The sequence below is a fragment of the Paenibacillus sp. MDMC362 genome (assembly GCF_003269305.1).
In the GTDB taxonomy this organism is placed as follows: domain Bacteria; phylum Bacillota; class Bacilli; order Paenibacillales; family Paenibacillaceae; genus Paenibacillus_AQ.
The window spans coordinates 1-57,671 of record NZ_QLYT01000040.1 but is presented as its reverse complement, the minus strand read 5'-3'; the positions used below and the strand labels follow the sequence as shown (position 1 = coordinate 57,671).

55 protein-coding genes, 1 pseudogene and 1 riboswitch (1 of these 57 running past the window's edge) are annotated in these 57,671 nt (G+C 50.0%); of the genes and pseudogenes, 16 read left to right on the top strand and 40 right to left on the bottom strand.

The features are described from left to right. The 4 genes from DP091_RS20445 to leuB form a co-directional block, all read right to left on the bottom strand. Positions 1-599 carry the 5' portion of an ATP-binding protein gene (locus DP091_RS20445; RefSeq protein ID WP_113060015.1) on the bottom strand. The gene continues 526 nt to the left of window position 1, outside the view, so the window shows 599 of its 1,125 coding nt (coding positions 1-599); its start codon is at positions 597-599; the stop codon falls past the left edge of the window. A gap of 326 nt (positions 600-925) precedes the next feature. After that, the gene (locus DP091_RS20440; RefSeq protein ID WP_015737147.1) at positions 926-1,333 is read right to left on the bottom strand and encodes a hypothetical protein; all 408 of its coding nucleotides are present in this window, start codon (positions 1,331-1,333) and stop codon (positions 926-928) included. A 283-nt stretch (positions 1,334-1,616) separates the two neighbouring features. Beyond that, positions 1,617-2,156 (bottom strand): peroxiredoxin, encoded by a 540-nt coding sequence (locus DP091_RS20435; protein WP_113060014.1) that lies wholly within the window; start codon positions 2,154-2,156, stop codon positions 1,617-1,619. 174 nt (positions 2,157-2,330) lie between these two features. Then, complete coding sequence (leuB, locus tag DP091_RS20430; RefSeq protein ID WP_076324535.1) at positions 2,331-3,407, bottom strand: 3-isopropylmalate dehydrogenase; 1,077 nt, start codon at positions 3,405-3,407, stop codon at positions 2,331-2,333. Between the two features lie 982 nt (positions 3,408-4,389). Between leuB and DP091_RS20425 the strand changes: the two genes are divergently transcribed. Further along, the gene (locus DP091_RS20425; protein WP_113060013.1) at positions 4,390-5,370 is read left to right on the top strand and encodes an aldo/keto reductase; all 981 of its coding nucleotides are present in this window, start codon (positions 4,390-4,392) and stop codon (positions 5,368-5,370) included. A 244-nt stretch (positions 5,371-5,614) separates the two neighbouring features. On the opposite strand, the gene DP091_RS20420 is transcribed toward DP091_RS20425, so the two are convergent. The 4 genes from DP091_RS20420 to ilvB form a co-directional block, all read right to left on the bottom strand. Continuing rightward, the gene (locus DP091_RS20420) at positions 5,615-7,153 is read right to left on the bottom strand and encodes a 2-isopropylmalate synthase (RefSeq protein ID WP_113060012.1); all 1,539 of its coding nucleotides are present in this window, start codon (positions 7,151-7,153) and stop codon (positions 5,615-5,617) included. A 166-nt stretch (positions 7,154-7,319) separates the two neighbouring features. Further along, a complete protein-coding gene (gene ilvC, locus DP091_RS20415; RefSeq protein ID WP_009589347.1) occupies positions 7,320-8,312 on the bottom strand; it encodes a ketol-acid reductoisomerase in 993 nt (330 codons plus the stop codon). Positions 8,313-8,478: 166 nt separating this feature from the next. Beyond that, on the bottom strand, positions 8,479-8,964 hold the full coding sequence (ilvN, locus tag DP091_RS20410) for an acetolactate synthase small subunit (RefSeq protein WP_071222673.1): 486 nt from the start codon (positions 8,962-8,964) through the stop codon (positions 8,479-8,481). A gap of 1 nt (position 8,965) precedes the next feature. Continuing rightward, positions 8,966-10,708 carry a biosynthetic-type acetolactate synthase large subunit gene (gene ilvB, locus DP091_RS20405; RefSeq protein WP_113060011.1) on the bottom strand — a complete coding sequence of 581 codons (1,743 nt, stop codon included), beginning with the start codon at positions 10,706-10,708 and terminating at the stop codon, positions 8,966-8,968. A gap of 598 nt (positions 10,709-11,306) precedes the next feature. Here ilvB and DP091_RS20400 point away from each other — a divergent pair. Continuing rightward, positions 11,307-11,756, top strand: coding sequence for a GNAT family N-acetyltransferase (locus DP091_RS20400; protein ID WP_113060010.1), 450 nt, complete (start codon positions 11,307-11,309; stop codon positions 11,754-11,756). Here DP091_RS20400 and DP091_RS20395 read toward each other — a convergent pair whose 3' ends face one another. The 5 genes from DP091_RS20395 to DP091_RS20375 all read right to left on the bottom strand — a co-directional run bounded on the left by DP091_RS20395 (position 11,757) and on the right by DP091_RS20375 (position 14,935). Then, on the bottom strand, positions 11,757-12,098 hold the full coding sequence (locus DP091_RS20395; RefSeq protein WP_113060009.1) for a hypothetical protein: 342 nt from the start codon (positions 12,096-12,098) through the stop codon (positions 11,757-11,759). A 204-nt stretch (positions 12,099-12,302) separates the two neighbouring features. Next, positions 12,303-12,662 carry a 50S ribosomal protein L20 gene (gene rplT / locus DP091_RS20390; RefSeq protein ID WP_071222669.1) on the bottom strand — a complete coding sequence of 120 codons (360 nt, stop codon included), beginning with the start codon at positions 12,660-12,662 and terminating at the stop codon, positions 12,303-12,305. Between the two features lie 30 nt (positions 12,663-12,692). Next, positions 12,693-12,893, bottom strand: a complete 201-nt coding sequence (gene rpmI, locus DP091_RS20385) for a 50S ribosomal protein L35 (protein WP_007127239.1) — start codon at positions 12,891-12,893, stop codon at positions 12,693-12,695. Between the two features lie 26 nt (positions 12,894-12,919). Then, the gene (gene infC, locus DP091_RS20380) at positions 12,920-13,414 is read right to left on the bottom strand and encodes a translation initiation factor IF-3 (protein WP_071222668.1); all 495 of its coding nucleotides are present in this window, start codon (positions 13,412-13,414) and stop codon (positions 12,920-12,922) included. A 282-nt stretch (positions 13,415-13,696) separates the two neighbouring features. Next, on the bottom strand, positions 13,697-14,935 hold the full coding sequence (locus DP091_RS20375) for a glycosyltransferase family 2 protein (protein WP_113060008.1): 1,239 nt from the start codon (positions 14,933-14,935) through the stop codon (positions 13,697-13,699). A gap of 666 nt (positions 14,936-15,601) precedes the next feature. Here DP091_RS20375 and DP091_RS20370 point away from each other — a divergent pair. After that, positions 15,602-16,729: an MGDG synthase family glycosyltransferase gene (locus DP091_RS20370; RefSeq protein ID WP_113060007.1), complete on the top strand. Its 1,128-nt coding sequence runs from the start codon at positions 15,602-15,604 to the stop codon at positions 16,727-16,729. 118 nt (positions 16,730-16,847) lie between these two features. Here DP091_RS20370 and trmB read toward each other — a convergent pair whose 3' ends face one another. Together trmB and DP091_RS20360 are read right to left on the bottom strand one after the other, a co-directional pair. Then, positions 16,848-17,561, bottom strand: a complete 714-nt coding sequence (trmB, locus tag DP091_RS20365) for a tRNA (guanosine(46)-N7)-methyltransferase TrmB (RefSeq protein WP_113060006.1) — start codon at positions 17,559-17,561, stop codon at positions 16,848-16,850. Positions 17,562-17,752: 191 nt separating this feature from the next. Next, entirely contained in the window at positions 17,753-17,935 is a 183-nt protein-coding gene (locus tag DP091_RS20360) for a hypothetical protein (protein ID WP_071222664.1), read from the bottom strand. A 305-nt stretch (positions 17,936-18,240) separates the two neighbouring features. Between DP091_RS20360 and mnmL the strand changes: the two genes are divergently transcribed. The 4 genes from mnmL (at position 18,241) to DP091_RS20340 (ending at position 21,860) form a co-directional block, all read left to right on the top strand. Further along, on the top strand, positions 18,241-19,194 hold the full coding sequence (gene mnmL, locus DP091_RS20355; RefSeq protein WP_113060005.1) for a tRNA modification radical SAM protein MnmL/YtqA: 954 nt from the start codon (positions 18,241-18,243) through the stop codon (positions 19,192-19,194). Then, positions 19,194-19,784: a tRNA 5-(aminomethyl)-2-thiouridylate-methyltransferase MnmM gene (mnmM, locus tag DP091_RS20350; RefSeq protein ID WP_113060004.1), complete on the top strand. Its 591-nt coding sequence runs from the start codon at positions 19,194-19,196 to the stop codon at positions 19,782-19,784. Before mnmL ends, mnmM begins: the two co-directional genes overlap by 1 nt. Before the next feature lie 74 nt (positions 19,785-19,858). Then, on the top strand, positions 19,859-20,833 hold the full coding sequence (locus DP091_RS20345) for a type I phosphomannose isomerase catalytic subunit (protein ID WP_113060003.1): 975 nt from the start codon (positions 19,859-19,861) through the stop codon (positions 20,831-20,833). Between the two features lie 58 nt (positions 20,834-20,891). Next, the gene (locus tag DP091_RS20340) at positions 20,892-21,860 is read left to right on the top strand and encodes an alpha/beta hydrolase (RefSeq protein WP_113060002.1); all 969 of its coding nucleotides are present in this window, start codon (positions 20,892-20,894) and stop codon (positions 21,858-21,860) included. 204 nt (positions 21,861-22,064) lie between these two features. On the opposite strand, the gene DP091_RS31435 is transcribed toward DP091_RS20340, so the two are convergent. The 3 genes from DP091_RS31435 to recQ all read right to left on the bottom strand — a co-directional run bounded on the left by DP091_RS31435 (position 22,065) and on the right by recQ (position 26,161). Beyond that, positions 22,065-22,241: a hypothetical protein gene (locus tag DP091_RS31435; RefSeq protein WP_181469887.1), complete on the bottom strand. Its 177-nt coding sequence runs from the start codon at positions 22,239-22,241 to the stop codon at positions 22,065-22,067. A 203-nt stretch (positions 22,242-22,444) separates the two neighbouring features. Continuing rightward, a complete protein-coding gene (locus DP091_RS20335) occupies positions 22,445-24,226 on the bottom strand; it encodes a B12-binding domain-containing radical SAM protein (protein ID WP_113060001.1) in 1,782 nt (593 codons plus the stop codon). A gap of 48 nt (positions 24,227-24,274) precedes the next feature. Then, the gene (recQ, locus tag DP091_RS20330; RefSeq protein WP_113060000.1) at positions 24,275-26,161 is read right to left on the bottom strand and encodes a DNA helicase RecQ; all 1,887 of its coding nucleotides are present in this window, start codon (positions 26,159-26,161) and stop codon (positions 24,275-24,277) included. 145 nt (positions 26,162-26,306) lie between these two features. Between recQ and DP091_RS20325 the strand changes: the two genes are divergently transcribed. The 4 genes from DP091_RS20325 (at position 26,307) to speD (ending at position 29,214) form a co-directional block, all read left to right on the top strand. Further along, complete coding sequence (locus DP091_RS20325; RefSeq protein ID WP_258394635.1) at positions 26,307-27,122, top strand: AraC family transcriptional regulator; 816 nt, start codon at positions 26,307-26,309, stop codon at positions 27,120-27,122. Positions 27,123-27,225: 103 nt separating this feature from the next. Next, on the top strand, positions 27,226-27,687 hold the full coding sequence (locus DP091_RS20320; protein ID WP_113059999.1) for an SRPBCC family protein: 462 nt from the start codon (positions 27,226-27,228) through the stop codon (positions 27,685-27,687). A gap of 32 nt (positions 27,688-27,719) precedes the next feature. Further along, complete coding sequence (locus DP091_RS20315; RefSeq protein WP_113059998.1) at positions 27,720-28,082, top strand: VOC family protein; 363 nt, start codon at positions 27,720-27,722, stop codon at positions 28,080-28,082. 316 nt (positions 28,083-28,398) lie between these two features. Next, positions 28,399-29,214, top strand: coding sequence for an adenosylmethionine decarboxylase (gene speD, locus DP091_RS20310; RefSeq protein WP_113059997.1), 816 nt, complete (start codon positions 28,399-28,401; stop codon positions 29,212-29,214). 76 nt (positions 29,215-29,290) lie between these two features. Here the strand turns inward: speD and DP091_RS20305 are convergent, their stop codons facing one another. From DP091_RS20305 to DP091_RS20290, 4 genes are all read right to left on the bottom strand, one after another. Next, positions 29,291-31,144 (bottom strand): response regulator, encoded by a 1,854-nt coding sequence (locus DP091_RS20305; RefSeq protein ID WP_373456938.1) that lies wholly within the window; start codon positions 31,142-31,144, stop codon positions 29,291-29,293. A 36-nt stretch (positions 31,145-31,180) separates the two neighbouring features. Then, on the bottom strand, positions 31,181-31,762 hold the full coding sequence (locus DP091_RS20300) for a sensor domain-containing protein (RefSeq protein ID WP_113059996.1): 582 nt from the start codon (positions 31,760-31,762) through the stop codon (positions 31,181-31,183). A gap of 330 nt (positions 31,763-32,092) precedes the next feature. Further along, positions 32,093-32,899 carry an MBL fold metallo-hydrolase gene (locus DP091_RS20295; protein ID WP_113059995.1) on the bottom strand — a complete coding sequence of 269 codons (807 nt, stop codon included), beginning with the start codon at positions 32,897-32,899 and terminating at the stop codon, positions 32,093-32,095. A gap of 24 nt (positions 32,900-32,923) precedes the next feature. Further along, positions 32,924-33,529 (bottom strand): winged helix-turn-helix domain-containing protein, encoded by a 606-nt coding sequence (locus DP091_RS20290; protein WP_113059994.1) that lies wholly within the window; start codon positions 33,527-33,529, stop codon positions 32,924-32,926. Between the two features lie 301 nt (positions 33,530-33,830). Between DP091_RS20290 and DP091_RS20285 the strand changes: the two genes are divergently transcribed. Further along, positions 33,831-34,346, top strand: coding sequence for a hypothetical protein (locus DP091_RS20285; RefSeq protein WP_113059993.1), 516 nt, complete (start codon positions 33,831-33,833; stop codon positions 34,344-34,346). A gap of 82 nt (positions 34,347-34,428) precedes the next feature. Here the strand turns inward: DP091_RS20285 and DP091_RS20280 are convergent, their stop codons facing one another. Both DP091_RS20280 and DP091_RS20275 read right to left on the bottom strand, forming a co-directional pair. Beyond that, positions 34,429-35,283 (bottom strand): VOC family protein, encoded by an 855-nt coding sequence (locus DP091_RS20280; RefSeq protein WP_113059992.1) that lies wholly within the window; start codon positions 35,281-35,283, stop codon positions 34,429-34,431. Between the two features lie 220 nt (positions 35,284-35,503). Next, positions 35,504-35,948: pseudogene (locus tag DP091_RS20275) on the bottom strand (Rrf2 family transcriptional regulator). A 280-nt stretch (positions 35,949-36,228) separates the two neighbouring features. Between DP091_RS20275 and DP091_RS20270 the strand changes: the two are divergent. Then, complete coding sequence (locus tag DP091_RS20270) at positions 36,229-37,269, top strand: LCP family protein (protein WP_113059991.1); 1,041 nt, start codon at positions 36,229-36,231, stop codon at positions 37,267-37,269. A 132-nt stretch (positions 37,270-37,401) separates the two neighbouring features. On the opposite strand, the gene DP091_RS31430 is transcribed toward DP091_RS20270, so the two are convergent. The 5 genes from DP091_RS31430 to DP091_RS20245 all read right to left on the bottom strand — a co-directional run bounded on the left by DP091_RS31430 (position 37,402) and on the right by DP091_RS20245 (position 44,365). Further along, positions 37,402-37,566, bottom strand: coding sequence for a hypothetical protein (locus tag DP091_RS31430; RefSeq protein WP_164817510.1), 165 nt, complete (start codon positions 37,564-37,566; stop codon positions 37,402-37,404). A gap of 116 nt (positions 37,567-37,682) precedes the next feature. Continuing rightward, a complete protein-coding gene (locus DP091_RS20265; RefSeq protein ID WP_113059990.1) occupies positions 37,683-38,603 on the bottom strand; it encodes an AEC family transporter in 921 nt (306 codons plus the stop codon). Positions 38,604-39,253: 650 nt separating this feature from the next. Then, positions 39,254-42,409 carry a hybrid sensor histidine kinase/response regulator gene (locus tag DP091_RS20255; RefSeq protein WP_113059988.1) on the bottom strand — a complete coding sequence of 1,052 codons (3,156 nt, stop codon included), beginning with the start codon at positions 42,407-42,409 and terminating at the stop codon, positions 39,254-39,256. Positions 42,410-42,542: 133 nt separating this feature from the next. Continuing rightward, complete coding sequence (locus DP091_RS20250) at positions 42,543-43,034, bottom strand: hypothetical protein (protein WP_113059987.1); 492 nt, start codon at positions 43,032-43,034, stop codon at positions 42,543-42,545. 173 nt (positions 43,035-43,207) lie between these two features. Then, the gene (locus DP091_RS20245) at positions 43,208-44,365 is read right to left on the bottom strand and encodes a response regulator (protein WP_113059986.1); all 1,158 of its coding nucleotides are present in this window, start codon (positions 44,363-44,365) and stop codon (positions 43,208-43,210) included. Positions 44,366-44,551: 186 nt separating this feature from the next. Between DP091_RS20245 and DP091_RS20240 the strand changes: the two genes are divergently transcribed. Further along, complete coding sequence (locus DP091_RS20240) at positions 44,552-44,896, top strand: hypothetical protein (protein WP_113059985.1); 345 nt, start codon at positions 44,552-44,554, stop codon at positions 44,894-44,896. Positions 44,897-44,955: 59 nt separating this feature from the next. Here DP091_RS20240 and DP091_RS20235 read toward each other — a convergent pair whose 3' ends face one another. Together DP091_RS20235 and DP091_RS20230 are read right to left on the bottom strand one after the other, a co-directional pair. Then, positions 44,956-45,423, bottom strand: coding sequence for a GNAT family N-acetyltransferase (locus DP091_RS20235; RefSeq protein ID WP_181469886.1), 468 nt, complete (start codon positions 45,421-45,423; stop codon positions 44,956-44,958). Between the two features lie 117 nt (positions 45,424-45,540). Next, positions 45,541-46,119: a GNAT family N-acetyltransferase gene (locus tag DP091_RS20230; protein WP_113059984.1), complete on the bottom strand. Its 579-nt coding sequence runs from the start codon at positions 46,117-46,119 to the stop codon at positions 45,541-45,543. A 109-nt stretch (positions 46,120-46,228) separates the two neighbouring features. Between DP091_RS20230 and pdxR the strand changes: the two genes are divergently transcribed. Next, entirely contained in the window at positions 46,229-47,695 is a 1,467-nt protein-coding gene (gene pdxR / locus DP091_RS20225; protein ID WP_113059983.1) for a MocR-like pyridoxine biosynthesis transcription factor PdxR, read from the top strand. A 105-nt stretch (positions 47,696-47,800) separates the two neighbouring features. On the opposite strand, the gene DP091_RS20220 is transcribed toward pdxR, so the two are convergent. Next, positions 47,801-48,301, bottom strand: a complete 501-nt coding sequence (locus DP091_RS20220; protein WP_113059982.1) for a GNAT family N-acetyltransferase — start codon at positions 48,299-48,301, stop codon at positions 47,801-47,803. A gap of 317 nt (positions 48,302-48,618) precedes the next feature. Between DP091_RS20220 and DP091_RS20210 the strand changes: the two genes are divergently transcribed. After that, entirely contained in the window at positions 48,619-49,707 is a 1,089-nt protein-coding gene (locus tag DP091_RS20210; protein ID WP_113059980.1) for a M24 family metallopeptidase, read from the top strand. 130 nt (positions 49,708-49,837) lie between these two features. Here the strand turns inward: DP091_RS20210 and DP091_RS20205 are convergent, their stop codons facing one another. From DP091_RS20205 to DP091_RS20170, 8 genes are all read right to left on the bottom strand, one after another. Continuing rightward, complete coding sequence (locus tag DP091_RS20205) at positions 49,838-51,232, bottom strand: L-cystine transporter (RefSeq protein WP_113059979.1); 1,395 nt, start codon at positions 51,230-51,232, stop codon at positions 49,838-49,840. 213 nt (positions 51,233-51,445) lie between these two features. Continuing rightward, positions 51,446-52,267, bottom strand: coding sequence for an adenosylcobinamide-GDP ribazoletransferase (gene cobS / locus DP091_RS20200; RefSeq protein WP_113059978.1), 822 nt, complete (start codon positions 52,265-52,267; stop codon positions 51,446-51,448). Beyond that, positions 52,264-52,842 carry a bifunctional adenosylcobinamide kinase/adenosylcobinamide-phosphate guanylyltransferase gene (gene cobU, locus DP091_RS20195; protein ID WP_113059977.1) on the bottom strand — a complete coding sequence of 193 codons (579 nt, stop codon included), beginning with the start codon at positions 52,840-52,842 and terminating at the stop codon, positions 52,264-52,266. Before cobU ends, cobS begins: the two co-directional genes overlap by 4 nt. After that, on the bottom strand, positions 52,839-53,909 hold the full coding sequence (gene cobT / locus DP091_RS20190; RefSeq protein WP_113059976.1) for a nicotinate-nucleotide--dimethylbenzimidazole phosphoribosyltransferase: 1,071 nt from the start codon (positions 53,907-53,909) through the stop codon (positions 52,839-52,841). Before cobT ends, cobU begins: the two co-directional genes overlap by 4 nt. Before the next feature lie 68 nt (positions 53,910-53,977). Continuing rightward, positions 53,978-54,763 (bottom strand): ABC transporter ATP-binding protein, encoded by a 786-nt coding sequence (locus DP091_RS20185; protein WP_113059975.1) that lies wholly within the window; start codon positions 54,761-54,763, stop codon positions 53,978-53,980. Further along, the gene (locus DP091_RS20180) at positions 54,760-55,806 is read right to left on the bottom strand and encodes a FecCD family ABC transporter permease (protein WP_113059974.1); all 1,047 of its coding nucleotides are present in this window, start codon (positions 55,804-55,806) and stop codon (positions 54,760-54,762) included. Before DP091_RS20180 ends, DP091_RS20185 begins: the two co-directional genes overlap by 4 nt. Beyond that, on the bottom strand, positions 55,803-56,807 hold the full coding sequence (locus tag DP091_RS20175) for an ABC transporter substrate-binding protein (RefSeq protein WP_113059973.1): 1,005 nt from the start codon (positions 56,805-56,807) through the stop codon (positions 55,803-55,805). Before DP091_RS20175 ends, DP091_RS20180 begins: the two co-directional genes overlap by 4 nt. Positions 56,808-57,063: 256 nt before the next feature. Continuing rightward, positions 57,064-57,266, bottom strand: a riboswitch (cobalamin riboswitch). A 152-nt stretch (positions 57,267-57,418) separates the two neighbouring features. Beyond that, positions 57,419-57,671, bottom strand: a 253-nt coding sequence (locus DP091_RS20170) for a histidine phosphatase family protein (protein ID WP_146747013.1), incomplete at its 5' end; no start/stop codon positions are given.

The window sequence follows — 57,671 nt, the reverse complement described above, 5'->3', positions numbered from 1 at the left end:
TTCGCACGATCGATCTCCGTAAGTATAATTCTGGCGTACTCGTCCTTACCTAAACTTACGAGATGCGGACGAAGCAGCTGGATGAAGCCACGGATGGAGGTGAGCGGGTTGCGTATCTCGTGGGCAATGGAGGCCGAGATTTTCCCCAGCATGGCCAGCTTATCGTTCTGATAAGCGGTTTGCTCAATTCGTTTGAAGTCGGATACATCCTTCACACTGATCAGAAAATCGCCTTCCATCTGGTCCCCATAGGTCATCGTGATCAGCCAAGATCGGCCATATTCATCAACCAATTCATGAAATCTCTTGCGGTGGAACACCGTTTCCCGAAAAATGCGAAGTATTTTTCTCTTCTTAAATCTAGAGAGCTGGGGATGTCGCAATAGTTGGGTCAGCGTACAGCCAGTCAGCGATTTACGGGATACACCTAACAATTTTGCCATCTGTACATTAACAAATGCTAACACACCGTCACTATCAAAGAGGATGATCCCGCTGTCGAGATTCTCCAGTATGTTCTCATACTTGTTCCTAATAAGCTGGCTGGAATGAAAAGAACGAATTGCCTGCAGCTCAGATTCACGGATTTGACTCAACAAGATGGCTCCCCCTTTTCATGAAAAGTTGAACTCACCAAACCGACAAAAAAACCTTGCAAACATCAGCTTGTCCGCCTTTGAATCAGAAGCAGCCCGAATCTGCTTCCTTCCATGATAGTCATCGAAGCAAAGAAACGTCAATCAGAAATCCTGTCGAAAAATGGGAAATTGCATAAAAATACCATCCATGATGCTTATGTATTTCTGCTTATGCAGTGTATCTAAGACCTAATCATCAAACAACTAATATAAACATTACCCCCTTTTGTTTGATTTGAAACATTAAAAAAGCCCCGGGTACTCACGAGGCTTTATTAATTCCTGGATTAAGGCTGCTTCTGGAGCCGGAGCCTGCGCTGACTCATCACGGCAAGCCGTCTTTTCAGTTCGCCCTGCCACTTCTCATCCTCCATCCATTTGGCAACCACGAGGAGATCTAACGACATATCAATCTGACTCTGAACCACCGTTAGCGGATCCTCCGACTCCCGGTTGACAACATTCTCAAAAATCGCATCCTCATCTTCCATCACATAATCCTGAAAATCCACCTGGGATGCTCCGTCACCATGGGCATATTCAGCTAATATTTCATACTCATTCTCAACCCGATGATGTACCTCCACGCGATGGCAGACCGGACAAGACAGCAGGGGAACATTATGTACTTGAGTGCGATAATGCTTCAGTGTACCCTTTGTACCCATCATACTAGCCCCACAGCAAAAACTCATATCGTTCACCCTCCTTTTGTGGATTCTCAACCGTTTCAAAATATTGTATTCGCTTTCACTCCCGCTAATTCCTTCATGAAAAGAACCTCGATTAAAATTTTAGGCACGATTCCCTAAACATAAGTCTGCAAGCCTATATATTTAATTATATATCAACGCAAGAGCGGTTCTCTAAACAAGAGTCTTCCCCTATTTCATCCAATAAAATCAGAGGTGAAAAAACCCCCACTACCTGCACATAATGTCAGATAATGAGGGCTGCCTTAACTTTAACGAAATGGAATTACAGGTTGCTGTCGCCTGGTTTCCAGTTCATAGCGCACAATCCGCCGGATTGAAGTGCTTGAAGAACGCGAAGCGTTTCTTCTACACTGCGGCCTACGTCGTTATGGTTAACAACTTGATATTTCAATTCGCCTTCTGGATCGATGATGTACAAGCCGCGCAGAGCAATGCCTTCTTCTTCGATCAGAACACCGTAGTCTCTTGCTACGTTTTTGGTGATGTCGGAAGCCAGCGGGAAGTTCAATGCTCCCAGACCATTAGCTTCTTTAGCGGTGTTGATCCAAGCTTTGTGGCTGTGGATAGAGTCAACACTTACACCCAGAATTTCAGTATCCAATGCTTTGAATTGATCATAAGCATCGCTGAGAGCCGTGATTTCAGTTGGGCATACAAAAGTGAAATCAAGCGGATAGAAGAAGAATACGAGCCATTTGCCGCGGTAGTCGGACAGGCTTACTTTACCAAAATCTTTACCGTCTCCTGATACAGTTTCCATTGTAAAATCAGGAGCCGCTTTACCAACCAAACGTTCTGCCATGATTGAATTCCTCCTTAACATATGTAAGAAAATACGTGTATTTCCTACATGCTATGTTCCTATGAACATTTAATAGAAATGTTATCATTGAGGCTAATCAAAGTCAAGATTGTAGACGTTACTTTATTATAATTATTATAAATAAGGAATTTCTTTGAACGAATGCTTCCTCTATTAACGGATAGCCGCAGCGATCAAATCGCCCATTTCTGTCGTACTAAGCGCTTTGCTCTTATCCACGGCAATGTCTGCTGTACGATGTCCGGCATCAAGCACCTCGGCAACTGCGCGTTCAATTGCGTCTGCCGCATCCTCGTAGCCGAACGTGAGGCGGTACATCAGCGCTACCGACAGAATCGTTGCGATCGGGTTTGCCAAGCCTTGACCGGCAATGTCCGGTGCCGAACCGTGTACCGGCTCGTACAGGCCGAAAGCACCCTCGCCCATGGATGCAGATGCCAGCATGCCGATGGAACCAGTCAGCATGGCTGCTTCATCGCTTAGAATGTCGCCGAACATGTTCTCGGTTACGATCACGTCAAAGCTGGACGGGCGGCGCAGAAGCTGCATCGCGCAGTTGTCTACCAGCACATGCTCCAGTTCCACGTCCGGATATTCAGGAGCGATGCGGTTTACCGTTTCGCGCCACAAGCGGGACGTTTCCAGCACGTTCGCTTTATCGACGGAAGCCAGCTTCTTCCGGCGCTTCTGTGCAATCTCGAAGGCTTGATGGACGATTCGCTCTACCTCCGCCGTATTGTACACGCAGGTATCTACCGCTTCTTCTCCACCGGCACCTTCGCGTCTGAATTTCTCGCCGAAGTATATACCTCCGGTCAGCTCGCGAACGACCATCAAGTCAGTGCCTTCCAGAACTTCAGGCTTCAATGTGGACGCGTCTTTCAAGCAATCGAAAATGACAGCCGGACGCAGGTTGGAGAACAGGCCAAGCTCTTTACGGATGCCAAGCAATCCGGTTTCCGGGCGAAGCTCCTTTGAATTGTTGTCCCATTTCGGTCCGCCTACCGCACCAAGCAACACAGCATCGGCGCTTTTACAAACATTCAACGTTTCTTCTGGCAGCGGCGTCCCTTTCTCATCAATGGCAATACCGCCAAACAATGCATGCTCTGTCGTAAATGAATATCCGAACACTTCTTCGGTACGTTTAATGATCTTCTCCGCTTCGGCCACTACCTCAGGTCCGATACCGTCTCCGGCAATTACCGCGATTTTTTTCGTTTCTGCCATTCTTCGTCACTCCTTAATTTATATACACACTGGTCGTATTTAATCATCTAGTTACTGTTGTAACATACTTCCCCCTTGATTGACCAAGATATAGAAACTATGAACTTAATTCGTTTTGCCTATAAGTAGGGGGAATGTGATCAGGGAGATGGCTGCGCCGAAGAGTTGCGCAGACGCTCAAAGAGTTAATATCAGCTTATTGCGAGTAAAGATTTAATCCGGGCAAGACTTAATGCGAGTAAAGCTTAATCGTGGGCGATTTTATGCGTGTGTGACTTACGCAAGAGCAGCTTTATGCGAGAGCATCGAAGACTTAATGTGGGAGGCTCCGAGTACGTATCGTTCCTCCAATCGCTGTTGTCGCCGAATTTCCGGATTGTATGTTAGCGGTTGAGTTTCGGCTCCAGTCTATGCTTTCGATGTGAGTTTTCCGGTGGAAAACTTTCAGCCGACCGCTTCGCTTTTCCGGAATCGATTCGTCCTCTCCGCTGCTTCGAAGCTAATGTTTGGCGATTGGCAGGTCACTGGAGAAGAGCTATCTCCCTGATCACAAGGGTGGGGGGAGGTAGAAGATCCGCCCTATGCATAAGCATGGGGCGGATCCTGAAAGTAACATCTTGAAGAGATCCTCGGTTACTCCTAGTCCTGCTTGTGGTTCTTGCTTCTTGCTTCTGCATCTTGCATCTTGCTTCTTACTTCTTGCTTCTTACTTCTTGCTTCTGCTTCTGCTTTCTGCTTCTGCCTCTCGCTTCTGCTGCTAATTACCCAGTTTCTTGCTGCTTATACTTTCTCCCCCCCACTCTCTGCTTCCTGCTCTTGCTCTTTAAATTAGGCCAATGAAGTAAACAGATCACTCGCAGGTCGGCTTTCAGTGCAACCATATTAAGGTCTCCAAACGCTTTAGTTACATTTTTCTGCCAGTACGCTACAATAGGGGTGAATTTGCCTTATACCCTAAAAGACCAAGGAGTGATCATTGATTATGAAGTACACGGCTCTAGGTAAATCCGGTATGAAAGTAAGTCGTCTGTGTCTGGGGACGATGAATTTCGGTCCTGCTACCGATGAAAAGGAAGCCTTCCGCATTATGGATGCCGCGCTTGACGCTGGCGTCAACTTCTTCGACACGGCGAACATCTACGGCTGGGGCGAGAACTCCGGGCTGACCGAAACCATTATCGGACGCTGGTTTAACCAAGGCGGGGGCCGCCGCGAGAAAGTCGTTTTGGCTACCAAATTCTACGGCTCCATGAGCGATCCTCTGGATGGTCCCAACAATGAAGCCGGGCTGTCGAGCTATAAACTTCGCCGTCATCTCGAAGCTTCGCTAAAGCGTCTGCAGACAGACCATATCGAGCTGTACCAAATGCATCACGTCGATCCTTCCGTCACCTGGGACGAGCTGTGGGGCGCATTTGAGGTTGCGGTTCATCAAGGAAAAATTGGGTATGTCGGATCCAGCAATTTTGCAGGCTGGCAGATTGCGGTTGCGCAAGCCGCAGCCCAGAACCGTCATTTCCTCGGCCTCGTTTCCGAACAGCACAAATACAGCCTGACGTGCCGATTGCCGGAACTCGAAGTGCTCCCCGCTTCGCAGCAGCTCGGACTCGGCGTCATTCCATGGAGCCCGCTGGACGGTGGACTGCTGGGACGTAATGCGCTTAAGAAAATTGAAGGCTCGCGCAGTGGGGGCAATGCGGAGCGCGTGGAGAAACACCGCTCTCAGCTGGAACAATTCGCAGCTCTCTGCCAAGAGCTGGGCGAACCGCAGGATAACGTCGCCCTTGCCTGGGTGCTTAAGAACCCGGCGGTTACGGGACCGATTATCGGACCTCGCACGCTGGAGCAATTCGAAAGCTCCCTGCGCTCGCTTGAGATTGAACTCGATGAATCCGTAATGAAGCGTCTGGATGAAATTTTCCCGGGTCCGGGCGGAGCCGCTCCCAAGGCCTATGCTTGGTAAACTAAGGAAAGTGCCCGAACAAAACGCTGTCTTATCCCGTTGATCAGCGCATCAAGCGGGTATCGGTACACTGCTATGAGTGTTTAAAGGCTCGTTCTGTATCTGATACCAGCATGCACGGCCGGCCAACAGCATTATAAAATAAATAAAGAGGAGCCCCTGTTATAGCGGCTCCTCTTTTTCTTTGAATATCTCCTGCAGCGCAAAACGATGCGATTCAGAGCTACCATGTACTCTAAGCATGCTACAGCGTAGCACGCTCACGCCGGCTAAACGTTTTGCGTTTCTCGATTAGGACGTTAACCGCATCCACGTAAGCTCTTGCACTTGCTTCCAGAATGTCGGTGCTCAAGCCGCGGCCTTGCGCAGCCACTTCGTTTTGTGACAGCACGACATGCACCTCACCTTGAGCATCCTTGCCGTGCGTTACCGATTTGATGGAATAATCCGCAAGCGTAACTTCTTCGCCGGTCACCTTGTCGATCGCGTTATAGATCGCGTCGACGGAACCGTTGCCCTCGGCCTCTTCCTCAATCGTCTGCTCCGCAGTCGCAATACGCACCCGCGCCGTCGGTGTGGATTCGTTGCCGTAAGCAACAAAGATCGTTTCCAGCTTGAACACTTCAGGCGTATCGATCAGTTTCTCTTCCAACAGAGCCAGCAGGTCCTCATCGGATACTTCCTTCTTCTTGTCGGCGAGCACCTTGAATTTGGCGAATGCGTCATTCACCTGATCTTCGTTCAGCTCGTAGCCCAAATCCAGCAGCTTCTCCCGGAAAGCATGACGGCCAGAGTGTTTGCCTAACACCAGCTTGCTTTCTTTGAGCCCGATAGACTCCGGCGTCATAATTTCGTAGGTCGTCTTCTCTTTCAGCATGCCGTCCTGATGAATGCCGGATTCATGAGCAAACGCGTTCGCGCCTACTATCGCTTTGTTGCCCGGCACGACCATACCGGTCAGCTTGCTCACAAGGCGGCTCGTGCGGGCGATCTCCGTTAGTGCCAGCCCCGTCTTCGCTCCGAAAAACTCGGAACGCGTCTCCAGCGCCATCGCAATTTCCTCAATGGCGGTATTGCCTGCGCGTTCACCGATTCCATTGATCGTTCCTTCGATCTGATCGGCCCCGTTCAGAATGGCGGCAAGGGTATTTGCCGTCGCCATGCCCAGATCGTTATGGCAATGCGCGCTCAGCTGCACCTTCTCGATATCTGGAACATTTTCCTTCAAGTATTTGAATATAGCCCCGTACTCCGAAGGATTCAAATAACCCACGGTATCCGGAATGTTAATGACATTGGCGCCTTCCCGTACAGCCATGCCTACGACCTCGGCCATGAAATCCAGCTCCGTCCGTCCGGCATCCTCCAGGGAAAACTCCACCTTGGAAAAGTATTTCTTTGCGTAACGGATCGAGGCCTGCGCCGTTTCCAGCACCTGCTGCTTCTCCATCCGCAGCTTGAACTTGCGGTGAATCGGAGAAGTCGCCAGAAATACGTGTATGCATGGATCCTGTGCGCCCTGAAGCGCTTCGCGAACCGCATCGATGTCACTCTCTCTGGAACGTGACAATCCAATGACTGTGACGTCTTTAACCGCGCGTGCCACTGCGTTCACAGCAGCAAGGTCACCGGGCGACGCCGCTGGAAAGCCTGCTTCCATGCGGTCGATTTTCAACTTTTCGAGTTGAAGGGCGATTTCCACCTTTTCCCGAGTGTTCAAATTCACGCCAGGAGACTGCTCTCCATCTCTCAGCGTTGTATCAAAGACATAAATCTTTCGCATGTCGGCACCTCCTTGAAGTTTATCGCTTGACGTAAACATCCGGCGGCAGGTTGACTTAACCCCCTGCCGCCGGCTGCTTTAATCTAACGGGACATATGCAGTTGCACCATCATCTCATGCTAGACTGCCCCATACCCGGAAGAATTCTTATGAATTCTATATATTCTTATTTTTTGATCCAATGCATCATTTCGCGAAGTTCTGCACCAACCACTTCGATCGGATGCTCGGACTCATTGCGGCGGGTAGCTGTCAGGAACGCACGGCCCGATTGGTTCTCAAGGATAAAGTCGCGAGCGAATTTACCTTGTTGAATATCGGAGAGGACTTCTTTCATTGCCTTCTTCGTATCTTCGGTTACCACGCGTGGGCCTGTTACATAGTCGCCATACTCCGCTGTGTTACTGATGGAGTCGCGCATGCTGGCAAGACCACCCTCATAGATCATGTCTACGATCAGTTTCAGTTCATGCAGGCACTCAAAGTATGCCATTTCCGGCGCGTATCCAGCTTCAGTCAACGTTTCGAAACCGGCTTTAACCAATGCGGATACACCGCCGCACAATACCGCTTGCTCACCGAACAAGTCCGTTTCGGTTTCTTCGCGGAAGGAAGTTTCGATAACGCCTGCACGAGTACATCCGATACCTTTTGCATAAGCAAGACCGATCGCCTTGGCTTGTCCAGTTGCATCTTTCTCGATTGCAATCAATCCAGGTACGCCAAAGCCTTCAACATACGTACGGCGAACCATGTGACCCGGGGATTTAGGAGCAACCAGAAGGACATCGTTGTCTTTTGGAGCTACGATTTGACCAAAATGAACGTTGAAACCGTGGGAGAACATCAGTGCCGCGCCTTTTTTCAGGTTTGGTTCGATATCGTTCTTGTACACCGCTGCTTGGGTTTCGTCCGGCATCAGGATTTGTACTACATCTGCACGGCTAACGGCTTCAGCTACAGGAAGCACTTCGAAACCATCGTTTTTCGCTTTGTCGAACGACTTGCCTTCACGAAGACCAATGACAACCTGAAGTCCGCTGTCGCGCAAGTTTTGCGCTTGAGCATGACCTTGGCTTCCATAACCGATAACCGCGATTGTTTTGTCTTTTAACACGCTGAGTTCTGCATCTTGTTCATAATAAGTAGTAATTGCCATTTGTATAAGTCCTCCTTTGATTTTAAAGACCCTTCATGATGAGCGGGTATCTCAATAGACCGAATCCCATTCCCGATCTGCTGAGACACCCGCTCATGCCATGCAGGTGTCTAACGCTTATATTGCAATAACTTTGTCATCCGCATAAAAGAAAAACGTAAAATCATTACGCGTTACCGCGAATCATCGCGGTAACCCCGGTACGGGAAAGCTCCTGGATGCCATACGGCTTAAGCAGCTCGATCATGGCATCGATTTTGACGGTATCGCCAACCACCTGAACCATCAGGTTGGCTGTGCCGATATCCACGACGGATGCGCGGAACGTCTCGACAACGCCCATAATTTCCGGTCTGGCCGACGGCTCGGCTTTTACTTTGATCAGGGCGAGCTCTCTGGCTACCATCGGTTTCGAGCTCAGGTTAATGACTTTAATAACGTCGATCAGCTTGTAAAGCTGCTTCTCCACCTGCTCCAGCGTCGTTTCATCACCGGTGGTTACGATAACCATCCGGGACAAGCCGGATTCCTCCGACTGCCCCACGGTAATGCTCTCGATGTTAAAGCCCCTGCGTCCGAATAACCCGGATACGCGCTGCAGGACACCCGGCTGGTCGTTTACTAGTACGGCAATGGTATGTTTTGTACTCATCTTACGCATCCCCCATCAGCATTTGATCGATTGTCGACCCTTGCGTCACCATCGGATACACGTTCTCGCCTTTCTCTACAACGAATTCAACGAGGACGGGTCCCGGTGTTTCCATCGCTTCGGCCCAAGCACGCTGTGCTTCTTCTTTCGTGGTGGCACGAAGTCCTTTGACACCGTAGGCTTCAGCCAGCTTGACGAAATCAGGGCTGCCTGCCAGATCGATGTGGCTGTAACGGTTATCGTAAATGAGCTCCTGCCATTGACGAACCATTCCTAGCACCTGGTTGTTGATGACAACGATTTTCACCGGAATGTTGTTGATGGCACAGATGGCAAGTTCTTGCGAACACATCTGCATGCCGCCATCCCCGTTGATCGAAATGACCAGGCGATCCGGATGCGCCATCTGGGCACCAATCGCGGACGGGAATCCGAAGCCCATCGTTCCGAGACCGCCGGAGGTGATCCAGGAACGCGGCTGGTTGAACTTGTAATACTGAGCGGCCCACATTTGGTGCTGGCCAACGTCAGTCGTTACAATCGCTTCACCCTTTGTCGTATCGTTCAGCATTTCGATAACCCATTGCGGCTTCAGCACCGTATCTGAATCGACGTAACGGAATGGGTATTCGGCTTTCCATGTTCTGATCTGGTCTCTCCACGCGTCTGCTTTCGCTGCGTACGGAACGAGCGGATTCAGCATCTCAAGCACGGTCTTCACGTCTCCGACAATCGGGATATCGGTTGGCACGTTCTTGCCGATCTCAGCCGGGTCGATATCGATATGAACGATCTTCGCATGTGGCGCGAAACCGTCAAGCTTGCCTGTAACCCTGTCATCGAATCTTGCCCCGATGTTGATCAACAGGTCCGACTGCTGAATACCATGGTTCGATGTGTAGGTTCCGTGCATACCTGGCATTCCTGTCCACAATTCGTGACCGCTTGGGAATGCTCCAAGACCGAGAAGCGTTGTCGTGATCGGAATCCCGGATTTGTTCACGAATTCGTACAGCCCTTCATGAGCACCGGAGTAAATCACGCCGCCGCCAGCAAGGATCATGGGACGCTCGGCTTCCTCAATCGCGCGGGCTAATTTATCCAACTGAAGTTTGTTAGGTACCGTCCGAGGATTGTACCCTCTCAGTTGAATTCGTTCTTCCGGCTGGAACAGCGTCGTTGCTGCGGATACATCCTTCGGTATATCGATCAGTACCGGACCTTTGCGGCCGGTTGAAGCGATATGGAAGGCTTCGTGAATCACCCTCGGCAGATCCTTTACATCTCTTACCAGGTAGCTGTGTTTCGTAATCGGCATCGTGATGCCTGTAATGTCCGCTTCCTGGAATGCGTCCGTACCGATCAGGGTTGTTGCAACGTTACCGGTTATCACAACGAGTGGAACGGAATCCATATAAGCTGTTGCGATACCGGTCACAAGGTTCGTTGCCCCCGGTCCTGAAGTCGCTATGCATACACCGACTTTGCCGCTTGCGCGAGCGTAACCGTCAGCTGCATGAATGGCGCCTTGTTCATGACGGGTCAAGACGTGATTGAAGTCCTCAAAACCATACATGGCATCGTAGATGTACAGGACCGCTCCGCCCGGATACCCGAAGACGCATTCGACACCTTCGAGCAGAAGACTCCGAAGCAAGATTTCCGATCCGGTAATCACTTCAGGCTTCAACCATTTCTCTCGTAATTGTTCTGTAGACCGCACTTCTGGAGTTTGCGCGCTCATCAGTCATCCTCCTCTCAAATATTGGCACTCTTCATTCAAGCAACAAAAAAACCTTCCGTCGCCACACCCGGAGTATCTCCGTGTGAGGGACGAAAGGTTTAGCTTCCGTGGTACCACCCATGTTTGCCCTACACTTCGCAGTGTAAAGCCTCAGCAGGTATGAAGAACACATTGAACACAGCTCTTCAATATCTGCAGTCCGTAACGTGGACTAAGACGATTCCCCCTAATAAACGCTGTTACGACTTAATGCGATAAAGTCATAGCGTAGCATCTTTCAGGGAAACAGCTCCGAGGTGAGCTCGTATAAAAGGGGTTTTGGTGGTGGTTTCAGCTGATCCATCCACTCTCTGAGCAAAAGAGCCCTTTAAACTTCGTCCTCATCATTGCCGATTGGATATATTCGTTAAAATGTTTAGAAACATTATATGATTCATTCATTCCAGAAGTCAACACATTTATTTTACTTCCGATGAAAGGTTTTCATTCACAATTGGAGCAATCTCTTCGCTTCCTTGATGCAAAACACGCTCTTAAACCCTGCTACATATGATAAATGGAGCTATTCTTAATAGCGGTGAAGGGAGGAAACAACACGATGATCCGCTATCGAAAACCGGAGCAGGATGATCCGATGATTCTACAACTCATTGAGTCCCAACTCGTCCCGCTTTCCCATATGACAAAAAAAGAGCTGGACATCATCCGCAAGGACATTCCCTCTCGTTTACGACGCGGCGTGACCCTTGTTGCTTCGCCTCAGGATAACGATAGAATCATTGCCTTTATCCATTTTATGATGCATGGCGAACTGCTGTATATCGATATGCTGGCCGTCGCATCCACCGCACAGCGAAGACGATGGGGTGTCCGATTGATGGAGCATGCCGAACGTTTCGCTGTATCCCGCGGATGCAAACGCGCCAAGGTCATGGTGGATATTGGAAACCAGACCGGCCTTAACTTTTACCGAAAGCTCGGCTACACGGTTACAAGAATCATCGAACCGAGCCGCTGTTATGAGCTGGAGAAGATCTGGTTCCTCTAATTACCAAAAGAAACCTGGCCCAAAGCCTGGCCCGAATGCGCCATACCCCGGTCCGAATCCGCCGTATCCCCCCGGGTAGCCTCCCGGATATCCACCGAAACCGCCACCATAACCTCCACCGAACGCATAGGGTGCCGTCCCAATGGCAAGAAGATCAAACAATGCGAGCGGAAGAATCGCCTTGGTTCTCACCTTTTTCCCCTTGGTTGCCGGTTCTACAAATAGGCGGTTGCCGGAAACGCGTACCAGCTTGCCTGTCACCATCGTCCCGTCTTTCTTATACGCTACGATCTGTTTGCCCACATATAATTTCACTTTTGCCTTGCTGACAGGCTTGTGCATAAGATCCCTCCTCAGGTAATATACATTCAATCTATTCCGGAAGGAGTTCCCTTGCTTGTTTCATGGCCCTTACGATGACTAAAGATGGGTAAAAAAGCTCGTCCTGCCCAGCATCCAGCGCTAAACATTCTTATGTATGACGGACAGGAGCGGAAAATAAAAAAACCGCCGTAATATTACGGCGGTTTCTTCATACACGTATAATTAAGCGTTCACTTTTTCTTTAGCTACAGTAGCCAAAGAATTAAACGCGTTCAGATCATTAACAGCCAGATCAGCCAGCATTTTACGGTTAATGTCCACGCCAGCAAGCTTCAGACCATGCATCAATTTGCTGTAAGACAGACCGTTTTGACGAGCAGCCGCGTTGATACGAACGATCCACAATTTACGGAAATTACGTTTCGTTGTACGACGATCCCGGTATGCATAAACGAGGGATTTCATTACCTGCTCGTTCGCTGTTTTAAAAATGCGGTGTTTGGAACCGAAATAACCTTTCGCAAGCTTCAATACTTTTTTATGTCGACGACGAACGACAAATCCGCCTTTAACTCGTGCCATATCAAAAGACCTCCCAATAATTGTTGTTTACTATTTCAAGTTAGCCAGACCTTGCTTCAAACGTTTAACATCTCCAGGCGCCATAACTGGGCTATTGGACAATACGCGCTTCGCACGCTTGGATTTGTGGGAAAGCAAGTGGTTTTTGTAAGCTTTATAACGTTTAACTTTACCAGTACCAGTAATCTTGAAGCGGCCTTTCAGGCTGCTATGTGTTTTCATTTTAGGCATTGTAGTACTTCCTCCTCTAATTTCTCTTAGGCTTTTGGAGCCAAAATCATAATCATGCTGCGGCCTTCCAATTTCGGTTGACGTTCAATGACGCAGAGATCCGCCACTTCCACCTTCACGCGCTCCAAAATCTTCTGACCAATGTTAGCATGGGTGATTTCACGACCGCGGAAACGCACGGAGCATTTCACTTTATCGCCGTCTTTCAAAAACTTAACGACATTGCGAAGCTTGGTTTGATAATCATGCTCCTCAATGTTGGCTCGGAACCATACTTCTTTGATATCCACAATTTTCTGGTTCTTACGTGCTTCCTTCTCTTTCTTCTGCTGCTCATAGCGGAATTTACCGTAGTCCATGATGCGGCATACCGGCGGTTTCGCCTGAGGGGCCACGTTCACCAGATCCAGATTGAGATCAATTGCCATTTGCAGTGCTTCACGAATCGGCTTGATCCCGATTTGCTCACCTTCGGCACCAACCAAACGTACTTCCTTGGCCCGAATCTCGTCATTGATCATATGTTCCTTACTGATAGTCCTCCACCTCCAAATTACTTGTTGTTCCTGTTTGAAAAAAAAAAATAAAGGGATGACGGGTTAATCACCGACATCCCTATTTGATACTCATCTCACAAATGAAGTTAAATCCATTCATTGATTTCGTGATCAAACCAGCCAACACATGTCGGTCAGGTGAGAAGCGGCGCTTCTGCTTGCAATCAGATATTCTGTTTAACAGACTACGATAGTATAACAGGTCATCCTATCTTCTGTCAACACAGATGGAAATTAAATATTGGATTAGCCTTGTTTGCTTTGAACTTCTTCAAGGCGTACAACCCGGGTGTGCTCCGTATGACTCCACTGCTTATTGTTCTGCGTGAAGAACGCATATACCGTGATAGGATACCACGACAGCAGGTAAACCGGGAACAGCACCAGATACATATACACTTTCTTGTATTTCACCTTCTCCAGAATCATCGCGATCATGAACGTGAACACGTTCGCCGCGATCGCCGTAAAGCTAAGCCATAGCGGTAAATAACCGTACAGGTTCGCGATATTCGGCCCATCGAAGAATGAGCTGTCTACCCAGATGATGGCCGTCAACAAGAAAGTCAGCAGTACGATGTAAACGTTGACTCCATACAATGCCAAGTCCAGCTTCACGAGGCTGCGTTCTTTAATGGCACGCCACAGCAGCGGGAAGAAATAACGGCGTGCAACCGTAAAGTGACCCTGCATCCAGCGCAGACGTTGTCTGGCCGAAGCCTTAAACGTAAGCGGCTTTTCGTCAAATACCTTCGCGTTATAGTTGAACTTCGGATACACGCCGCGCATAACGCTGCGCATCGTGAACTCCAAGTCCTCAACCAGACTGGTTGCGCCCCAGCCGATCTCCTTCAAGAGATTGGTCTCAAAGCACATTCCCGTACCGCCGAGAAAGTTCGCCATGTTCAGATTGCTGCGGGAGAGCTGCCATAAGCGGTTGATATACCAGTAAGATACCCCGTAAGAGGCAGTGATCCAGGAATCCTCAGGATTCTTGGTATCGATATATCCCTGGATAACTCTTGCTCCAGAGCAAAGATCATTGTTCATTTCGTTCAAGAAATTCGGAGCGGCCAGATTATCCGCGTCAAACATGACGACCGCATCATACTGGCGCGGCATCGCCCAGAGCTCTTTCAGCATCCACTCGATGGCATAACCTTTGCCTCGCAGATTCTGATTCGTACGCACGCATGCGTTCATCCCGTGGGCACGGACGATCTCTGCTGTACGATCTGTACAGTTGTCGCAGATGACAAATACGTCGTACAGATGTTTCGGATAATCAAGCTGTTTCAGGTTCTCCATTAATGCACCGACAACCTGTTCTTCGTTGTGCGCAGCAACTAACACTGCAAATGATTTATTGGGTTCAAACTGTTGTTTCTTTTTTCTTTTGACCAGACCAAACAAAGAGAATACGAACTGGTACACACCCACCGCGGCCAAGAATAGTTGGAGCGCGATAAAGATGGCGTCTGTCATGATTCTCCGTTACCCCCTTTTTATAACCCGAGAATGTTTGTTATTTTTTTCTCTCTAAGTTTTTCGCTTTTTTTTGTTGTTGCTATGACCCTGTGACTTGTGTCTGTCCTTCTAGTAGCCTCGGTGCCGCGGGGCAACTTCGCACGTCATACACGATTTTCCACACTTTTGAATCTTTTGTCAAAACCGTGGAATGCTCTAATTTACGGAAAAACTTCGTAAAAGAGCTCAGCTTGCAATGTCGTTTGCCAGCAAGCTTCGTTTCAAACGGCTTTAGTTCTTATTTTCATCCGTTTCCTTGCTTTTTATTTCTCTTGGCTGCCCATTTTTTCTTTTTCGACTTGTCCGCCAATAAATAAACGCAACAGACACCCAAAAAGTTTTCGTTTTTCAATGCTCTTTCTCTAATAAACTTTTTGATGTCCGTTTGAATCATTGTAGCGGCATCTCATACTCAAGTCAAAAGACCACGGACCCTGATTTTCTACAAAATGCGCGCAGCTGACTAACTCCTTAAGTAGCAAGGCGCCAGCGAGAAGCTTGCCGAACAAAGTTTCCGTTTCCGGGACCAAAGTCCCTGAAACATGAGTGGAGAATGGTTGATTTCTTTTCCCAAAGTCGATATGTTAAAGTTAAAGAATAACGCTGCAGAACGGGTGAAAAGTAGTGGCTAAAAAAAGAGTCTTGCTGTTATCTGAAGGGTTCGGTGCAGGCCATACACAGGCCGCTCATGCACTCTCCAGCAGCCTGCGCCAGTTATCGCCTAGCGTACAGACCAAAGTTCTCGAGCTCGGGAGCTTCTTGAACCCTAAAATCGCTCCACTGATCATTTCGGCCTACAGAAAGACGATTACAACTCGCCCGAGATTGGTCGGGTACATGTATCGCCATCAAAAGTCCTTTAACCGCTTTACGGCTTTAGCACTTCACCGAATGTTCTATACAAGCACCAAAAACGTGGTTAGACAGCTCAAACCCGACATCATTGTTTGTACCCATTTTATACCGAGTGCAGTCATCTCGCGTTTGAAACGACTGGGCATCGATGTGCCTCTGTGTACCGTTATTACCGATTATGATGCTCACGATACATGGATCAGTCCAGAGGTGGACCGATATTTCGTGTCCACGCCGGAGGTGAGGCGAAAGCTGCTCAATCGCGGGGTGTCCCAAGCCAAAATTCAGGTTACCGGCATTCCGATCCATCCCGACTTCTGGACGCATCCGAGCAAGAAGGAAATCAGGGAACGATTTCATCTGTCCGATATGCCTACCGTGCTTGTGATGGGCGGAGGCTGGGGCATCATGAATGACGAAGTGGTGCATGAATTTCTGACCCGATGGCGCGACGAAGTCCAGATCATATTTTGCCTCGGCAATAACGACAAGGGACGCGAGGAGATGGAGAACAACCCCCGGTTCCAGCATCCGAATATCCGGATTTTGGGCTTTACGCGCGAGATCGACAAGCTGATGGAGGTGTCGGATCTGCTTGTTACGAAGCCTGGCGGGATGACATGTACCGAAGGCTTGGCCAAAGGAATCCCCATGCTGTTTCATCAGCCTCTTCCCGGACAGGAAGAAGAGAACTGCCAATACTTCACCGCGCAAGGATTGGGCGAGCCTATCCATTCGCTGGAGGTTATTGGCAACTGGATGAACAAACTGCTTCATCAATACGATCTGATCCAACGGCAACGGGCGCAAAATTTGCGAGACATCGAACGATTCCATCCGATGCAAAGCGCCCGCAGCATCATCGACATGCTGGAAAACGAAAAGGTGTACTCCTAATGAGGGAGCACACCTTTTTTTGCGACGTTTTCCGCAAACACGTCATCGAATTGATAGATTTCCTACTATTATAATAGATGCAAACGCTATCATTGACGAGACTCTACCATATAGACCGTTATTTACCGTACTTTTCAAGGCGATTCTTATGGTAGGAAGCAAGTGCTTCCTTGCCAAGAATGGCCTCGCAGCGATGGATCTGCATACCTTGACCGACGAATTTCGTCTCGTATTCCGTCATCACGTGTTCTTCGTTCAGTCCGTCCCGATGCAGATCCAGCGAAATATTCGTCATTTGCAAACCATAATCGGCAAATGCATTCAGGGAGAACTCAAAAAGCGTAACCGAATCGGTCTTGAAATGAATTTCCCCGCGCTCGTTCAGGATCTGGGAATACTTGTCCAAAAAACGCGGATGCGTCAAACGACGGCGGGCATGCTTGGCTTTTGGCCACGGATCGCTGAAGTTTAAGTATAAACGTTCGATCTCGCCGGGTTCAAAAACCTGCTCGACGTTCTCGATATTAAACAGCGCCAGCTTCAAATTCGGCGGGGTATCGACACCGTCCTGAGCCCAGACATTTCGTCCCTTTTCGCTTGCACGGCGAATCAGCTCGTCGTACATGTCCACCCCGATAAAATTCACATTCTGATGCTTGTAACTCATCTGGCTTATAAATTGACCTTTGCCCATGCCGAATTCGACATGGATCGGAAGGTCATTGCCAAATAATGAAGCCCATTTCCCTCTATATTGACCGGGGTCCAAAACGACCAGGTCTTCCTGCTGCTCCAGATTTTCCCGTATACCTTTTCTTCCGCGTAAACGCATGTCATACCTCCGAAACTTTCCATGTAAATTTAGAATGATATCCCGATACTGCATTTATTGTGACGAAGTTAAACCCAAAAGTAAAGAGCCCCATAGAAAAAGGAACCTATACTCTGCTTAACGCAAAGGCTCTAGGTTCCTCTTTCTTATATTTGGAATTGGGGTTCCGCGATGGTTAAACTGTGAATAGTCTACCTTTCATTCGACGTAAAATCAAACGTCTTCTCAAAGGCGGCCCGAATCTTCCGACGTGCCGAAGCCTTCACGTCCTGATCGGAGTTAAACTCCACGCCGGTAAGGGCTAAGGCTTCGTTCGGGGTAAGCTCCACAGCGATTTTGTCTCTACTGTCGTTCTTTACTGTCGATGAATTCATTCGTAATCACCTCACGGTATTATTGTATCCATGACGTCACACAAATATGAATCCTATCCGATATATACCCATGCCAAAATTGCTTGAATCATATTTTTATTTTTCTATTTTAAATATACCAATTATATGCAATTCATTCAAGTAACAACATCTTAATTAGGCATGAAGACCTGTATATAACGCAAAGTTTTATTTTTTGTTACAATGGACATATCTGCTTAAGTAAAAGTTAAGTAACACATGTATACTTTGAGGCACGGCTATCCCTGTCTCTATTCATCTTATGCGGCTATAAAGGAGCACACATGAGTACATCACTTAGACCCGCCCCAACATTATGGGGCGACAAACGATTTCATACATGGAATTACGAGATGCGAAGCCAATTCCAGGAAAAAGTATTCAAGGTTATGCTGGATGCGGGCTTTACGTGCCCGAACCGCGACGGCACGATTGCCAAGGGCGGGTGCACCTTCTGCAGCGCACGCGGCTCCGGTGATTTTGCCGGACGACGGCGGGACGATCTTGTTACCCAGTTCAACACCATCCGTGACCGGCAGCACCAGAAGTGGCCGAGCGCCAAATACATCGGTTATTTCCAAGCCTATACCAACACTTATGCTCCGGTAGAGGAGCTTCGGGAGTACTATGAAGTCATTCTGCAGCAGCCGGGCGTTGTCGGTTTATCGATCGCTACACGCCCGGACTGCCTGCCTGACGACGTCGTGGAATACTTGGCGGAGCTGAATGAGCGAACCTATCTCTGGGTGGAAATGGGCCTGCAAACGATCCATGATTCCACCTCCGAGCTGATCAACCGGGCCCATGATACCGAATGTTATCTGGAAGCGGTCGAAAAGCTGCGCAAGCATAACATCCGTGTCTGCACACACATCATTTATGGCCTTCCGCAAGAGGACCATGAGATGATGCTCGCCACCGGCCGAGCGGTCTCCAAGATGGATGTGCAGGGAATCAAGATCCACCTGCTGCACCTCATGCGTAAGACGCCGATGGTGAAGCAATATGAAGCTGGGCTGCTGCGGTTCCTGGAACAGGACGAATATATCAGCCTTATCGTAGATAGCCTGGAATTTTTACCTCCCGAAATGATCGTCCACCGTCTGACCGGAGACGCCCCACGGGATCTCTTGATCGGACCGACGTGGAGCCTCAAGAAGTGGGAAGTGCTTAACGGCATTGACGCCGAGCTCAAGCGCCGGGATACATGGCAGGGTAAATTGTGGGGGGGATCCTGATGGGCTTCCTCTCGGTTTTGAGTTTTGCTCACAAGCTCGTGTCCGAAAGGCTGAGGCCTGGAGAGATTGCGCTGGATGCGACGGCCGGAACCGGGGCCGATACGCTGTATCTAGCCAAATGCACAGGATCAAAGGGCAAGGTGTACGCTTTTGATATACAGGAACAGGCGCTGCAGCTGACTCGTGATCGGCTGGACAAGGAACCTCCCGGCACCCTCGCGGAGGTTACCCTTCACCATCAGAGCCATGCCCTTATGGGAGAATGCGTACCTGAGTGCGAGCATGGCCTTATGGGTGCGATCATGTTCAATCTCGGTTACCTTCCGGCAGATTCATCAGATAAACGGATCATGACGGAAACCGCCAGCACACTGACGGCTCTGGAGGCTGCCATCGAGCTGCTCCGTCCCGGCGGCATTATCACCATCGTGCTGTACCCGGGCCACAAGGGCGGCGATGCCGAAGCGAACGCCGTGCAGGACTGGGCGGCGGAATTGCCCCAGCACAAAGTGCAAACGATATTATATCGTGGTCTTCAGCGTTCCGAATCGCCATATCTCATTGCACTGGAACGGAAGAAGCCGATATGATATAAGTTCTAGGAGAGGTCCCGCACTTACCATCCAAAGAATATTCCAATCACGATGAAAGGTAGATGATTACAATGACAAAACCATATCCATTATTGTTCCAGCCCGAATTTAAAGAACGTGTGTGGGGTGGCCGTGCCCTGGAGCAATTTGGCCTGGATATTCCTGAAGGACATATCGGAGAAGGCTGGATGATCGCCGACCACCCGAACGGTACGACCAGCATTGTGAACGGTGAACTTGCCGGTCGCGGCCTGGATCAGGTTCGAGAGCAATTTGGACGGGAGTGGTTTGGCAGCAAAGGATTCTCCGAGGTTAACGGACGCTTCCCCCTGCTGATCAAGCTGCTTGACTGCAATGACAACCTCTCCGTTCAGGTGCATCCGACCGATGACTATGAGGGGCTTCCGAAAGGCGAGCTGGGCAAGACTGAAATGTGGTATGTGCTGGATGCGAAGCCGGACGCCAAAATCATATACGGCCTGAAGGAAGGCGTTAGCCGCGAAACGTTGAAAGAGGCCATGGAAAACGGCACGGTTATGGACCAGCTGCAAGAAGTGTCCGTAAAAGCCGGAGACACGTTCTACATACCTGCCGGTACGGTGCACGCCCTGTGTGCTGGCGTTGTAGTGGCGGAAATTCAGCAAAATTCGGATACAACCTACCGGATTTTCGATTATAATCGACCAGGCCTTGACGGTAAGCCGCGCGAGCTTCATATCGAGGACTCCTTGAACGTGACGGCCTATGAAGGATCCGGCGCGACCACAATGAGCACGGGCACGGAAGGAACCGCGCCTGGAGAATGGCTTGAGCTTGCCAAATCTCCCTATTTTGTTGTCGAGAAAGGCGTTGTTAACGGTGCCTGGTCCTTGACCACTTCCGCGGAAAGCTTCACGATCGTCGTGGTATGCGATGGCCAAGGAACCCTTAGCTGGGATAACGGCTCCATTGAGTATACGTCCGGACAATGCTTCCTGCTGCCAGCTAACCTGGGTGCATACACGCTGGACGGGCAATCTACGGTTCTTCGTTCATATCTTCCATAAACAGGGTATAAAGTTATTGAAATAAACCATTCGTTTTTGTGGAGGTGTTAGGCCTGAAATGCAAACCGACACGTTTACGATGCTGAATAAGCAGGGCATGCATGTTTTTGTATATCAATGGCTGCCGGAGCCGGACCATCCCGTTCGTGCCATCGTGCAAATTGCGCATGGCATGTGCGAAACCGGCATACGATACGAGGAGCTTGCCGAGTTGCTTACAGCACACGGTTACGCTGTGTACTGCAACGACCATCGGGGACATGGACAAACGTCCGGCCTTACGCATCTCGGCGATGCCGGTGAAGACGGGTTCGAAGGAATGATTGAAGATCTGCTGCTTCTTGCTTCCGAGCTTAAAAAGCGCCATGCCGGTGTCCCACATTACTTGATGGGCCACAGCATGGGATCTTTTTTGACCCAAAAGATCATGTGTTCGAACGGCGGAATATTCGACGGATTCATTCTGTCCGGCACCAATGGTCCCCAAGGTCTGCTGGCGTTCGGTTTAAATCTGGCAGCGGCACAAATGCGCCTTCAAGGAAACACGCACCGGAGTCTGATGCTGAACGCCATCGTGTTCGGCCCTTACAACAAAGGTTTCGGCCCTATTCGCACTCCATTCGATTGGTTATCCCGGGATGAAACGGAAGTGGATAAGTATATCAACGACCCTTACTGCGGTCAGGTATGCAGCGCTCGTTTTTTCCGTGATTTCTTCAAGCTGCTGTCCCAGATTCATAAACCTCAATGGATGAAATGCCTTCTAAAGGAGAAGCCGGTCTATATTTTCTCGGGCGAGGATGATCCGGTCGGACACCGCGGTAAAGGCGTACGACGGTTGGTCGAATTATACCGGAAACATGGCATTCAGGATCTTGAATACCGTTTGTATCCCGGCGGCCGCCACGAAATGCTGCATGAAATCAACCGGGATGAAGTTGCGGCACATGTTCTCGACTGGCTAGAACGGCACACCTCGGAATCGGATGAGACAGCAGACGCCGCGAGAATCGAAACGCGCATGTAAAAGAATGATGCAGGACGAATTAAAAAAGTGGGTGTCCCAAAAGGTCGATTAACCTTTTGGGACACCCCCTTTCTCTGTTGTAACGCTGAGCATATCCACCCTTAACAATAAAATTCCTTAGTAAATGGAAACCTTTTTAATTCGACAAGCTATCCGCCAAGTAAGTAAACCTACTTAACAGAAAGCCCAGCCCCTTTCAGCCCCTTACTCTTCCTCGTTCGGCGTGCGGTCGATGATCAGCTGCGTGACCTCGGTGTACTCGCCATGGTCTACTTCATCATTCGTAGCCTCTTCGCGCAGATCATCATTGGTTTCCATACCCGGCGCAATGGTGGGTTCATCGTGCGGATGCTGTTCCCGCCCCATCTGTTTCCCGTTCATAAACATTCCCTCCTCATCGGTTGATGCGATTAGAATGCCGATCCCCAGAGTGTTTTATTCCGTGACGCCCCGTGGATACAGTCCATTACGGAAACGCAGGGATTCATCTTCACGGCTCCAGTCCCTGCCAATTCCTATAAGAAAGGTACTTCGCCCAAACGGCAAGCCGCTCACATCAAGTTCCGGTAAGGTGTTGTCCTTCGCTAACTCTGCTTTGCCTGCTTCGCTAACTCCACAGGCATCGTGTAGTACTGCGGCTGTCCTGTTTCGTTCTGCTGGTACAATACCAACAGCATCGTTGCATGGTCCGCGCTGTCCGGGAGTCCGGTGCCACCCTGGATGGCATCGCTAAGGTTAAATGGCAGCACCTCGATCATCGCATGTTTCTGCAGATCGCGTTCCGTGATCCCCAGATCGGCAAAACCGTCGGACAGGGCCGCAGGCTCCTCTACGATTTTTCGGACATTGGCGGTCCATTGCGCCTTATCCTGGGTATGATCCCACCATATTTTCCGCGGCTTATATTTATGGCCCAGGAAATAATCGAACTTCATGAGACCGGAGACAACGTCCATATGCGGGGTCTTCCGATCTTCAAGGAAAGCCGTTAAGCGCGTGAACAGGTCCTCGAGCTGATGGCCGATTTTTTGCCAGCCCTGTCCTTCCCAGTAGTCTCCAAACTCTTGGAAGAAATCAAACGGCGACGTAAATTCATGCTTCATCAAATAGTTCAACGTATGGTCCATCCGGTGTGCATTCCAGTATTTCTCCAGCACATCCTCCAGCCTCTTCAGTCGGACGATATCCGAGAACGGAAGCACGTCGCTGCCGAGGATCTCATACGGAGCATGATCCATGTAGGTGTAATTATACTTGTCCGCATCGATCCGCAGTCCGGTTCCACGGAGCATCTTCAGGAAGCCTAACTGCAGTTCCTCCGGTCCAAGCGCAAATACATCGTTGAAGGTTTTGCGGAACGTATCGTAATCCTCTTCCGGAAGACCTGCGATTAAATCCAAATGCTGATCGATCTTACGGCTGTCCTTGATCATGGTCACCGTGCGCGACAGCTTGGTGAAATTCTGGCGCCGCTTCACCAGCTCGTTTGTCGGATCGTTGGTCGATTGCACCCCGATTTCAAACCGGAAAATGCCGGGAGGCGCATTTTTCGCCAAATAATCCAGCACCTCGGGACGCATAATATCCGCGGTGATCTCAAACTGGAATACGCAGCCGCCATGATTCTCAATCAGAAACTCAAACATTTCAAGCGCGTAATCCCGCTTAATGTTAAAGGTGCGGTCTACGAACTTGATCAATTTCGCTCCGTTCTCAATCAGATAGAGAATATCCGCCTTGGTCCGTTCAATGTCGTAATAACGAACCCCGACCTCAATACTCGACAGGCAGAACTGACAGCTGAAGGGACAGCCCCGGCTGGTCTCAAAATAGACAACCCGTTTCCCGAGATGCGGGATATCCTCCGGAAACCGATGCGGGGAAGGCAGTTCCGCCAGAATGCTCTTCGGTCTTCCGGGATTTACAATGACTTCGTCCTGCTTGCGGTAAGCCACGCCATAAACGAAGTGATACTTCCGGTCCCCTTCAATCGTTTGCAGCAAATGGTGGAAGGTCTCCTCGCCTTCACCCATGACGATAAAGTCGACATTGTGCAGCCGTTTCATCCAATACTCCGTATCGTAGGATACTTCAGGTCCGCCCAATATGATCGTGACCTCCGGCATAATTTTCTTCACGATATCGATCACTTTAATCGTTTCTTCAATATTCCATATATAACAGGAGAATCCGATCACATCCGGCTTGCGCTGGAACAGGTCGGAGACGATATTCATCACAGGGTCCTTAATCGTGTACTCCGTCAGTTCGATATCGAAATCCTTCTCGCTGTATGCCTTCAGGCAGCGAATGGCTAAAGAGGTATGGATGTACTTGGCATTCAATGTTGATAGTATGACTTTCATGGTAGGGTCCACTTTCCTTCTAAATTAGTTTCTGCCGGTTATGCCAGCCTATGACTCATAGTCGTACAAGTCGTCACCGTCACTTGATTCGCTCTGACCATTCAGGAAGAATTCCAGAAACGGACGGCCGTATTTACGGAATTTCACTTCTCCGACCCCTTTGACATTCAGCATCTCATCCTCGCTCTGCGGACAAACCACGCTCATCTCACGCAAGGTTGCGTCATTAAAAATGATGTAGGACGGCACATGCTCTTTGCTTGCCAGCTCACGCCGAATCAAACGCAGCTGCTCGAACACCGTCTCGTTGACGGCTGACGGCGAATAATCGCGGCGGCTGCCGCCGCTTCGCTGGCTGGCTGCGGCTTTGGAAGGACGCGGAACGCGCTGCATCACTTCGCGCTGGCCTTTTAACACATCGGCGGCCTCGCTCTGCAGTTTCACGACAGGGTATTGGCCTTCCGTCAGCGCCAGGAATCCTTCCGAGATGAGCACATTGATCGTCTCGGATATCTCCTTCTCGGTCCGATTCGACATCACGCCATAGGTCGGAAGGCGGTCAAAGCCGTACTCGAGCACTTTTTTCGCCCGTGAGCCCTTCAGCACGGAGGCGACCGTGGACACACCAAACCGTTCGCGCATCCGGTGGATGCATGAGAAAATTTTCTGCGCATCCACCGTGATATCGACAAGCTCCCGGTCATCCGTACAGGAGCTGCACGTACCGCAGGGCTTATCTTCGTGCTCTTCCCCGAAATAATCCAGCATCGCGCTGCGCAGGCACCTTGCGGTGTAGCAGTAATCGATCATCTGCTGCAGCTTGCGGTAGTCGTTCTGCTTGCGCTCGCCCTCCTGGGGATTCTGTTCAATCAGGAATTTCTGGGTCATGATGTCCTGGGCGCTAAACAGCAGTATGCACTGGCTGGGCTCGCCATCCCGTCCGGCGCGACCCGCTTCCTGCACGTAGGACTCCATATTTTTCGGCATATTGTAATGAATGACATACCGGACGTTGGATTTATCGATCCCCATGCCAAATGCGTTCGTTGCTACAATAACGCGAATGTCGTCATAGAGGAAGGCCTCTTGGCTCTCCGCTCGCTCCGCGTCACTCATGCCGGCATGGTATCGACCCGCCAGAAGCCCCTTAGCTTGAAGGCGCTGGCATAAATCATCGACCTCTTTGCGAGTGGCGGCATAGATGATTCCTGGCTGGTGGGTATGCGAGGCCGCATAGTCCAGAACGAACTCCCGCTTGTTCTCACCGCGAAGCACCGACATCTCCAGATTGTCGCGGCCAAGGCCCGTCACGAACACCTGCGGCTGTTCCAGTCGAAGCAGGCGCTGCATGTCTTCCATAACTTCTGGCGTGGCCGTGGCCGTAAAGGCCGCTACAATCGGACGGTTCGGGAGCCCTTTAACAAAAGGAGCCACCGAGAGATAGCTGGTCCGGAAATCATGGCCCCACTGGGATACGCAGTGAGCTTCATCGACAGCCACAATCGAAATGTCAAGACCTGCCATCTCCTCCCGGAACCAATCCAGTTCAAGCCGTTCCGGGGCGACATATAACAGCTTCAATTCTCCGCGCTTGGCCGCACGTATGCGATCGTTCACTTCCTTACCGCTGAGCGAGCTGTTGATATAGGCAGCGGCCACACCCGCTGTCGTAAGGGCATCCACCTGATCCTTCATCAAGGAGATCAAAGGCGATACAACCAAAGTAAGGCCCGGACATAGGAGCGCCGGGATCTGATAACAGATCGATTTGCCTCCGCCCGTCGGCATAATCCCGAGCGTATCCTGACCTGCCAGTAGACTGGCGACGATTTTTTTCTGGCCCTCCCGAAAATCAGGATAGCCGTAATATTTCTGCAGATAATCCCGCGCTGTATCCATATTCATCGATTCTCTATCATTTGTTTCCACATTCATGGATAAAAACTCCTTAATTCACCTTGGTTTTCCGTTTCGAAAAGCCCTCATCCTTTAAGTTTAACGGCCTTTCCATGAATGGGCAACCGAATCGGGGAAGGAAATTGCATTCGACGAAGAGAACTTCATAAATGTGGAAAAAGGCATGCTATCCCGTAGTGCCCAAAAAGTGAAGTTGGTGATCCTAATGAATGACGCACATACCGAAGCCGTAAATCAAACCATTCAATATATGAAGGAGCATCTGGACGAGCCCATGACGACCGAGCAGCTCGCCGATCTTGCGGGATACAGTCCCTACCATTTCTCCAGAGTATTCAAACGAGTAACCGGCATATCGCTCAGGCAATACCTGTCCGCGCTCCGGGTTGAATCCGGCAAAATCGAGCTCCTTCAAAGTCCTTCCCTGCTTGTAAAAATCGGAATGCGCATCGGTTTGGCAAGTCCCGGCACCTTCAATACCCGCTTCAAGCAGTTTGTCGGTCTGTCTCCGAAAAGGTTCCGCTCCACCACCGAGTCGCTGTATCGTTACGTGAATCAATATGAGCACAAGCCATTAGCCTGGTCAGAAGAAGAAAGACATGCTCTGCCCCGGATTCATTGCCGGATCGAAGCTCCCGAGGCGTTCCGCGGCATGATTTACGTTGGTCTGTTCCCAAGACCCGTGCCTGATCAGAAGCCTGTCTCCGGAACGGCGGTCAACCTCAAGAACCGGACCTGTACTTTAACCGGCATACCAACCGGAACGTATTATGTGCTGGCAGCGGGCATCCCTTGGAGCCTCAATCTAAAAGATTATTTTCTGCTGAGCAAATCCTTGCGCGGCAAGCGGGAGGAGCCTGTCCATATCGACGAAGAAACCGATCTGGCCGTGAACATCACTTTGCGCGAGCCTCTGCCCTACGACCCGCCGATTGTTGTTAATCTACCTCTGCTCTTATTCGAGAAGGATCGGAAATAACAGCGCAAGGTAGAAGAATTTTTGAATCGCATGTCCCTTTATAATGGAATTGCTGGAAGCGTTATTACGGAACGTTGAGCACGATATGTTTGGAGGAATAAACATGACCATTGTTCAAGAAACCATAATTCAGGCTGACGTGCAGCTCCTCTGGCGAGCATGGACGGAGTCTGCGAGGATAACGGAGTGGTTTGCCCCGGCTGCGGAAATTGAACCGAAAGCAGGCGGGAAATTCGAGCTTTATTTTAACCCGGCTAATCGTGAATCGATGTGCACCGCGGGCTGTACCGTTTTGCAGTATGATGAGCCGCATACCCTGGTTTTTGAGTGGAAAGGACCCGATCCCTTTGCGGAAACGATGAATCAGGGGGAATTGACCGCGGTCAAGGTGTCCTTTAGGCCGGAACAGGACGGCGGTACAAGAATCATCTTGGAGCATTCGGGCTGGAAGGATACCGCGGCGTCACTGCAAGCCAGGGAGTGGCATGTAGAGGCATGGAAAGGCATGCTGTCCAGCTTAAAATCCAGCATCGAATCCGGTGAAGGCATTCTATGCTGCCAGTAAGACAAGCCATGAATTAGAGGAGGAGAGGAAACATGCCCAATCTTTGTGTTCTATCGATTAATGTAAGTGATATGGATCAAGCGACACGATTTTATTGTGACATTCTGGGATTCGAAATTTCCAAAGTGTATGATGATCAGATCATCAGTTTGAAACATGAAGGCCTTTCCCTTGTTCTGCAAAAATGCGACCGTCCTACGAAAACCGATTACCCGCATGAAGCTCAGGTTATTATCGGACTTGAGACGGCTGATGTAAGCGCGGCGATTGCGAACTACAAATCGAAGGGTGTAGAGGTCATCTTTGATACACCGCAGCCATGCCCTCCCGGTCTATACAGCGCAATCCGGGACCCTTTTGGCAATGTAATTGAACTGCTGGAATTTACAGAGTAATCATGCCGTTTGAGAAGGACCATGGTATCGGCAATACGTAGTGAAGTCCATATACACGCTCGAAGGTTATGGCTGCAAGTAGCAGGTGTCCTTCTCGTCTGAAGGTCAGCCGGAGAATCTGGTTGGCCTTTTTTGAGTTTTGAGCAGCCGATACTTATCTCTATCATCCTTGACCCTCTGTTATTGTTAAACCCGATCCGGGTAAGAACATACTAATGTTAATTTCGAAGGTGAGGCAAGGGCAGATTAGGAATCGCCGGTTTCGGAAATAATAGGTACTCGAACTGATATATTAACGACATAAGGGGAAATTCATATGGATATGACACCAGAACAACGCATTACCCTGCATGGGTTCAACAACCTAACGAAATCACTCAGCTTTAATATGTACGATGTCTGCTATACGAAAACCCGGGATGAACGAGAGGCGTATCTTGAATATATTGATGAGCAGTATAACGCGGATCGACTAACAAAAATATTGAGCCATGTGGCCGAAATCATCGGAGCGCATGTCCTGAACATTGCCAAGCAGGATTATATCCCGCAAGGCGCCAGCGTAACGGTGCTTGTATCCGAGGGCCCTGTCGTAGAGGTTCCGGAAGAATCCTATGACGAATCGCCGGGGCCGCTGCCGGATAACGTCATCCTGCAGCTCGACAAGAGCCACATTACCGTCCATACGTATCCGGAATTCCATCCCGATGAGGGAATCAGCACCTTCCGGGCCGATATCGACGTGTCGACCTGCGGGGAGATTTCACCGCTGAAAGCTCTAAATTACCTGATCCACTCCTTTGATACCGATATTATGACGATCGACTATAAAATTCGGGGCTTTACGCGGGATATTCACGGGCACAAGCTGTTTATCGACCATGAGATCAGCTCCATTCAAAACTACATTCCGGACGAGGCCAAGGAGCTGTTCGATATGATTGACGTCAACGTATACAAGGAGAACATCTTCCACACCAAGTGTAAGCTGAAGCAGTTTGATCTGGACAACTATCTGTTCGGTTACACGAAGGATAAGCTATCCGAAGCCGAGCAGCAGGAAATCACCGAGCGCATCAAACTGGAGATGGACGAAATTTATTACGGTAAAAACATGGACCGCAGTTACTGATGGTGTGCACTCCGATACGCTGCCACAAACGGATTTGATGCAGGAAAATATGCAAGAATCAGAAATCAGGCCGGGCTCATAGGAGTCCGGCCTGATTTGCAATTTCTATCGCTTCGTCCCGGTTGCGGACGCCCAGCTTGGCATACAAGGTTGAAGCATAATTCCGTACGGTCCCGTCTGAGAGATACAATCTCATCGCAATCGCCTTGTACCGCATGCCTTGGGAAAGATACTTCAGAATCTCCATCTCCCTTGGTGTCAGATCGTATAACTTCAGCGTTGGAGACGACGCCGGATCGGCTTCGATTACGAATGCAGGACCACCCTCCTCCTTCAAGAAATCGCCCGATTCCCCATCGAAGAGTTTCGCTGAAATCGCCGGATTCATCAAAGTTCCGCCTCGATACACAATGCGAATGTTCTCGGCAAGTTCACGCGGCGCCATCGACTTCAGCAAATAACCGTCCGCTCCGCCTCGCATCGCTTCGGCTGCTTTGGCCCTCTGCTCAAATGTGGTGAATATGATCACCTTCACTGACGGCCAACGTTGTTTGATCAATCGCATCGCTGTAATGCCATCCATCACGGGCATCTCCAGATCCATCAGCACCAGATGGGGGTTAAGCCTCTCACACATGTCCAAAGCCAACTCCCCATGTTCCGCACGTCCTACCACCTCAAGGTCCTTCTCCGACTCCAGAATGATGCCAAGGCTCTCCCTGATAAAAGGTTCATTATCGACCAATAAAATTCTGATGATTTCATCCGCAGGCTCCGAGATTCTAGGCAAGCTGCAGGTCACAACGGTTCCTTCATCGGGAGTCGAATAAACCGATACTTGGCCTTGAAGGCGATGGGCCCTTTCCTTCATGGCGCTTAAACCGAAACCTTCCTGGATTTGCACGGTTCCACTGCCGTTATCCAGAATTTCAAGCCGGGTCTGCTGCAATTCGAATTGAAGTACGGCATCAATCCTCGTCGCATTGCCGTGACGAACACTGTTGGTTAAAGACTCTTGGAGACAGCGGTAGAAGGTCATTTTCACCTGCCGGGATACCGGGTACTCTTCACCAAGCACTCTAAGTCCTGCCTTTACCCCGGTGATGCGCTCAAAATTCTCCATTACCTGTCTCAGCGACTGCACCAGGGGAAGCTGTTCTTGCGGTGAATCCAGATCATGCAAATATCCTCTGACCTCATCCAGGCTTCTCCGTGTCAATTCGAGCAGATTGGACAGCTTACGCTGAGCTGCTGCATCGGTTTCCGTGGAACGAAGCGTTTCCAAGCCCATAATAATCGTCGTATACGTATGCCCCATCGTATCATGCAGTTCCTTGGACACGCGTTCCCGTTCTTCCAGCAGCGTGACCCGCTCGACCTGGGACAAATATTGCTCCAAAATCGTATTGTGTGTTCGAATGATTTCATTCTGGCGATAGTTGGCCATCAACAGATGAAAGGCAAATCCTAACGCAAACGCAAAGGCGACATGCTCCATCATCAGCATCAAATCCGTTGATGGGGCGTACAGCTTGATCAGCATTGGAACCAAGATAGCCGCAAGGGGGCCTGTCCATCTGTATGTAGTTCCATAGCTGTTCGCTGCCATCAGAAATGCCGGAATGATAAACGACAAGTAAGCCTCCGGGAATAAGGAAGTTAAATAAACGGCGATCCCTCCCGATAACAGGAGCTCCGTTACCAAATATGCTTTATGGTTCAGAAGCAGACACAGCCAGGGTATCGAGAAAGCTGCCATCTCCCACACGACGACGAGCCATAACGATATTGTAAACTGATTCCGGAGCTCTACAAACTTTATGATCAGGGAGATGCAGCCCATCATGCGAATAAAGAGCATGGCCCAGTCGTACCACTTCCATTGTTTCACTATATCAAACAAAGCTTTCACTCCCTGCAGTTCCTTCACGGTTCCTTCCTAATAGACATGGCCCCCAGAGTGTGTCTACCTCCAAACCGAAAACATCCACTGCGTGTACCGGCCGCACCATCTCGCCGCTCCCTTAGCGGCCCATGACCCAGCATAAGCAAACAGAACGCCGACTCCCATCATAAGCAGGGACTTGGGCAAGGTATCGATGCGAATAGGCCCTACGTTGATATCCGCAAAGGAACTGATACATGGGGCCAATATCCATAGAATGGGGACGATAAAGAATATAACGGCACTGAACAAACTCGCGATGCCGACGATAAACTTCAGCATGAGTACCGACACGGCTTTCCAATTTCGGATGTCCGCCAGCTCCCCCTTAGCCTGATTCCAGATAGAGCCGGATGTTGTTCTCTTCATAACAGGTTCGATCGTTATGTCCGTATAGAACTTCGTTTGGATCCGATCATAATTCATGAAAGTCCATGACGATCGCATCACAAAGGTAAGAACCGGTATCCCGATCAGGGTGAAACTCATGCCGGAGCCGAAAACAAGGCCCACAAGATAGTAACAAAGGTAAAACACCCCGGTTCCAAAAGTCAGCATCAAAAAACAAAAGTCCAGCAGGTACTCCCTCAGCCATTTCTTCATAAATAAAACTCCCTTCATGTCTTCATGACCTTGATACTCCTGTATCCTACTGCGCTCGTTGTCATGTGCAACAGTGTCAAAATGTCATATGACACGCCTTCTCAAAGGAGTGACTGATTGTAACTGGTTGTTATGATAACCTGTTTGCAATACTGTGGGAGCTGCTGCTTCGTCAAGAGGCCTCTGCTCTGCTGGACAAGGCTTTTAACTACTACACCCTTCCGCTAGCCTCGAAATAAATTAGGGATCGGAAAAGCCCTGCACCACTCGGTGCAAGGCTTTTCGATCTTCCCATGGCTTGCCTGCCGAAGAAGTAACCGAATAACGGTACTAAAATTGAACCGAAAATCCGTTGAACCGGTGAATGCCCGTTCCAAATCGGACAAGGTCTTTTTCCCGCAGCTCCTGAACCGCCTCTTTCACCACGGCCAGCCATGTCGGATCCAGTCCAAGTGTATTGTGAGAACCATAGATGCGCTTTACACCATCGAGATTCGCGATCCGCTCCAGCGAGTTTACGAGATCCTCTGGACATGTCGTTGGATAAAAAGCATATACCGGCGTCTCGTCATACAATAAATCCCCTGTGAACAAGTAACCCCGGTGTATATCAAATACCGCGATATGTCCGGGAGAGTGCCCCGGCGTGTGGTAAATAACCAGACTCCGCCCGCCCAGCTCGATGACATCTCGATCCCTTAGAATACCGGTCGGCTGCCCCTGGTAAGGGGTATAGGTTGCCGGGTCGAAGGAAGCCGGTACCGGCCTCGAGATATCGCGTGAAATGTCCTTGCGGATTTGTTCAATGGACAGCTTCTTAATCCCGCTGACGAGCCAGTCCTCCTCAGCCTCATGCACATAAATCTCTCCGTACTGCCCATGACTGCCGATATGATCCGCGTGAACATGCGTGGTTAGCACCATAACAGGTAAATCCGTCAGCTGGTCGGTCATCCGCCTCATGTTGTCGATGCCAAGTCCCGTATCAATCAGTGCGGCACGCTCGCTTCCGATCAACAGAAACGAATGCACCTTCTCCCAGTGTCCGTATTCACTGATGGCGAACGTGGTCTCATCCAGCTGCGAAACGGTAAACCATGCATCATCGATAACAACGTTATGTTGATGATTCTCCATATGTAATTACTCCCCCATCAAGGATTATCGAATGGTGATATCCTCCTGCTCATCTTGAAATGCAATCAACGACATATAGTAATTTTTCTCTTCCGTGGACACAGGCGTATCGCCTGTTTCGGCCGTCTCCATCGTAAAGTGTTTATTCATGAGCTGCTTGAACTCGTCCACAAAAGCATGGAAGCTCTTTTTTGTTGCATGAAAGCGGTAGGTCCCTGCAATGTTTTTTCGGTAGTGGTCGTTTGTGCTGTCCAAGGCAAAAGAAGAAGCCGGCGCGCTCTCGATTTTCGTACGGGTAACATCGAGTGTCTCCATAAATACCTGTCTGGACGTTTCCACCAAATCCAGGCTCGGCAGCAAATGATCCTCCGGAATGAAACGGCTTGCAACGGCGCGATAGTATTTCTGCACGATTCCGTTCTTCTCTTCCTTCCGGACCACGTGAATGATGCCGTGCTTCTCCAGCTCCTTCAGATGAAAGTAAATATTGTTCCGCGTAATGTCCAGTATCTCGGCTAGCTGCTGTCCGGTGTAGGGATCTTTCACGAGATTCATCAGTATTTTGGTACGCAGGGGATCGGCAATCGCTTTGAGCTGTTCATGCGTTTTAATTCTATAAACACCCGTCATTTTAATTTTAACACCTCCATACATTTTACCGGTAAAATTTATTTTACTGTAATTTATGATTCATCCTATCATGATTTTTACCCGCAGGTCAATCCTGCTGCCCCTACGATTTTTCCGTTATACCAGATTGGAGCCGAGTGCGAGTCAACGATGATACCCTTTGGCAATACTGTTATAACACGAAGGAAATCACGCAGGGATCCCGTCTTATACATTTAGCATGCTCCCCTTAAGCAGTTGAATTGTGATATATTATCCACAATCGTATGTACGACATTATGACGTTCAAAGGATGTGCCTCATGTTTGACCCGACGATATTCGAAAATTTAAAGGTTGGCATCGAAAATGCGGTCTATGATCTCGACAACCTCGATGAAATCATTCGTGTTACCGATCGGAAGGATCTCCTGGATATGGCCACGTTATCCAGAAGTTTTAGCCTCCGGTTCGAGCTGGCTGCGTCATCCACAACTTCAGCCGAAATTTGCCTGGAGACCGGGCTCCGGGATTTGGCGGCCGAGATCTTGGAAATACCGGAAGGTCAACCAGCCTGCGAGCTGAAGCTCCGCTTTTATAAACATATCGCCGATGCTTCTATAGCGTGTCCGGCTATCGCCCAGACCATAAAGGAGATATGGAATCCGGAGCTTCCTCCGCTGCAAACGATACGATATACCTACAGCGATGATCCGGTGCCGCTTCACAACACGATCGAGCTTCGCTTTCCCCGCAGAATCAACGAAGAACAGATGGGAGACATCCCGAATATCTTGGAGTTCATGCTTCGTACGCTGGAAATGTTAGACCAGATATAACTTCCCATATTAAGATCACCGAGATGTTCATAAAAAAGCCTACCCACGATCATCGCGGACAGGCTTCTCAACTCATATTATATTAAGCAACAACCAACCGGATCCAGATATCCGAAGGATCTTGAACGGCCCAGACGCCATCGCGCTGCTCCAGGCGCAGTCCCGCCTCGCGGATACGGCCGGTTACCGCTTCAAGCTCCTCATGGCTCGGAAGCTCCATCGTATAATCTTCCATCCCCGCAGCGCTCCGTGGTGTGTTCGGTACACCGACTCCTGCCCAAACGTTGAGCCCGATATGGTGATGGTACCCTCCCGCAGATATAAACAACGCAGCGCCGCCGTAATGGGCTGTCAGCTCAAACCCAAGAACATCGCAATAAAATACGCGGGCATCATGCAGGTTGGACACGTGGAAATGTACATGCCCGATAACCGTCTCTTCAGGGAGTCCATACCATTCCTTGTCCTTGGAGAGAGCCAGCAGTCCTTCTACATCGACAGGGTCGGTAGTCATCACATATTCCCCATTGGCATCACGCTTCCAGGTGTCCCTTGGTCGGTCGGCATAAATCTCGATGCCGTTTCCGTCCGGATCATTCATGTACAATGCTTCGCTGACCAAATGATCGCCTTGACCGACAGGAATGTTATGCGCGATCAGATTGGCAAGCGCAAGCCCGAGCGATTCCCGATTCGGAAGCAGTATCGCAAAATGGTACAGACCTGCCGTCCGGGTCTGCGGTCTGACCAGATCTTGAATTTCCTCTATAATCAGCAGCGGCTGTTTGCCGTCTGCCGTCAATTCGGCGACACGGCCATGCTGGCGAAGCATTTTCAACCCGACGACTTCTGTATAAAAACGTACAGATTGTGCCAGATTACTGATCCGCAGAGAGACCGGTCCAAGCTTTGTGGATGGATGTATAATGGCTGTCATATTCTCACTCCTTGAATGTTGTTGTTAGTTCATTCCATATATTCAGGTCAACGTCAGGTTCAACTTGTAATCAAATCAGTTACATCTTGCTTGTAATCATTATAGTTATAGGACATCCTTGTTGTCAAACCCAGTAATTTACAAGTACATCGAAGAGTCGCCAACAGTTAAGCAAAAGAAAACGCCCATCCTACATAAGGATCGAGCGTGTGATTTTAGCCTATTCACTTGATGTTCCATTCGCAGAGGCATAAATTTTCCGGACAATCCCTTCCAGATTCACCTCATGCAGCGTGTTCTCCATGGCCTTCTGGGCGGCTGAAAAAACCGGGACAATTGCCGTTTGAATATGTTTGCCGACAGGACATTTTGCGTCCGAATTCTCATGAATGCCAAACAAGGAATCCTCCTGCACGACATGAACGGCATGATAAATATCCAGCAGCGTAATGTCGGACGGATGCTTTGCCAGCTTCGCTCCCGCTACGCCAGGTTTAACCTCCACCAGGCCCGCTTTGCTCAGCATGCCTACGAATACGCCGGATAACCACAGGATTCGTGTTCACACTCTCCGCGATATAATCTGAGGTGCTGACGCCAGCCTTATTCATCTCCAGCACGGAGAGAATATGAATGGCCACTGCAAATCGGCTGCTTATGTTCATGTGACCCCTCCTGACGAACCAAATCTTCAGATGACTATCATATCATGTAACCATAATAGTTACATTAACCCCTAAAGTCAACGGTGAAGCCGTCGCCCCTTAAGCCAAAATCAGGCATTTGATATACAAATCCCAAAATATATATGGGATATATTGTAATTTAATGTTGATTTTTCCTATCTTTTCACTATAATTATCACAATATGTATTGGTAAAATAACCCTTCTTAAACATAATTCAAGCATCCCTGCATGATCCAAAACATTCAAGGAGGAAATCCATGGATCCCAGCCAACATCGAAATGAAACGTATACTATCAGACGTCCTCGAAAGCCCAAACGCCGTCTCAAACTCAAAAAATGGATAGGAGTATCCTTTACTATACTGATTCTCTTAGGCGGACTAGGCTATATTTTCAGAAAAGAATTGTCCTGGATAGCGTTTCAGGCTTTTTTCGCGAAAGATATCAAACATACGCTCGAGCAATCCTACAAACCTGTTGGTCCTTCTGATTCGCCTGAGCCTGCTTCGGAGGCAAAGAAGCCCTTCTCGGTTTTGCTTCTGGGTGTTGATCAACGAGAGGACGAGCCTGCCCGTTCCGACACCATCATCTACTCTGTCATCCGACCTGACCTTAATAAAATATTGCTCATCTCCATTCCCAGGGATACCTACACCGAAGTCATCGGCAGGGGAGTCACCTCCCGAATCAACTCAGCTTACGCCCACGGCGGCGCGAAAATGGCCATGGATACGGTTGGGCATCTGTTTCAGCACCCTGTCGATTATTATGCAGCGATCAATTTCCACGGATTGACGGATATCGTCAATGCATTGGATGGGATTAAACTCCCCATCGATAAAGTCATCGAGAACAAGAGCCCCCGTCATATCAAATTGCGGATTGAGCCGAACAAGCCTATTTACGATGGCACAGATGCATTAAATTATGTCAGGTACCGGGAAGATTCGGATTTCAACCGTACCATGCGCCAGCGTATATTCCTCAGTTCCTTAATGGATCGTGTATTTGAATTGAAAAATATAACCAAAATCCCGGAGCTGATTCGTATCGGAGGCAGCAATCTCACGATGGACTTAAACTCCGATTTCATTCTCAAGCTGGCCGAAAACCTATTTTTTAATGATTCCCCACCAACATTTGAGAATTATATGCTAAAGGGAAAAGATCTAGTGATCCGCGGCGATTACTTCTATGATCCGGACGATTCGGACATCCGGTATATTCAAGAACTGCTTGCCAACTGGTCTGATGAAAAGACCAAGCTGGAAGATTTGATGATCCCAGGTGCGAAGTAAATCTGATCACACGAGGTTGGATGAATCGCCTGCTTAAGGTAAGCATGTTATGAAATAACCGATTCATGATAAAAAACCTCCCTTTCGCGTATTACGAAAGGGAGGCTTTTTAACGAATACCATCTGCTCCATCTAGAACATCGGAAATACGTATTTGATAAGGAAATACAAAAATCCAAAGAAGATAATCAGATAAGCAACATACTTAATTAACGTAGATGCTACCCTGCTGGAGTCATTCCGCTCCTCGATATTGCGGGTCTCGATCTCCACGTCCCGGTCTCGCTGCCTGCTCATAGTCTCCACCTCCATCCGATTCTTTAGTTGCAGATGATGGTTATTTCTTGACGCTTACTACTCTTTACACACACGTCTAGAGATTGAACCAAGCTTCAGGTCAGAAGATGGCAAGCTTAGAGAAAGCCGATCATGGCAGGCAGAACGATAAAGGAAGCCAGCGTGGTCCACAGTATGCACCTGGATACCAGCTTGGGTGCGGCATCGTATTGTTCGGCAAGGATTACCGCATTCACGGCTGCTGGCATGGCCGACAAAATCAGGATAACCGCAAACAAGGTTCCCTCAATGGATAAAATCGCGAGCAATCCCCAAGCCACCAATGGGCCCGCCAGCATTCGCATCGACATGCCCGACCAGAATGCGCGCTTGGAAACGGCAAAAGCTCCGCCGTCCCGAACCCCGACCATCTGGGCTCCCAGTATGACAAGAGCGAGCGGCGCATAAGCCGCGGACAGCATGGAGATGCCGGTAATCAACCCTTCCGGAAGCTGAAAATCCGTCAACCGGAAGAGCACGGCAAGTGCCGCCGCGTAGACCGAGGGGAGCGTAAACACCGATTTGATCGCCTTTGCGGCCGAAAAATGAGATCTCGCTGCCAGGTACACCCCTAATGTATTCATAATGATAATCTGCACAATGACATACACAGAAGCTTTATCCAGACCTGCTTGCCCGAACGCAAGCAGGACCAAGGGAAGCCCGTAATTCACGCTGTTGGTAAAAATAGTGGTTAAGGCGAGCCCCGATTTCTCGGTCTGCGACAAGCCCAGCATTTTACCGGCTAAGGCACTCAGCACCCAAAGCGCGATCACATTCAACAAGCAAAACGCAACCGTTACCGTGACCTCATTCGAGGTAATCGAAGCCTTCTCCAGCGTTTCGAAGATCAGAGCCGGGCTCAGCACATATAAAGACAGGGCCGAAAGGCCCTTGATTTCAATGCCCTTGAATCGCTTGAGCAGTGCTCCGCCGATGACGGGCAGCGATATGGGTAGGAATACGCCATAAATCGTAGCTAAGAAAGAAGAGATCATGAGGTCCACCTTTATGCAAAGTAAAAATTCTTGGTCCGCCGCTGTTGTCTTTTCAACTAACGTATCCCGTTGGTTGAGCCATAAGTCATCGATTATTTGCACTTTGGGAAAATAGCTGCCTCTGACGGATTTATAATCGCCAGAACCTGATGACCCACCCGCTTGCCGTTGATCTTCGCGTTGCTTCGAGAAGCGGCTTCTTTGTATAAGGTCGACAGCCATCCAAGTTTGCCCCGGACCACGCACCGTGGGCACAGGGGGCGCCGCGAACGGTGTACTGTCATTAAGACCAGCTCGCGTGCGGACCCTGATTCCGCTATTTGCAAACAAATGTACTAAATTTAAGATTAAGCGGACACTTGTTCCGCTATTGCCGGCAATCATAGCAAAGAACAGGAGAAATCCGCGAATAACGGATCAGGTGTCCGCAAAGCCTTAAATTCGGCACTGTTGTTGGCAAATAGCGGACCTCCTGTCCGCATCTCTCAGCGGAATCGCACATCATCAGCGCATATCGCACATCATCAGCGCATATTCTCCGTATCTTCCCTAAGAATAAAGACATGGATCTTTCTCTCTACATCCTAACCCACACTTCAAGCATTCGTCCAAGATTCAAAGACTATAGGTTTAATAGGCTTAGGCTCTCATTATGCCATCTTCCTGATGACAAACGACACGGTGGTTCCTCTTCCCCTTGTGCTGTCAATCATGAGCCCTTGCCCATAGACTTGCTTCAAACGCCGATCCGTGTTCATAAGGCCGACTCCCTTGCCGGTACGCTGCCCGCTCCCTAGCATCAAGCGGAGCTTCTCGGGATCCATCCCGGCACCATCATCCGCAATAATGACTTTGGCGGTTTCAGCTTCACTTATGATGCGAATCGTTACGGTCCCTCCCTGGGTTCGAGCCAATACCCCGTGAACGACAGCATTCTCCACGATCGTCTGCATGGTCAAAGGGGGAAGCTTCCACTGCTGAACAGCGACTTCCTCGGAAATATGCCAACGGACACGCAGGCGTTCCCCAAAACGCTCCCCTTCGATATACAGATATGAGCGAACCAAGCCAAGCTCCTGCTCCAGCGGGATAAAACGCTCCAAGTTGCTGATATCATAGCTGGCTCTCAGATAGTGGCTGAATTCTCCGATCAGCGCAACCATCCGGGAAGGGTCAATCTCACTAAGAGACGCGATCGAATTTAAAGTATTGTGCAGAAAATGCGGCTGAATTTGAGCCTGGAGCCAAGCCGCCTCCATATGCAGGCGTTCCTTAATGGAGCGCTTCAGCTCCAGCAGCGCGCGTACCCTTGTTTTTAATTCAAGATGATCCACCGGTTTTATCAAATAATCGTTAGCTCCGGAAATGAAGCCCATATGAATATCTTCAGGCCGATTTCTGGCAGTCAGCAGCAGAATTGGAAGCTCGGATATCATATACCTCTGCCGAATCGTTCTGGACAATTCATATCCTGACATCTGGGGCATCATCACATCGGATATGATGAGATCCCATTCTCCCTGCTCCAATAATTGAAGGGCTTCCTCCGCCCGGGTAACGGTCACGATCTGATACCCTTCGTCCTCAAGCAAATGATGGATAACTTTTAGGTTAACCGGATCGTCATCTACGATGAGCAGCCTGCCACCGGTATGACGAGCCCGCTTCTTAGCCTCGGATTCGGCATCATCCTGTTCGTGCTTATCTGACATGTTAGATAGCCTCTCCTTCTCTTTCTCTGAATTTGAAGCCAAGGAGCCGGCAATAAACTTCTGTTTATCCGTATTCTCCTGCCTCATCATATCGTCCACTTTCAGCGTGAACGTAAAGGAACTCCCCTGCCCCGGAGCGGATGACACGGAGAGTTCCCCGCCATGCAGCTCAACCAGCTGCTTGCAAATGCTGAGTCCAAGCCCCAAGCCGCCTCCCGCTGCGGCAAAGCTCGAGTCTCCCTGCTCGTAGGGGAGGAATACCCGCCTTAATGTCTCTTCGTCCATCCCCATCCCCGTATCAAGAACGTGGACGCAGGCCCTTCCATTAACAACATCGGCAGTCACCGCGATTCGGCCTGACTCCGTATATTTAATTGCATTGTGAATCAGATTGAATATAATCTGAACCAACCGGCTTTCATCTGCCCAGACCTTGGGAAAGTCACCCTCAATCTCGCATACGAGCTCGATTCGCTTGCCCTCCGCCATCGGACGGAGCATATCCAGCACACCTTGGGCAGCCGAACCGAGATGGATGCTCTGCTCATTCAGCCGGATCCGCTTGTCCTTCAATAACGAAACATCCAGCAAGTCATCCAACAGCAGCGACATCCGCCTACCAATGCCGGCAATCAGCTCCAGGTGATTGCGATCCTCTTGCTGAAGTGAATTCCCTTTGCGTTCCAGCAGCGTTTGCGCCATATTAATCATGCCATGCAGCGGATTTCGCAGCTCATGGGACGTATTTGCCAGAAATTCATCCTTCATCTTGTCTGCCCGCTTCAGCTCCTCTGCCTGTTCCCTCAGCACCACAGTGTTTCGGGCAAATCGGATAAACCAGAAGGAGGCAAAACCAAGAAACGCAACGATTAGGTCAATCGGGTAATAAGGCAGTTCCTTAAAATACCGGAACCTTAAAATTCCGCTCACGATAATGTTGCAGGAAACCGCAACCGCCGACAGCAAGATGAATATGGCCGCTTCCGTCCGCTCGCTGACCGCCTTCTTAGCCATCGAAGGCAGGAACAGCACGGAGCTTATTAATACCCATGATAAATACGCAGAGAGATGCACCACCAGATGAAACGGAAGCAGCAAATAAGCGACGGCATATGAAACCACAAAGATCGTATAGGCCCGATAAAGTCCTTCTTTGATTCTCGGCCGGAGCAAATGCTTGGTGCACAGAATCAAACATAAGGATATAGCCACATAAGCAACAACCTTAAGCTTCACTGACCATTCGAAACGGATAGCAGGCTGCCAAACGAGCAGGAGCTTATCGTCGTCAACCAGCGTAGCCAGCAGCGTAAACAGGATAAGAGCCGCAAAATAAAAGAGGCCTTTGCTTCGATAGCCGATTAGATACAAAATCAAGACATACATGACATGAAGAAATAGCACTATGCAAACCAGCAGCTGCATATTCTCCGAGAACGCTTTTCCCTTCATCACCGCTTCTGCTGTCCCGAATTTGATTGGCAGCCTAATCCCGCCAGAATCAGCGTATTGGTAATTGCTCACTTCCAGGATGATATCGAGCTCGTCTCCGGCAGCCGGGGGGATGAGCTGAACATGGGGAACGATTCTTGCCACATGGGTCTTCGGCATATCGGAAGGATGTCCGGATTCGTACAATAACTCGCCATTGACATACAAACGATAGGCTGTACGGATATCAGTGATCCAGAGGCCGTAAGTCACGTTCCGATCCGGTACGAGCAGCTTGAGACGATAAGTACCGAAACCCATTTGGTTCCCGTACTCGTTTACGCCTTCCCATGGACCGGGAACCTGTATCCAGCGCGGATCGGCTGGCTGCCGCTCCCCTTGAGACCATCTATCCGGGCCCATCCATTGCTCCGGGTAAAAAGCCCACTCCCCGTTCAGCGCGACCGTATTGCGGTCATCCGCCCGCCAATCCCGAAGATCCAGCACTCCTTGCTGAAACGGAACTTCCTCAGGGATCATGATGATTTTAAAATACGCCATCCGCACGGAGAGTAAGATGACAATAAACAGAAAAGTAATCCCCAGCAGCCTTCTGCCGGAGATCGGTTTCGATTTCGATTTCGAGTTGGAATAGCTCGACAATAATAACAGTCCCTTTTAACATATTGTAAAAAATCAACAACACTACACAACTGTCCATTATTTTACATCGTTACGGAGCTGTTGTCTGTTCCTTTTCCATCAAGTCCAATAAATAAGAGGGCCGGTGAGGCCGCTATACAAACGATAATGTCTTGCCTGGACGCTGCAGCGGCTGGTACGGACATAATTCCGCGGCGGATACGTACTTCACCGTATAATAAGAGTAGAATCTCTTTCTCCCGGATGCTTCATAGATCCACGAAAAAAAGTCGAAAATCGAATCATCCACCCATTTTCCGTTGTACTCGATCAAGGACCGCAAATAAGGAATTTGGAGTTTCACTCCCCCGTCCCACATAAAGATAAATGTGTTAACCTCGGCGTTTTTTTGCAACAAAAAATGAACGGTACGCTCATCCAGCAAGTACTTTTCCTGTCCACACAGAAATACCGGACCCTCATCCGTAGCAACGATGCCAATCCGCTTGCCGTTGAAGTGAGCATAGAAGCCTCTGCAATGCTGGAGGTCCTTCTCCGCATCAAGCTCGAACTCCCGGAACGTTTCAAGCTCCAATCCCATGGCCTTTTGCAGCGAAGATTCCTTAAATTTCCGAATGAATTTCATAACCGAATAATGTACCTCCCGATTGTTATGGTTCATTCCACAGTATAGGAGACCGTCCTCTACAATTTCTGAACAACACCGTTAGAACCATAAAATCAGACAAGCATATAAAAAAAAATCACCGGTCGAACAACCGGTAATTTCATCTCGAATGCGTGCTTTGGCTATCTCAACTATTTCATATTGCTGACCTGGATTCCGTTGTTCCATTCGTCGTACCATTTCACAATGTAAGGGCTTGGCTCCTCGCCCATCTCATCTTCTAACACCTGACACAGAAGACTGAATTGACGGTGCACCTGGGCCGGATTATCCTGCAAAGCATATATTTTCATCAATGAAAAATAAGCCTTCTCCTCCAGGGGATGCTGCCTCTGGATCGAGAAGTAGCATAGTATGGCTTCATCGATGCGTTCCTGATCCACGTACCATTCCGCCATGGATAAAGAAACGCTAAGCCACAGCTCTTTCAGCCTTTGACGCTCTCCTTCTGCCCACCAGTAGTCATATTCCTGCAGGTAGTCCCCCGTGTACAACTTCATCATTTCAATATGTCGCTCAATTGATTCAGCCGATACGGAGGTGTTTGACATGAACCAATTCTCCCACTCTTCGATGTCCAGCAGTACGTCTTCCATATTCAGCACATAGCCTTCCGTCGTGTTGGTGATTTGGAATCGGGTATCATAAGGCTCCAATGTTTTTCGGATATGATAAATGGCCGTGTACAGCTGGGGATAGGCTTTGTCCATATCAAACTCCGGCCATAACATATCGATCAATGCCGACTTTCGTACAAGCTGTCCTCTGTGCTGAAGCAAATAAATGAAGATCTCCTGAGCACGGGTTGTCCGCCAATGAAGCAGAGCGAATTGCCCCTGCTCATTCGGCTGCTCGATCATAACCTGGCGGAACATCGTCATCCGAATGCTGCGATTGGACTCCATGACCTCTTCCGGCCTGGACGCAATGCGGCTTCGCAAACGCTCCATCGTTTTGGCGACTCGATCAATCTGGACAGGTTTAACAATATAGTCTACGGCATTCAACTCAAAGGCAGTGACTGCATATTCGTGATACCCCGTCACAAATACAATACAGAGATGAGGTTTCTGCTCAAGCAGCTGCTCTGCCAGCTCAATGCCGTTTAATTCGGGCAAGCTGATATCCAAAAATACGATATCGACGTCCCTTGCAAGAATTTCGTCTCGTCCTACAAAGGGATTCGTATATGTACCGATTACATCTATAGACATGGTATCCAGTTTTAACAGCTGACGTTCTAAATACTTCAAGGCCAACGGTTCGTCATCTACGAGAATTACCTTCATTCATATTACTCCTTGGATTGGAAAAATACGGTCACATTTAACTATATTGATTCCTTCGCATTGTTGCAACAAGCGAAAGCATGTTTATAACAATATACTCGTTATTTTTTCTCTTGAAAAACTCATAATTCCAAGTATAATACTTGGTATAAGGACGATTAGGAGTTTGCTAAGGGGGCTTTCAACTTGGATCAATGCGATAAAGAACCGACATCTCTGACCCTCGATGATTATCTGGATCTTCTCAATTTGGCTATTCGCTTGGAAGATCGGAAGTGGCAAGCAGACATTGTTCGTACACTTCGTTACATGTTGGAACCGCAGGTCGAGAAGCAAGCGAAGTCGGAGGAATGCACGGAACAAGAACTGTGGCAATGCGTGAACCAAATCAATGACCGGATGTTTGCCCTTTACAATGAACTGAAAGCAACGGACGATAAAGATATGCAGCGGAAGCTGCTGGACCAGATGTGGGAACTCAAGATTGCCCGGGTTGAGGTTTTCCGTAAAATACGCTCGATATATCAATAGCAAACAAAGACGATAACCCCTTCTGGAGTATCGTCTTTGTTTGCTATTGTGACTCTTCGTTATGATAAATCCAAATAATAATAGGCAAATTCTTCATCCTGCACATACCCTGCAGATTCATACAAACGCTGAGCTGTCACGTTATGAAGCTGCGTGGACAGGGTCAGCCCCATGGCTTCGGTCTGAAGGGCGTGCGCTTTGGCTTGATTCAGCAGTTTCCTTCCGATACCAAGCCCGCGATATTCGGAGTCCACGAATAGATCATTCAAGATCCACAATCTGGACATCGATAGCGATGAGAAGGATGGATATAACTGCAGAAAGCCCGCCGTAACCCGGTTTTCTCCTCTATTGCAATCCGCTAAATACATGACGGAATCGCCCAGGGTCAGCCTCTCCCTGATGTATTCCTCGGCCCCGCTCAAATCATCTTCCCGCAGATAGAATTGCCGATACTGGTTAAACAGAGCGGCTGCCTTGCCCAAATCCTTCCGTTCCGCTTGATATATATGAATCTCTGCTTTCAAATCATGTACATCCTTTACATCCGACGTTACCCCAAGTGTACTGGATGTCGGTCAGGGTTTGGAATGCAGTAAGTCACGAATGGTTTGCACGCAACTTCATTTTCAGGGAGGAGGATGCTATTGCCCTTGATGGTACAGCGCCCTGTATTCCTCCTCCAGCATGCTCATTATAATGGAGTCATGGTAACGATGCTGGTAGTACAAAGCGTCTCGCTGAACCCCTTCGCGCTTGAAGCCCACCTTCTCATATGCCTTGATGGCACGCTCGTTATAATCAAACACCTGCAGTTCGATCCGGTGAAGATTAAGGATGCCGTAGGCGTATTCGAGCAAGAGCCTGATGGCTTCCGGCCCGTACCCCTTGCCAAGATGCTCACCCTTATCAAGGGCGATCCGTATATTCGCATTCCGGTTCACGTAATCGATATCCTGCAGCGCGATGTCGCCAATAATCTGATCGCTATCCGATAAAGCGATCAGCAGCAGGATGGTGTCATGATTATCGGATTTCTCCGCGATATACCGACGCACACCTTCCAGCGTAAAAGCCTGCTTCGTCCCGGTCAGCCGCCGCATTTCCGGATTAAACAGCATTGGATAATACCCTGCGATGTCCTCTTCTCCAAAGGGACGCAAGTAAATCCGCTCGCCTTCCAGAAACCGTACCGGCTTCGTATTTTTTATAGTTGAGTTCATGTCGAATGTAACCTCCCGTTTCCTCTGGAACTAAATATCCCTTATACTATATCAAGATATTGACCATATCCAAATATGCAGAATCGAATTTTTATAAAGGACAGATTAAATGAAACAGGTTCCCGTAAATCAAACAGAAATCACATTGCTACTGGATGATCCCAGCGTTCCCCTGTATGTACAATTGTATCGATACATGAAACAACAGATATCCGCCGGGCTTTGGCTTCACCCAAGCCGTCTCCCATCGGTTCGAAGGCTTGCCGAGATGCTTGACATTAGTACGACCCCCATTGAAATGGCTTACCAGCAGCTGCTGGCTGAAGGCTTCATTGCGAGCAAGCCCCGGAGCGGATATTTTGTACAATGGCTAGCCGATACTCCTTTTGCGCTGCCCATGGAATCGGCTTCTCCCAAGGGACCTATGCTCAAACGCCACCATTACTTTAAATATGACTTTCATATTTCGAAGAATGAATATGAATACTTCCCGATGACTGAGTGGAGAAAAGCCTATAGCCGTTGCTTGCAGGAAAACAGCACGGCCGAAATGCTGTTCTACGGGGATCCGCAGGGCGAAGAAGGGTTGCGTTGCCAGATTGCCAACTATGCCAAATCTTTTCGCGGGGTATCCTGTACGCCTGAACAGGTGATTATCGGTTCTGATCCCTTCCCTCTGCTTGATTTGATCAGCAGACTGCTGCTTCCTTACGGAAAGTCCATCGCTGTTGAGGACCCCTGTTACCCGCAGCAACCGGAGGTTTTCCGGCAGAAGGGATATGATGTCATTCCAATCCCTGTGCTGGAGGATGGAATCAGTCAGCTTGAATTGCAGAGTTGCGGGGCATCATTCGTAACCGTCTCCCCCTCACATCAGTTCCCCACCGGCGTCATTATGCCCATCTCCCGCAGGTTAGCGCTGCTGCAATGGGCACAAGAAACTGGAGGTTTTATTATTGAAGATGACGCAGACGGTGAGTTCAGATACTATGGAAGACCGATTCCGAGCCTCCAGGGGCTGCTGCCCGACAGCCGCGTGATATACCTGGGCGGATTCTCGCAGGTCCTGTCCCCTGCCCTCGGAGTCCAATATATGATATTGCCGATGGTTCTGCTGCCGGATTATCACCGATTAAAGTTCCAGCTCTTTCTCGACTGCACAGCCTCTAAGCTCAACCAGATGACATTGGAGCGTTTTATGCAGGATGGCTATGTTGAACGGCATTTGCGAAAAATGAGGATGATACTCCGCAGGAAGCATGATCGCCTGATCAGTTCTATTCAACGCCATTTTGGAGAACATGCACAAATGTCGGGTACAGGCTCCGGGTTTCACCTCATGCTTCATCTTAACCATCCATTATCCGAAGAGGAACTGCAGACGTTAGCCGAAAAAAGGGGAATCCGCGTAAGTTCCGCTGCCTATACGCGAATGCTTCCTGCTAATGAGCCAAGCGGATCGGATCGTAAAGCATTCATTCTTGGTTTCGGTGGATTGAAGGAAGACGAGATTGAAGCAGGCATACAACTGCTTGCCGACTGTTGGCTGGGAGCGATCCCCCTCTCAATGTCATAACACCATGAAAAAGCTGTCCTCTCATTTACCTGAGGGACAGCTTTTGGATAGGTTAGTCTGCATGCTTCAAGGCAAAGCATACATCATCCATTAACGTGTTGACACTTAAACGGCACGACCTACTATGACCAAATCCCGCTTGATGCCGTCAAGCTCTGCAACCCCGGGGAGAAGCCCCCACGTATCAAAGCCGAACTTCTTCAACAGCTTGAGGCTCGGTTCATTATGACCGAATACAAATCCAACCAGATTACTCACGCGAAGGCGCGGGCACTCCTCGATTGCCTTCTGAATTAAAATGCTGCCGGCACCAATGCCGCGGTATTTCTCGTTTACGTATATGCTGATCTCAGCTGTACCGTTATAGGCCGGACGACCATAAAAGGATTGAAAGCTCATCCATGCAACCATCCCGTCGTCGGACCGCATGACCCACAGCGGACGAAAATCGTTGCTGTGCTCTTCAAACCAGCGTATACGGCTCTCCACCGTGACCGGCTCCAGATCGGCGGTTACTTTTCTGCCTGAGATCGTCGAATTGTAAATGTCCACAATGGCCGGCAAATCCTCTTTGACGGCGTAATCGATACGGTATTGAAACGTCACGATGTCCTACCTCCGAATAGATGCGTAGTCTTTTATACGTGATCTATTGTACAAGAGGCAGCGGAAAAACGCTTCTATTTTTTCACGCGGCATTTATTCACGAAGGTGTTTCGCACACGCTTGGAACGAATGAAATACGGGATCCACCTCACTTGATTGTTCTCCTGAACTTGATTCGGATCCATTCGAGTGTAGTTCCTCATTATATAGGAAGATCAAGCTTATAATAAAGGAAAACTTTACTTACGTGATTGAACGCGATAACCTAACATTAATAGCGTGAAAACCGTCTTCTGATGATGAAGGGAATGAACAGAATGAACGAACGATTGCAAAATTTGCTACAATCCATGAATACACAGGGCTGGGATCATGTCCTTGTGACAGACCCGAAGCATGTTTACTATTTGACCGGATTTGCGAGTGATCCCCATGAGCGTTTCCTGGGCCTGCTCCTCTCCTCTGCGAATGATCCGGTGCTGATTGTCCCCGCATTGGATGCCGACGCGGCAGCGGCCGCTTCAACGGTTAAGCATATTGTCACGCACCAGGATACCGATAATCCGTATCTCTTGCTCAAGCAGCAGTTTCAAGGTTCAGTCGGTACGCTGGCCGTTGAGAAGGATCAGCTTACGGTCTCCCGTTATGAGCAGCTGCAGCAGCATCTGAACGCAAGTCGGGTCGAGGATGTTGGCGCTGTGCTCCGGGAGCTCCGCATTCGAAAGTCGGCCGATGAAGTGAAAATCATCAAACATGCAGTAAGACTAATTGAGGATGTTCTGACGCAAGGCCTGGCCCAGATCAAAATCGGCGTCAGCGAGATTGAGGTTGTGGCAGAGCTGGAATACTTAATGAAAAAAATGGGTGCCGATGCTCCGTCTTTCGCCACAATGGTATTATCCGGTCCTAATACCGCCTTGCCTCACGGCGTTCCCGGTACGCGCCGGATTGAAGAAGGAGATCTGCTCATGTTCGATATGGGAGTTTATGCGGGTGGTTATGCGTCGGACATTACCCGCACCTTTGCCGTAGGCGAGCTGAAGCCTGAAGCCGTCAACATCTATGAGACGATTCTCGCAGCGAACCTGGCCGGCATTCAGGCCGTAAAACCCGGCGTAACCTATGGCTCGATTGACCAAGCCGCTCGCAAAGTGATTGACGATGCAGGGTACGGCCATGCTTTTGTACATCGCTTGGGGCACGGGCTTGGCATGGATGTTCATGAATATCCGTCCATCCACGGTTTGAACCAGGACATTGTACAGCCCGGGGCGGTATTCACGATCGAGCCTGGCATTTATCTCCAAGGCGTAGGCGGCGTGCGGATCGAGGACGATGTGATCGTAACCGAGGATGGCGTCGAGGTGCTGACCTCCTTCCCGAAAGAACTGACTCGCATCGGATAATTCATTTTCAGTATGAGAACAAAAGCCCGGATTACCGTTTTACTTACGGTATTCGGGCTTTCTCTATGTACCAGAAGAGCCATCCTCCGGCAGAAACAATGCCTTCAAGATGGCTCCCATGGTTACGTTCTTATGCCTGAACCATATCCAGTTCAATGTTGTCGTCGTTGTACACGTCTTTGTCGACTTCATTCATGACTTTCCCGGTAATCACGCCCGCTGTCATGGAGTCGTTCACGTTCAGTGCCGTCCGTCCCATATCGATCAGCGGCTCGACAGAAATCAACAGGCCCGCCAAGGCAACCGGCAGGTTCATCGTGGAGAGCACGATGAGCGAGGCGAAGGTAGCCCCGCCTCCGACACCCGCCACGCCGAAGGAACTGATCATAACGACCACGATCAGGGTAAGGATGAACGACCATGAGGTCGGGTCCACGCCGGCTGTCGGCGCAATCATGACGGCCAGCATGGCAGGATAAATGCCCGCGCAGCCATTCTGCCCAATCGTGGCGCCAAACGAGGCCGAGAGATTCGCGATGCCTTCCGAGACACCCAGCTTTTTGTTCTGGGTCTGCACGTTAAGCGGAATCGTAGCCGCGCTGGAACGCGACGTAAAGGCGAAGGTCAGCGTCGGGAATACCTTTTTCACATATTTAAGCGGGTTGAACCCGAATATCGCCAGCAGCACCAGATGGATAATGAACATGGCGATCAAAGCCACGTACGAAGCAAGAACGAAATCGATCAAATTCATGATGACCGCAAGGTCGGTCGTGGCAATCGTTTTGGCCATAAGCGCCAGAATCCCGTAAGGGGTCAGACGAAGGACCAGCGTCACGATGCGCATGACCACGCCATACACCGCAGAGATCATGTTGCGGAACGTTTCCGCCTGCTCCTTGTTTTTGCGGTCTAACCCGAGAACCGCGATCCCGATGAATGCCGAGAAAATAACGACCGCAATCGTCGATGTTCTTCGTGCCCCCGTCATGTCGGCAAACGGATTACTCGGAATGAAATCCAGGATCTGCTGCGGGAGCGTACGGCTCTCAACATCCCCGAGCCGTTCTTGCAGCAGTGCACCCTGCTGCTCTTCCGCAGCGCCGCCTTGGATATTGACGGCGGACAAATCGAACGCCAGCGCGGTTGTAATCCCGACTGCAGCGGCTACGGCTGTCGTCAGAAGCAGCACCGTAATGATTAGTCCGCTCATTTTGCCCAGATTCTTTCCGCCCTTCAGCTTCATGATGGCCGATATGATCGACACCATGATCAGCGGAATGACCATCATTTGCAGCAGCCTTACGTAGCCGTATCCTATCAAATTAAACCAATCGGTGGATTTCACCACCACATCGGAGGTCGAAGTGTAGATGAGCTGCAGTGCCACTCCGAACAACACACCCAGTCCGAGCCCGGCAAACACGCGTTTGGTAAACGAGATATGCTTTCTCTGCATCCAGTACAAAATACCGACCAGCAGAATCAGAACAAGGACATTGATGATAACCCAAAGCGTTTCCATCCTAATGATTCCTCCCATTCTTTAAATAAGGATATATGTGCTCCATCCTCATGTCATAAGTGCGCTAGTATGTATTCATATCCATTACAGCCCACTCTAAACATATCATTACCCGATTGAGAAAATTCCTGTCAAAAATCGTTAGATTCCCATCGATGCGGATTATGTTGACTATGTTGATCGGATTACCACTGATATCACTCTACCATCATATCATGTAAACTTCAAAAGGAGAACCACAAATATTAGCAAAACCGTTTCAATCAGTTCATTGAGCGCTCCATATGTATCCCCCGTCAATCCTCCAAGTCTTCGGCTCATCCGTTCAGCCGTTAAACTTCCAGCTGCCCAGGCCATGAATGGCATGACAAGGATTCCTCCGGCTGCAATTGTCCAAAGATTAGTCTCGCCTGCCGTGATCCATAGGATACATACCATGACTAGCGTTAACAGAGCAGCCATTACGCCCGCCAGCGATCTCCTTCCGGCTGTCAATCCATGAAATAGAGCGGCAAGCCCCTCACTTCCCCGTGCCATCGGCCAGCGATACATCGCATGGACCATAAACCAGCGGCTCCAAACCGGAGCGAGCACCAGCAGCCATGCCTCTTGTTTCCATGCCCCGGCTGACAAATCCCATACAGACATGATCAAGGAAGCCTTCAGAAGGAGCAGCAGCATGCACGCCATGACGCCCATCGCACCTACACGGCTATCCTTCATGATTTCAAGCATCCGTTCGCGTGACCGATGGCTGAGCAGCGCATCCGCGCTGTCCATCCAGCCATCGAGATGAAGCCCGCCGGTCAGCGATACCCATACAATCAGCAGGATGACGGCAGCAGGAAAGGAAGGCAGCACAAAGCTTAGGCCCAGTCCCAATCCGGCAATGATAAAGCCTATGACCGCCCCGACCAAAGGATAAAAAACGACGCTCCGTTGCTGCACTTCCGGCGTAAAAGGAATTTCTCTCCGCACCGGCAGCCTCGATAGAAATTGAAAAGCGGCCGCAGCCGCTTCGATCATCTTGCTCATATGAGATACTCCTTGCTCTTGATTTCCATCGGAATTCCCGCAGTCACCCAAAATACTTCATCGCATATCTGAGCCAGCCTCTGATTCATGATCCCTGCCCAGTCGCGATACAATCGTCCTAGCGGATATTCCGGAACAATACCCGACCCCACTTCATTCGTTACCAGAATGACCATTCCCGGGTAACCCTGTACCGCTCTTGCGAGCCTGCCAATTTGAAGTCCTAACCGTTCTTCCATTGCAGCACTTCCTTCAGGCTCGGCTTGCAGCAGCACGTTCGTAAGCCACAGCGTCAGGCAGTCCACTACCACAGCAGGGGCATCCGAGGCGGACTGGCCGAGCGTTTCCAGCAATTCGGGCAGTGCAACAGGCTCCTCCACCGTCTCCCAACCATAGGCTGAATCCTGCCTGCGGTCTTGATGAATCCGGATCCGTTCCCTCATCTCTTCGTCGTAGGCTTGCGCAGTCGCCACGTACGTTCCGGACTCCGATCGCTTCATGCACAGCCTTTCTGCGAACGAGCTCTTTCCGCTTCTGGCCCCGCCAGTTACCAACACGCTTCCACGACAGCTCATATTGCCCCTCCGCTGATTCCAGCGCTCTCAAACGTCGCCATCTCGTTCACGATCCTGCACGCCGCCTCGACCAGATGAAGGCACAGCACTCCGCCCGTCCCCTCGCCAAGACGCATGTCCATTTGCAGCATCGGCTGCAGTCCCAGCTCTTTCAGCAGAAGTACATGCGCCTGTTCATGCGAAACATGAGAGGCAATCATATAGGAGAGAGCGTCCGGGCAGATGCATTTGGCAACCAACGCCGCCGCACTGGAAATGAAACCGTCGATGATAACAGGACAACCGTGAGCAGCCGCGCCCAGGATCAGTCCAGCCAATCCGCCGATTTCATATCCTCCAACTTTGGCGAGCACGTCGAGGGGATCATCGGCATGCGGTCTATTAACTTGTATAGCCTGTTCCACAACTCGAATCTTATGCAGCAGCCGTTCATCCGTTACGCCGGTTCCCCTTCCCACGACTTCAGAAGGCTGATAGCCAGACAGAACGGAGAAAATCGCCGCACTCGGTGTCGTGTTCCCAATGCCCATCTCTCCGGTCACGAACATTTGCGTTCCTTGCGATACCAATTCGGCAGCCACCTCCGCACCGGCTACAACGGACTCCAGTGCTGCTTCCTTTGTCATCGCAGGCCCTTTGACCATATTGGCGGTTCCTCTGCCAACGTTCCGCGTCATCAGCTTCTCATGGTTCAGCCCGATCGCGACCCCGATGTCCACACAATGAACGTCTGCCCCCGCCTGACGGGCCAGCACATTCACAGCCGCTCCTCCATTCAGGAAGTTCAAGACCATCTGGGGCGTTACCTCAGCCGGAAAAGCGCTGACTCCTTCTTCACAGACTCCATGATCGCCAGCCATGACAACGACGGACTTTTTGGTGAACAACGGTTTCATATTCCCTGTGATGCCCGCTAACTGGATCGCTAGCGACTCCAGCTTGCCCAGACTACCCGGAGGCTTCGTCAGCGTATCCAAATAAGCGGCTGTTTCGTTCTGTACCTCGATACTCAGCGGTTTTATGTTAGCAATGAAACGATTTAAACGATTCACGATGGTATCCGTCAATGAAACGACCTCCTCATACCTTGTTCCTAAATCTTACATCCCCGCCCCTGAACGTGCGGCAGCATCGGTCAGGACCACGTGCTATTTGCCGTTAACAGCACCTGCGGAGCACCATTCTCGGGATGGGCCACAATCGAGGGCTCCACCCGGAAGATTCGGCGTATATACGCAGCTGTCAAAACCTCCTCCGGCTTGCCAACCCCCGCGATTTTCCCCTGATCAAGCACCAGCAGTCTATCGCAAAACTGGGCCGCCAGGTTCAGATCATGCAGTACGCTGATCACGGTAATTCCGGACGAGTTCCGCCACTCCGCCACCATATCCATAAACTGAAGCTGATAGCGGATATCCAGATAAGTCGTCGGTTCATCCAGCATCAGCAGCGAGGGTTCCTGGACCATCACCTTGCCAAGCGCGACACGCTGACGCTGGCCCCCGCTTAACTCGGTAAGCCGCCGTTCTTCCAGACCATTCAGATCCAGCTTTCGGATAACGGCTTCAATGAGCGGCGCTGCATCCTTATCTTCACGACCAAGCCAGTTAAGGAAGGGGAATCTCCCCATCTCCAGCACTTCCCGGACCGTAAAATCGGTAGGGTCAAGCCCTTCCTGCTGAAGCACCGCCACGATCCGTGCCAGCGCCTTTCGGGTATAGCGTCCAAGCCCCTTGCCCCGAAGGGTCACGCTTCCTGTCGTGGGACTCTCCACACCGGATAACAGCTGCATAAGGGTGGATTTACCGCTTCCGTTCGGACCGATGATTCCCCACCATTCCCCTTCGGCAATGTGAAGGTCCACACCATCAAGAATCGGCATCTTGCCATAGGCTTTGCCAAGTCCTTGAGCTGTAATCATGATAAACCCTCCCTGCGCCTTTTTTTGTTCCGGTACAGCAAATATGCAAAGAACGGAGCGCCTATGAATGCCGTAACCACACCGAGCGGTATTTCTGTTGGTGCCAGCACGGACCGTGCCGCCGTATCGCACCAGACCATGAATATTGCACCGCCCAGAGCCGACAGTGGAACTATGACGCGGTAATCGGAGCCGGTAATCAGCCGGATCATGTGCGGTACCACAAGTCCCACGAATCCAATCACGCCGGAGACCGACACGGCTGCGGCGGCGAGCAGGGTAGCAACGATGAGCACGCTGGTCTTCAACCGGTCCACATTCAAGCCCATATGGGCGGCCTGCCGTTCCCCCAGCGACAAAATATTAAGTGCTCGCGACCTGCTCCATAAGTATATAAAACCTGCGATACAATACGGGAAAAGGATGGCCGTATACGACCATCCACGCATGCTCAGGCTCCCCATCGTCCAGTACAGGATCTGGTTTACCGTATCTTTGGACATGACCGTCAGGAAGGAAACGACGGCGCCCAGAAACGACTGCATCACCACGCCGGACAGAATGAGCCCGTGGATCGGCAGCTTTCCTTGATCCCTTGCCAGCAGCAGAACGACCCATAAGGTCCCTGCTCCGGTCAGAAACGCTACAAGCGGCAGCGTATAACCTCCGGCGAAGGAGTATTCCATCCCGAAAAAAATCAGGGATGCTGCGCCAAGCGCAGCACCCGAGGATACACCGAGCGTAAACGGATCCGCCAGCGGATTGCGCAATACCCCTTGAAAGGCGGCTCCGGCGACGGCCAGGGAGGCTCCTACGAGCATCCCAAGCAATATGCGCGGCAATCTCACCTTCATTAAGATTTGCTCGGATGAAGCTTCCCAGCCTGGAACGATGGAATCGCCGATTCCCGGCAGCCCGTGCAGCAGCATCGCCCCAATCTCTCTCACAGGCAGGTGCACGGAGCCGATTCCGAGACTGACAACCAAGGTTAACAGTAATAGGATGATGCCGGCCGCACCGAATCCTGCAAGTTTTTGACTCATGGATTCATCAGTTCCGGATAAACGGCCTTCGCCACTTCAATCAACCCTTGCGTCACACGGGGACCCGGACGGCTGAGCAGATTCGCATCCACGGATATGACCTGATCGTTCTTGATGGCTTCGATCTGATCCCAGCCGCCGCGTTCCTTAATCAGCTGATCCAATGTTTTCTTGGTCGCTTCGTCAACGACATCGTCCGTGTACAGAATGACGTCGGGGTTTGCAGCGATAATATTCTCCTCGCTGATTTCGAACCAGCCTTCCGCATCGCCGGCTGCGTTAACGCCGCCAGCTAAGGTAATGATCTCATCCATGAACTCGCCCTTGCCGACGGTCCATCCTGGAGAGAATTCCACATACACTTTCTTCTTGTCTTCATCCTTCACGGATTTTACGGCTTCCGTCACGGTAGCCAATTCCTGCTTCATCTGATCCACGACGGCTTTCGCTTCCGCTTGACGGTCCGTAATTTGTCCGATCAACTGGATGTTCTCCATCACGGCATCGATGGTTTTCGGATCATTGACGAACAGGGTAACGCCAAGCTCACGCAACTTCTCGGCATTCTCGGCATTCATCGAAGCGGCAAACACCACATCGGCATCGGCTGCTATAATAGCCTCTTCATTCACTTGGAACCCGCCCAATTTAGGCTTGGATTTGGCCGCTTCCGGATAATCGTCATTATCGGACACGCCCACAATTTCCTCATCCAGGCCCAAAGCGAACAGTTTTTCCGTCTCGGACGGTGTCAGGGACGCAATTTTGGCTGGAGCCTTCTCAAACGTCATTTCAACCCCGGTTGAATCCTTGACGGTCAGCGGATACGTCGTTTTAAGCTCTTCGCCGGAATCCGCAGGCGCCTCCTTATTCTGCTCTTCCTGCTGTGCCGGCGGCGTTGTATCCTTCGGTGCAGCTTCTTCGCCTCCGCAGCCAATCAAGGCCAGAGCCATCAGTATGGCTACCAGAAGTACGGACCATGTTTTGTTCAATGCTTTCATCTCTTGAAATCCCCCTATACATAATTGAGAACCTGGCGCTGCAAGTTTACATTCCTTCGACCAATCCTTACCGGGAGAAAAAACATCAATCGTCATACTCCAAAGAAGCAAAAATCCCTGACTCCTCGTAAACAAGGAATCAGGGATTACGTTTTAACATAAGGACATCTGGATCACCGTTCACAGATAGCGCCTTAAACTTCCGCCCACACATGCTGCATGGGTCCGGCAAACGTAATCCTCTCCTCGAAGGACCGTCATTCATTCGCCGAGGGCAGGTCTCCTGACTTGCAGGCTGTAACGACTTCTCCGCCTTCCCAAGCGCTTTTGGCTCAGTGGCATATGGAGAAGTCCCTGCTTCACAGTGGCGGGACCGTGCCGGACTTTCACCGGCTTCCCTATTAACCCGGCAGATGACAATATTGCCCTCTGTCCGAGACCCTCGCAAATAATATGAAATTATGTATGTTAGGCCAAGCATGGTTTCTCTGCCCAAGATTATAGGCGATAAACCTTCCTCTTACAACCGAAAGTTTCGGTCATTTCAAATGCCTTATGATACGGATTTATCCCGTTATCGCCCATTCCGCACCGATATCATACGATTTCATTTATTCGCTTAACCGTACGCCTTGCCAGCGTTCTCCGTCCCATGTCAATTGCAGCTTGAGCTCCTCGCCCGGCGACGTCTGCGTCTCCCAGAATTCCGTATGCGGAAGGGTTGCTGCCGCGATCTGCCGGATGACCCCCCCATGGGTAACCACAAGCACATCAAGCTCCGCCCTCTGTGCTTCAAGGACATAACCAACTGCCTCTGCCTCTGCCTCTGCCTCTGCCTCTGCCTCTGCCTCTGCCTCTGCCTCT

Coding starts and splice junctions, on each gene's coding strand:
- DP091_RS20440 (WP_015737147.1), bottom strand. CDS start 1,333: ATGAGTTTTTGCTGTGGGGCTAGTATGATGGGTACAAAGGGTACACTG.
- DP091_RS20435 (WP_113060014.1), bottom strand. CDS start 2,156: ATGGCAGAACGTTTGGTTGGTAAAGCGGCTCCTGATTTTACAATGGAA.
- leuB (WP_076324535.1), bottom strand. CDS start 3,407: ATGGCAGAAACGAAAAAAATCGCGGTAATTGCCGGAGACGGTATCGGA.
- DP091_RS20425 (WP_113060013.1), top strand. CDS start 4,390: ATGAAGTACACGGCTCTAGGTAAATCCGGTATGAAAGTAAGTCGTCTG.
- DP091_RS20420 (WP_113060012.1), bottom strand. CDS start 7,153: ATGCGAAAGATTTATGTCTTTGATACAACGCTGAGAGATGGAGAGCAG.
- ilvC (WP_009589347.1), bottom strand. CDS start 8,312: ATGGCAATTACTACTTATTATGAACAAGATGCAGAACTCAGCGTGTTA.
- ilvN (WP_071222673.1), bottom strand. CDS start 8,964: ATGAGTACAAAACATACCATTGCCGTACTAGTAAACGACCAGCCGGGT.
- ilvB (WP_113060011.1), bottom strand. CDS start 10,708: ATGAGCGCGCAAACTCCAGAAGTGCGGTCTACAGAACAATTACGAGAG.
- DP091_RS20400 (WP_113060010.1), top strand. CDS start 11,307: ATGATCCGCTATCGAAAACCGGAGCAGGATGATCCGATGATTCTACAA.
- DP091_RS20395 (WP_113060009.1), bottom strand. CDS start 12,098: ATGCACAAGCCTGTCAGCAAGGCAAAAGTGAAATTATATGTGGGCAAA.
- rplT (WP_071222669.1), bottom strand. CDS start 12,662: ATGGCACGAGTTAAAGGCGGATTTGTCGTTCGTCGTCGACATAAAAAA.
- rpmI (WP_007127239.1), bottom strand. CDS start 12,893: ATGCCTAAAATGAAAACACATAGCAGCCTGAAAGGCCGCTTCAAGATT.
- infC (WP_071222668.1), bottom strand. CDS start 13,414: ATGATCAATGACGAGATTCGGGCCAAGGAAGTACGTTTGGTTGGTGCC.
- DP091_RS20375 (WP_113060008.1), bottom strand. CDS start 14,935: ATGACAGACGCCATCTTTATCGCGCTCCAACTATTCTTGGCCGCGGTG.
- trmB (WP_113060006.1), bottom strand. CDS start 17,561: ATGCGTTTACGCGGAAGAAAAGGTATACGGGAAAATCTGGAGCAGCAG.
- DP091_RS20360 (WP_071222664.1), bottom strand. CDS start 17,935: ATGAATTCATCGACAGTAAAGAACGACAGTAGAGACAAAATCGCTGTG.
- mnmL (WP_113060005.1), top strand. CDS start 18,241: ATGAGTACATCACTTAGACCCGCCCCAACATTATGGGGCGACAAACGA.
- mnmM (WP_113060004.1), top strand. CDS start 19,194: ATGGGCTTCCTCTCGGTTTTGAGTTTTGCTCACAAGCTCGTGTCCGAA.
- DP091_RS20345 (WP_113060003.1), top strand. CDS start 19,859: ATGACAAAACCATATCCATTATTGTTCCAGCCCGAATTTAAAGAACGT.
- DP091_RS20340 (WP_113060002.1), top strand. CDS start 20,892: ATGCAAACCGACACGTTTACGATGCTGAATAAGCAGGGCATGCATGTT.
- DP091_RS31435 (WP_181469887.1), bottom strand. CDS start 22,241: ATGAACGGGAAACAGATGGGGCGGGAACAGCATCCGCACGATGAACCC.
- DP091_RS20335 (WP_113060001.1), bottom strand. CDS start 24,226: ATGAAAGTCATACTATCAACATTGAATGCCAAGTACATCCATACCTCT.
- recQ (WP_113060000.1), bottom strand. CDS start 26,161: ATGAATGTGGAAACAAATGATAGAGAATCGATGAATATGGATACAGCG.
- DP091_RS20325 (WP_258394635.1), top strand. CDS start 26,307: ATGCTATCCCGTAGTGCCCAAAAAGTGAAGTTGGTGATCCTAATGAAT.
- DP091_RS20320 (WP_113059999.1), top strand. CDS start 27,226: ATGACCATTGTTCAAGAAACCATAATTCAGGCTGACGTGCAGCTCCTC.
- DP091_RS20315 (WP_113059998.1), top strand. CDS start 27,720: ATGCCCAATCTTTGTGTTCTATCGATTAATGTAAGTGATATGGATCAA.
- speD (WP_113059997.1), top strand. CDS start 28,399: ATGGATATGACACCAGAACAACGCATTACCCTGCATGGGTTCAACAAC.
- DP091_RS20300 (WP_113059996.1), bottom strand. CDS start 31,762: ATGAAGAAATGGCTGAGGGAGTACCTGCTGGACTTTTGTTTTTTGATG.
- DP091_RS20295 (WP_113059995.1), bottom strand. CDS start 32,899: ATGGAGAATCATCAACATAACGTTGTTATCGATGATGCATGGTTTACC.
- DP091_RS20290 (WP_113059994.1), bottom strand. CDS start 33,529: ATGACGGGTGTTTATAGAATTAAAACGCATGAACAGCTCAAAGCGATT.
- DP091_RS20285 (WP_113059993.1), top strand. CDS start 33,831: ATGTTTGACCCGACGATATTCGAAAATTTAAAGGTTGGCATCGAAAAT.
- DP091_RS20280 (WP_113059992.1), bottom strand. CDS start 35,283: ATGACAGCCATTATACATCCATCCACAAAGCTTGGACCGGTCTCTCTG.
- DP091_RS20270 (WP_113059991.1), top strand. CDS start 36,229: ATGGATCCCAGCCAACATCGAAATGAAACGTATACTATCAGACGTCCT.
- DP091_RS31430 (WP_164817510.1), bottom strand. CDS start 37,566: ATGAGCAGGCAGCGAGACCGGGACGTGGAGATCGAGACCCGCAATATC.
- DP091_RS20265 (WP_113059990.1), bottom strand. CDS start 38,603: ATGATCTCTTCTTTCTTAGCTACGATTTATGGCGTATTCCTACCCATA.
- DP091_RS20250 (WP_113059987.1), bottom strand. CDS start 43,034: ATGAAATTCATTCGGAAATTTAAGGAATCTTCGCTGCAAAAGGCCATG.
- DP091_RS20245 (WP_113059986.1), bottom strand. CDS start 44,365: ATGAAGGTAATTCTCGTAGATGACGAACCGTTGGCCTTGAAGTATTTA.
- DP091_RS20230 (WP_113059984.1), bottom strand. CDS start 46,119: ATGAACTCAACTATAAAAAATACGAAGCCGGTACGGTTTCTGGAAGGC.
- pdxR (WP_113059983.1), top strand. CDS start 46,229: ATGAAACAGGTTCCCGTAAATCAAACAGAAATCACATTGCTACTGGAT.
- DP091_RS20210 (WP_113059980.1), top strand. CDS start 48,619: ATGAACGAACGATTGCAAAATTTGCTACAATCCATGAATACACAGGGC.
- DP091_RS20205 (WP_113059979.1), bottom strand. CDS start 51,232: ATGGAAACGCTTTGGGTTATCATCAATGTCCTTGTTCTGATTCTGCTG.
- cobS (WP_113059978.1), bottom strand. CDS start 52,267: ATGAGCAAGATGATCGAAGCGGCTGCGGCCGCTTTTCAATTTCTATCG.
- cobU (WP_113059977.1), bottom strand. CDS start 52,842: ATGAGCTGTCGTGGAAGCGTGTTGGTAACTGGCGGGGCCAGAAGCGGA.
- DP091_RS20185 (WP_113059975.1), bottom strand. CDS start 54,763: ATGATTACAGCTCAAGGACTTGGCAAAGCCTATGGCAAGATGCCGATT.
- DP091_RS20180 (WP_113059974.1), bottom strand. CDS start 55,806: ATGAGTCAAAAACTTGCAGGATTCGGTGCGGCCGGCATCATCCTATTA.
- DP091_RS20175 (WP_113059973.1), bottom strand. CDS start 56,807: ATGAAAGCATTGAACAAAACATGGTCCGTACTTCTGGTAGCCATACTG.